Origin of the sequence: Burkholderia sp. Bp8986, assembly GCF_003854225.1 — a bacterium.
Taxonomy (GTDB): Bacteria; Pseudomonadota; Gammaproteobacteria; order Burkholderiales; family Burkholderiaceae; genus Burkholderia.
The window spans coordinates 1-54,880 of the sequence record NZ_QTQM01000049.1 but is presented as its reverse complement, the minus strand read 5'-3'; the positions used below and the strand labels follow the sequence as shown (position 1 = coordinate 54,880).

57 protein-coding genes and 5 tRNA genes (1 of these 62 cut by a window edge) are annotated in these 54,880 nt (G+C 65.5%); 29 read left to right on the top strand and 33 right to left on the bottom strand.

Annotated elements, in window-relative coordinates; genetic code table 11:
* A protein-coding gene (gene cysT / locus DID99_RS31065; RefSeq protein ID WP_044843608.1) for a sulfate ABC transporter permease subunit CysT crosses the window boundary here: on the bottom strand, window positions 1–565 show its 5' portion. 335 nt of this gene lie to the left of the window's left edge; the window shows 565 of its 900 coding nt (coding positions 1–565); the start codon lies at window positions 563–565; its stop codon lies off the left edge, out of view.
* A 134-nt stretch (window positions 566–699) separates the two neighbouring features.
* Window positions 700–1,737 (bottom strand): sulfate ABC transporter substrate-binding protein, encoded by a 1,038-nt coding sequence (locus DID99_RS31060; protein ID WP_124485540.1) that lies wholly within the window; start codon window positions 1,735–1,737, stop codon window positions 700–702.
* A gap of 264 nt (window positions 1,738–2,001) precedes the next feature.
* Here DID99_RS31060 and lexA point away from each other — a divergent pair, with 264 nt between their 5' ends.
* The 3 genes from lexA to DID99_RS31040 are packed head-to-tail and all read left to right on the top strand — an operon-like array spanning window position 2,002 to window position 3,742.
* Window positions 2,002–2,649 carry a transcriptional repressor LexA gene (gene lexA, locus DID99_RS31050; RefSeq protein WP_006754655.1) on the top strand — a complete coding sequence of 216 codons (648 nt, stop codon included), beginning with the start codon at window positions 2,002–2,004 and terminating at the stop codon, window positions 2,647–2,649.
* Between the two features lie 26 nt (window positions 2,650–2,675).
* On the top strand, window positions 2,676–3,014 hold the full coding sequence (locus tag DID99_RS31045; RefSeq protein WP_124570453.1) for a hypothetical protein: 339 nt from the start codon (window positions 2,676–2,678) through the stop codon (window positions 3,012–3,014).
* 29 nt (window positions 3,015–3,043) lie between these two features.
* The gene (locus DID99_RS31040) at window positions 3,044–3,742 is read left to right on the top strand and encodes a DUF2939 domain-containing protein (protein WP_124668229.1); all 699 of its coding nucleotides are present in this window, start codon (window positions 3,044–3,046) and stop codon (window positions 3,740–3,742) included.
* A 93-nt stretch (window positions 3,743–3,835) separates the two neighbouring features.
* On the opposite strand, the gene DID99_RS31035 is transcribed toward DID99_RS31040, so the two are convergent.
* The gene (locus DID99_RS31035) at window positions 3,836–4,333 is read right to left on the bottom strand and encodes a universal stress protein (protein ID WP_044843612.1); all 498 of its coding nucleotides are present in this window, start codon (window positions 4,331–4,333) and stop codon (window positions 3,836–3,838) included.
* On the opposite strand from DID99_RS31035, the gene DID99_RS37450 reads away from it, so the two are divergent.
* From DID99_RS37450 to DID99_RS31025, 3 genes are all read left to right on the top strand, one after another.
* Window positions 4,332–4,496, top strand: a complete 165-nt coding sequence (locus DID99_RS37450; RefSeq protein ID WP_185500322.1) for a hypothetical protein — start codon at window positions 4,332–4,334, stop codon at window positions 4,494–4,496. The two genes, DID99_RS31035 and DID99_RS37450, sit on opposite strands and share 2 nt — an antisense overlap.
* A 164-nt stretch (window positions 4,497–4,660) precedes the next feature.
* Window positions 4,661–5,575, top strand: coding sequence for a nodulation factor ABC transporter ATP-binding protein NodI (gene nodI / locus DID99_RS31030; protein WP_124485542.1), 915 nt, complete (start codon window positions 4,661–4,663; stop codon window positions 5,573–5,575).
* A 6-nt stretch (window positions 5,576–5,581) separates the two neighbouring features.
* The gene (locus tag DID99_RS31025) at window positions 5,582–6,415 is read left to right on the top strand and encodes an ABC transporter permease (protein ID WP_044843614.1); all 834 of its coding nucleotides are present in this window, start codon (window positions 5,582–5,584) and stop codon (window positions 6,413–6,415) included.
* 50 nt (window positions 6,416–6,465) lie between these two features.
* Here the strand turns inward: DID99_RS31025 and DID99_RS31020 are convergent, their stop codons facing one another.
* The 4 genes from DID99_RS31020 to DID99_RS31005 all read right to left on the bottom strand — a co-directional run bounded on the left by DID99_RS31020 (window position 6,466) and on the right by DID99_RS31005 (window position 10,313).
* Window positions 6,466–6,888, bottom strand: a complete 423-nt coding sequence (locus DID99_RS31020) for a hypothetical protein (protein WP_044843615.1) — start codon at window positions 6,886–6,888, stop codon at window positions 6,466–6,468.
* A gap of 224 nt (window positions 6,889–7,112) precedes the next feature.
* Complete coding sequence (locus tag DID99_RS31015; RefSeq protein ID WP_124668228.1) at window positions 7,113–8,171, bottom strand: permease; 1,059 nt, start codon at window positions 8,169–8,171, stop codon at window positions 7,113–7,115.
* Window positions 8,168–9,295, bottom strand: coding sequence for a tRNA 2-selenouridine(34) synthase MnmH (gene mnmH / locus DID99_RS31010; RefSeq protein WP_124668227.1), 1,128 nt, complete (start codon window positions 9,293–9,295; stop codon window positions 8,168–8,170). The genes DID99_RS31015 and mnmH overlap by 4 nt, the downstream gene beginning before the upstream one ends.
* 64 nt (window positions 9,296–9,359) lie before the next feature.
* Window positions 9,360–10,313 (bottom strand): LysR family transcriptional regulator, encoded by a 954-nt coding sequence (locus DID99_RS31005; RefSeq protein WP_124485544.1) that lies wholly within the window; start codon window positions 10,311–10,313, stop codon window positions 9,360–9,362.
* 163 nt (window positions 10,314–10,476) lie between these two features.
* On the opposite strand from DID99_RS31005, the gene DID99_RS31000 reads away from it, so the two are divergent.
* On the top strand, window positions 10,477–11,898 hold the full coding sequence (locus DID99_RS31000; protein WP_124668226.1) for a M20 family metallopeptidase: 1,422 nt from the start codon (window positions 10,477–10,479) through the stop codon (window positions 11,896–11,898).
* A gap of 35 nt (window positions 11,899–11,933) precedes the next feature.
* A complete protein-coding gene (locus tag DID99_RS30995; RefSeq protein ID WP_124668225.1) occupies window positions 11,934–13,220 on the top strand; it encodes an MFS transporter in 1,287 nt (428 codons plus the stop codon).
* Between the two features lie 60 nt (window positions 13,221–13,280).
* Here the strand turns inward: DID99_RS30995 and DID99_RS30990 are convergent, their stop codons facing one another.
* The gene (locus DID99_RS30990) at window positions 13,281–14,333 is read right to left on the bottom strand and encodes an NADP(H)-dependent aldo-keto reductase (RefSeq protein WP_044845042.1); all 1,053 of its coding nucleotides are present in this window, start codon (window positions 14,331–14,333) and stop codon (window positions 13,281–13,283) included.
* Window positions 14,334–14,531: 198 nt separating this feature from the next.
* Window positions 14,532–14,969 (bottom strand): PaaI family thioesterase, encoded by a 438-nt coding sequence (locus DID99_RS30985; protein ID WP_124485548.1) that lies wholly within the window; start codon window positions 14,967–14,969, stop codon window positions 14,532–14,534.
* 169 nt (window positions 14,970–15,138) lie between these two features.
* Here DID99_RS30985 and DID99_RS30980 point away from each other — a divergent pair, with 169 nt between their 5' ends.
* Window positions 15,139–15,621: a helix-turn-helix domain-containing protein gene (locus tag DID99_RS30980; RefSeq protein WP_124668224.1), complete on the top strand. Its 483-nt coding sequence runs from the start codon at window positions 15,139–15,141 to the stop codon at window positions 15,619–15,621.
* Window positions 15,622–16,039: 418 nt separating this feature from the next.
* A complete protein-coding gene (locus DID99_RS30975) occupies window positions 16,040–16,663 on the top strand; it encodes a phospholipase D family protein (RefSeq protein WP_124570448.1) in 624 nt (207 codons plus the stop codon).
* Window positions 16,664–16,841: 178 nt separating this feature from the next.
* On the opposite strand, the gene DID99_RS30970 is transcribed toward DID99_RS30975, so the two are convergent.
* The 3 genes from DID99_RS30970 to DID99_RS30960 all read right to left on the bottom strand — a co-directional run bounded on the left by DID99_RS30970 (window position 16,842) and on the right by DID99_RS30960 (window position 18,536).
* The gene (locus tag DID99_RS30970) at window positions 16,842–17,060 is read right to left on the bottom strand and encodes a hypothetical protein (RefSeq protein WP_124485550.1); all 219 of its coding nucleotides are present in this window, start codon (window positions 17,058–17,060) and stop codon (window positions 16,842–16,844) included.
* A gap of 431 nt (window positions 17,061–17,491) precedes the next feature.
* Window positions 17,492–17,965, bottom strand: coding sequence for a VOC family protein (locus tag DID99_RS30965; RefSeq protein WP_124485551.1), 474 nt, complete (start codon window positions 17,963–17,965; stop codon window positions 17,492–17,494).
* Between the two features lie 262 nt (window positions 17,966–18,227).
* Window positions 18,228–18,536 (bottom strand): hypothetical protein, encoded by a 309-nt coding sequence (locus tag DID99_RS30960; protein ID WP_044845154.1) that lies wholly within the window; start codon window positions 18,534–18,536, stop codon window positions 18,228–18,230.
* Between the two features lie 201 nt (window positions 18,537–18,737).
* Between DID99_RS30960 and DID99_RS30955 the strand changes: the two genes are divergently transcribed.
* Window positions 18,738–19,481 carry a DUF695 domain-containing protein gene (locus DID99_RS30955; protein WP_124668223.1) on the top strand — a complete coding sequence of 248 codons (744 nt, stop codon included), beginning with the start codon at window positions 18,738–18,740 and terminating at the stop codon, window positions 19,479–19,481.
* 418 nt (window positions 19,482–19,899) lie between these two features.
* On the opposite strand, the gene DID99_RS30950 is transcribed toward DID99_RS30955, so the two are convergent.
* On the bottom strand, window positions 19,900–20,520 hold the full coding sequence (locus DID99_RS30950) for a hypothetical protein (RefSeq protein WP_185733845.1): 621 nt from the start codon (window positions 20,518–20,520) through the stop codon (window positions 19,900–19,902).
* 198 nt (window positions 20,521–20,718) lie between these two features.
* On the bottom strand, window positions 20,719–21,135 hold the full coding sequence (locus DID99_RS30945) for a hypothetical protein (protein ID WP_124668222.1): 417 nt from the start codon (window positions 21,133–21,135) through the stop codon (window positions 20,719–20,721).
* 326 nt (window positions 21,136–21,461) lie between these two features.
* On the opposite strand from DID99_RS30945, the gene DID99_RS30940 reads away from it, so the two are divergent.
* Window positions 21,462–21,926, top strand: coding sequence for a plasmid fertility inhibition factor family protein (locus DID99_RS30940; RefSeq protein WP_124668231.1), 465 nt, complete (start codon window positions 21,462–21,464; stop codon window positions 21,924–21,926).
* A 19-nt stretch (window positions 21,927–21,945) separates the two neighbouring features.
* On the opposite strand, the gene DID99_RS30935 is transcribed toward DID99_RS30940, so the two are convergent.
* On the bottom strand, window positions 21,946–22,506 hold the full coding sequence (locus tag DID99_RS30935) for a GNAT family N-acetyltransferase (RefSeq protein ID WP_124485553.1): 561 nt from the start codon (window positions 22,504–22,506) through the stop codon (window positions 21,946–21,948).
* An 805-nt stretch (window positions 22,507–23,311) separates the two neighbouring features.
* Between DID99_RS30935 and DID99_RS30930 the strand changes: the two genes are divergently transcribed.
* The 3 genes from DID99_RS30930 to DID99_RS30920 all read left to right on the top strand — a co-directional run bounded on the left by DID99_RS30930 (window position 23,312) and on the right by DID99_RS30920 (window position 25,895).
* On the top strand, window positions 23,312–24,685 hold the full coding sequence (locus tag DID99_RS30930) for an integrase family protein (protein ID WP_124668221.1): 1,374 nt from the start codon (window positions 23,312–23,314) through the stop codon (window positions 24,683–24,685).
* Window positions 24,686–24,784: 99 nt separating this feature from the next.
* The gene (locus tag DID99_RS30925) at window positions 24,785–25,669 is read left to right on the top strand and encodes a hypothetical protein (protein ID WP_124668220.1); all 885 of its coding nucleotides are present in this window, start codon (window positions 24,785–24,787) and stop codon (window positions 25,667–25,669) included.
* Window positions 25,662–25,895 carry a hypothetical protein gene (locus DID99_RS30920; protein WP_124668219.1) on the top strand — a complete coding sequence of 78 codons (234 nt, stop codon included), beginning with the start codon at window positions 25,662–25,664 and terminating at the stop codon, window positions 25,893–25,895. Before DID99_RS30925 ends, DID99_RS30920 begins: the two co-directional genes overlap by 8 nt.
* A 686-nt stretch (window positions 25,896–26,581) precedes the next feature.
* Here the strand turns inward: DID99_RS30920 and DID99_RS30915 are convergent.
* On the bottom strand, window positions 26,582–27,847 hold the full coding sequence (locus DID99_RS30915; RefSeq protein ID WP_124668218.1) for a serine/threonine-protein kinase: 1,266 nt from the start codon (window positions 27,845–27,847) through the stop codon (window positions 26,582–26,584).
* Window positions 27,848–28,632: 785 nt separating this feature from the next.
* On the opposite strand from DID99_RS30915, the gene DID99_RS30910 reads away from it, so the two are divergent.
* Entirely contained in the window at window positions 28,633–29,235 is a 603-nt protein-coding gene (locus DID99_RS30910) for an SHOCT domain-containing protein (protein WP_124668217.1), read from the top strand.
* Between the two features lie 539 nt (window positions 29,236–29,774).
* Here the strand turns inward: DID99_RS30910 and DID99_RS30905 are convergent.
* The 8 genes from DID99_RS30905 to ssuD all read right to left on the bottom strand — a co-directional run bounded on the left by DID99_RS30905 (window position 29,775) and on the right by ssuD (window position 34,887).
* Window positions 29,775–29,850: transfer RNA gene (locus tag DID99_RS30905), tRNA-His, on the bottom strand.
* Window positions 29,851–29,909: 59 nt separating this feature from the next.
* Window positions 29,910–30,896: a tRNA dihydrouridine(20/20a) synthase DusA gene (dusA, locus tag DID99_RS30900; protein ID WP_260444737.1), complete on the bottom strand. Its 987-nt coding sequence runs from the start codon at window positions 30,894–30,896 to the stop codon at window positions 29,910–29,912.
* A 126-nt stretch (window positions 30,897–31,022) separates the two neighbouring features.
* Complete coding sequence (locus tag DID99_RS30895; RefSeq protein ID WP_124485687.1) at window positions 31,023–31,277, bottom strand: hypothetical protein; 255 nt, start codon at window positions 31,275–31,277, stop codon at window positions 31,023–31,025.
* Window positions 31,278–31,332: 55 nt separating this feature from the next.
* A complete protein-coding gene (locus DID99_RS30890) occupies window positions 31,333–31,530 on the bottom strand; it encodes a hypothetical protein (protein WP_044845064.1) in 198 nt (65 codons plus the stop codon).
* A gap of 141 nt (window positions 31,531–31,671) precedes the next feature.
* Window positions 31,672–31,887: a molybdopterin-binding protein gene (locus tag DID99_RS30885; RefSeq protein ID WP_006400187.1), complete on the bottom strand. Its 216-nt coding sequence runs from the start codon at window positions 31,885–31,887 to the stop codon at window positions 31,672–31,674.
* A 57-nt stretch (window positions 31,888–31,944) separates the two neighbouring features.
* Complete coding sequence (locus DID99_RS30880) at window positions 31,945–32,904, bottom strand: ATP-binding cassette domain-containing protein (RefSeq protein WP_124668215.1); 960 nt, start codon at window positions 32,902–32,904, stop codon at window positions 31,945–31,947.
* Window positions 32,901–33,713 (bottom strand): aliphatic sulfonate ABC transporter permease SsuC, encoded by an 813-nt coding sequence (gene ssuC / locus DID99_RS30875; RefSeq protein WP_044845066.1) that lies wholly within the window; start codon window positions 33,711–33,713, stop codon window positions 32,901–32,903. The genes DID99_RS30880 and ssuC overlap by 4 nt, the downstream gene beginning before the upstream one ends.
* 16 nt (window positions 33,714–33,729) lie before the next feature.
* The gene (ssuD, locus tag DID99_RS30870; protein WP_044845067.1) at window positions 33,730–34,887 is read right to left on the bottom strand and encodes an FMNH2-dependent alkanesulfonate monooxygenase; all 1,158 of its coding nucleotides are present in this window, start codon (window positions 34,885–34,887) and stop codon (window positions 33,730–33,732) included.
* Window positions 34,888–35,228: 341 nt separating this feature from the next.
* Here ssuD and DID99_RS30865 point away from each other — a divergent pair, with 341 nt between their 5' ends.
* Window positions 35,229–35,657, top strand: coding sequence for a hypothetical protein (locus DID99_RS30865; protein ID WP_124668214.1), 429 nt, complete (start codon window positions 35,229–35,231; stop codon window positions 35,655–35,657).
* Window positions 35,658–35,774: 117 nt separating this feature from the next.
* On the opposite strand, the gene DID99_RS30860 is transcribed toward DID99_RS30865, so the two are convergent.
* From DID99_RS30860 to DID99_RS30850, 3 genes are read right to left on the bottom strand one after another with little or no spacing between them, the layout of a single operon-like run.
* The gene (locus DID99_RS30860; protein WP_124668213.1) at window positions 35,775–36,923 is read right to left on the bottom strand and encodes an enoyl-CoA hydratase/isomerase family protein; all 1,149 of its coding nucleotides are present in this window, start codon (window positions 36,921–36,923) and stop codon (window positions 35,775–35,777) included.
* A gap of 31 nt (window positions 36,924–36,954) precedes the next feature.
* Window positions 36,955–37,293 (bottom strand): multidrug efflux SMR transporter, encoded by a 339-nt coding sequence (locus tag DID99_RS30855; protein ID WP_124668212.1) that lies wholly within the window; start codon window positions 37,291–37,293, stop codon window positions 36,955–36,957.
* 3 nt (window positions 37,294–37,296) lie between these two features.
* The gene (locus DID99_RS30850; protein ID WP_044845071.1) at window positions 37,297–37,794 is read right to left on the bottom strand and encodes a heme-degrading domain-containing protein; all 498 of its coding nucleotides are present in this window, start codon (window positions 37,792–37,794) and stop codon (window positions 37,297–37,299) included.
* 216 nt (window positions 37,795–38,010) lie between these two features.
* On the opposite strand from DID99_RS30850, the gene DID99_RS30845 reads away from it, so the two are divergent.
* From DID99_RS30845 to DID99_RS30815, 7 genes are all read left to right on the top strand, one after another.
* Window positions 38,011–38,087: transfer RNA gene (locus tag DID99_RS30845), tRNA-Met, on the top strand.
* A 172-nt stretch (window positions 38,088–38,259) separates the two neighbouring features.
* Window positions 38,260–38,805, top strand: a complete 546-nt coding sequence (locus DID99_RS30840) for an NUDIX hydrolase (RefSeq protein WP_040144100.1) — start codon at window positions 38,260–38,262, stop codon at window positions 38,803–38,805.
* 11 nt (window positions 38,806–38,816) lie between these two features.
* Window positions 38,817–39,581, top strand: coding sequence for a leucyl/phenylalanyl-tRNA--protein transferase (gene aat / locus DID99_RS30835; protein WP_124485690.1), 765 nt, complete (start codon window positions 38,817–38,819; stop codon window positions 39,579–39,581).
* A gap of 33 nt (window positions 39,582–39,614) precedes the next feature.
* Window positions 39,615–40,445 (top strand): arginyltransferase, encoded by an 831-nt coding sequence (locus DID99_RS30830; protein WP_124522241.1) that lies wholly within the window; start codon window positions 39,615–39,617, stop codon window positions 40,443–40,445.
* A 178-nt stretch (window positions 40,446–40,623) separates the two neighbouring features.
* Entirely contained in the window at window positions 40,624–41,661 is a 1,038-nt protein-coding gene (locus DID99_RS30825) for a quinone-dependent dihydroorotate dehydrogenase (RefSeq protein ID WP_124485691.1), read from the top strand.
* A gap of 102 nt (window positions 41,662–41,763) precedes the next feature.
* Window positions 41,764–42,558: a cystine ABC transporter substrate-binding protein gene (locus tag DID99_RS30820; RefSeq protein WP_044845075.1), complete on the top strand. Its 795-nt coding sequence runs from the start codon at window positions 41,764–41,766 to the stop codon at window positions 42,556–42,558.
* Between the two features lie 122 nt (window positions 42,559–42,680).
* Window positions 42,681–43,373, top strand: a complete 693-nt coding sequence (locus DID99_RS30815) for an amino acid ABC transporter permease (RefSeq protein WP_044845076.1) — start codon at window positions 42,681–42,683, stop codon at window positions 43,371–43,373.
* A 64-nt stretch (window positions 43,374–43,437) separates the two neighbouring features.
* Here DID99_RS30815 and DID99_RS30810 read toward each other — a convergent pair whose 3' ends face one another.
* The 6 genes from DID99_RS30810 to rnr all read right to left on the bottom strand — a co-directional run bounded on the left by DID99_RS30810 (window position 43,438) and on the right by rnr (window position 50,675).
* A complete protein-coding gene (locus DID99_RS30810; RefSeq protein ID WP_124668211.1) occupies window positions 43,438–44,424 on the bottom strand; it encodes a Gfo/Idh/MocA family protein in 987 nt (328 codons plus the stop codon).
* A 101-nt stretch (window positions 44,425–44,525) separates the two neighbouring features.
* Window positions 44,526–45,242, bottom strand: a complete 717-nt coding sequence (locus DID99_RS30805) for a FadR/GntR family transcriptional regulator (protein WP_044845078.1) — start codon at window positions 45,240–45,242, stop codon at window positions 44,526–44,528.
* A gap of 284 nt (window positions 45,243–45,526) precedes the next feature.
* Window positions 45,527–46,219 (bottom strand): ribose-5-phosphate isomerase RpiA, encoded by a 693-nt coding sequence (rpiA, locus tag DID99_RS30800; RefSeq protein WP_260444736.1) that lies wholly within the window; start codon window positions 46,217–46,219, stop codon window positions 45,527–45,529.
* A gap of 115 nt (window positions 46,220–46,334) precedes the next feature.
* Window positions 46,335–47,207 (bottom strand): N-acetylmuramoyl-L-alanine amidase, encoded by an 873-nt coding sequence (locus DID99_RS30795; RefSeq protein WP_124668209.1) that lies wholly within the window; start codon window positions 47,205–47,207, stop codon window positions 46,335–46,337.
* 104 nt (window positions 47,208–47,311) lie between these two features.
* Window positions 47,312–48,055 carry a 23S rRNA (guanosine(2251)-2'-O)-methyltransferase RlmB gene (gene rlmB / locus DID99_RS30790; RefSeq protein ID WP_044845081.1) on the bottom strand — a complete coding sequence of 248 codons (744 nt, stop codon included), beginning with the start codon at window positions 48,053–48,055 and terminating at the stop codon, window positions 47,312–47,314.
* Window positions 48,056–48,206: 151 nt separating this feature from the next.
* On the bottom strand, window positions 48,207–50,675 hold the full coding sequence (gene rnr / locus DID99_RS30785) for a ribonuclease R (RefSeq protein ID WP_124485696.1): 2,469 nt from the start codon (window positions 50,673–50,675) through the stop codon (window positions 48,207–48,209).
* A 249-nt stretch (window positions 50,676–50,924) separates the two neighbouring features.
* Here rnr and DID99_RS30780 point away from each other — a divergent pair.
* The 5 genes from DID99_RS30780 (at window position 50,925) to DID99_RS30760 (ending at window position 54,817) form a co-directional block, all read left to right on the top strand.
* Window positions 50,925–51,011: transfer RNA gene (locus tag DID99_RS30780), tRNA-Leu, on the top strand.
* 335 nt (window positions 51,012–51,346) lie between these two features.
* Complete coding sequence (locus DID99_RS30775) at window positions 51,347–52,336, top strand: aliphatic sulfonate ABC transporter substrate-binding protein (protein WP_124668208.1); 990 nt, start codon at window positions 51,347–51,349, stop codon at window positions 52,334–52,336.
* A gap of 110 nt (window positions 52,337–52,446) precedes the next feature.
* Window positions 52,447–52,533: transfer RNA gene (locus tag DID99_RS30770), tRNA-Leu, on the top strand.
* A gap of 391 nt (window positions 52,534–52,924) precedes the next feature.
* Window positions 52,925–53,011, top strand: a tRNA-Leu gene (locus tag DID99_RS30765).
* A 558-nt stretch (window positions 53,012–53,569) separates the two neighbouring features.
* Window positions 53,570–54,817, top strand: a complete 1,248-nt coding sequence (locus tag DID99_RS30760) for an ROK family transcriptional regulator (protein ID WP_124668207.1) — start codon at window positions 53,570–53,572, stop codon at window positions 54,815–54,817.
* The last annotated feature ends 63 nt before the right edge of the window (window positions 54,818–54,880 follow it).

Below are 54,880 nucleotides of genomic sequence, written 5' to 3'. Positions count from 1 at the left end.
GGCGGAACGTCAGCCAGCGCGTTGCGCCGAGGCACGCGGCGGCCTCTTCCTGCTCGCGCTCGAAATCCTCGAGCACGGGCTGCACGGTGCGCACGACGAACGGCAGCCCGATGAAGGTCAGCGCCACCAGCACGCCGACCGGCGTGAACGCGATCTTGATGCCGAACGGCGCGAGATACTGGCCCACCCAGCCGTTGGTCGCGTAGACGGCGGCAAGCGAGATGCCGGCGACCGACGTCGGCAGCGCGAACGGCAGGTCGACGATCGCGTCGACGAGCCGCTTGAACGGGAACGTGTAGCGCACCAGCACCCACGCGACGAGAAAACCGAACACGGCATTGATCACCGCACCGCCGAGCGCGGAGGCAAACGTCAGCCGGTACGACGCGAGTACGCGCGGCGACGCGACGGCGGTGACGAACTGGTCCCACGACAGCGTCGCGGTCTTCAGGAACGTGGCGGCGAGCGGAATCAGCACCACGAGGCTCAAATAGGCCACCGTGATGCCGAGCGTCACGCCGAAACCGGGCAGCGCGCTCGGCTTGCGAAAGGTGTACGTCGTCATCGGATGCTCTTGCTGGGTCGTTGCTGCTCACGGGTCCGACGCAAACGCCGGCGCGGGGAGTCGCGCCGGCGGGCCGTCGGGGATGCGGCGCGCTGTCGTGGCGCGCCGCTGTCGTTGTGGTTTGCTGCCTGGTGTTACTGCGGCTTGTAGATCGAGTCGAACACGCCGCCGTCCGCGAAATGCGTCTTCTGCGCGTTCGTCCAGCCGCCGAACGTGTCGTCGACCGTGTACAGCTTCAGCTTCGGAAACTGCTTCGTCAGGTCCGCCGGCACGTTCTTCGAACGCGGACGGTAGTAGTTGCGCGCCGCGATTTCCTGGCCCTGCGGGCTGTACAGGAAATTCAGGTAGGCCTCGGCCAGCTTGCGCGTGCCCTTCTTGTCGACCACCTTGTCGACCACGGCAACGGGCGGCTCGGCCAGGATGCTCACCGACGGCACGACGATCTCGAACTTGTCGGTGCCGAATTCCTTGATCGACAGGAACGCCTCGTTCTCCCACGCGATCAGCACGTCGCCGATCCCGCGCTGCACGAAGCTCGTCGTCGCACCGCGCGCGCCCGAGTCGAGCACGCCCGCATTCTTGTAGAGCTTCGTCACGAATTCCTTCGCGCTCTGCTCGTTGCCGCCCGGCTTGTGGACCGCGTATGCCCATGCGGCCAGGTAGTTCCAGCGCGCCCCGCCCGACGTCTTCGGGTTCGGCGTGACGATCGAGATGCCCGGCTTGGTCAGGTCATCCCAGTCCTTGATCCCTTTCGGGTTGCCCTTGCGCACCAGGAACACGATCGTCGACGTGTACGGCGATGCGTTGTCGGGCAGGCGCTTCTGCCAGTCCTTGTTGACGAGCCCCTTGTTGGCGATCGCGTCGATGTCGTAGGCGAGCGCCAGCGTCACGACGTCGGCCTGCAGGCCGTCGAGCACCGAGCGCGCCTGCGCGCCCGAGCCGCCGTGCGACTGCTTGAAGTTGACCGTCTCGCCCGTCTGCGCCTTCCACGCCTTGCCGAACGCCTGGTTGAAGTCCTGGTACAACTCGCGCGTCGGGTCGTAGGACACGTTCAGGAACGTCGTATCGGCCTGGGCATGCGTCGCGACGCCCAGCGCCGCCGCCGCGCCCAGCGCGAGTGTTGCGATCAGGCGGCCCACTCCGCCCACCAGCCCCGTATTGCGCTTCGCCATCCTTGGTTCTCCAGTGTTGTCGGTATTGCGATGTCGGGCCAGTCTAGCGAACGGGTTACATGATTAAAAATAATCGTTCCTTATTTTTTAATACCCAAAAGTGCTAACGCAGACGGGATGGACGGTAGAGGCAGATGAACCGGCGTCCGGGCGTCACGAAATCACGTCGGAACCGGCGCGATCGCATCGAACTTCAAGTAACACTTGAAATTCGCGAAGTACTGTATAAAAATACAGCTCACTGTCTATCCATACAGTTCAGCCATGACCAAACTCACCGCCCGTCAGCAGCAAGTGTTCGACTTGATCCGCCGCGCGATCGAGCGCTCCGGTTTCCCGCCCACGCGCGCCGAGATCGCGGCAGAGCTGGGCTTCAGCTCGCCGAATGCGGCCGAGGAACACCTCCGTGCGCTGGCGCGCAAAGGGGTGATCGAGCTGGCCGCCGGCGCGTCGCGCGGCATCCGCCTGCTCGGCATCGACGACGCCCCCCATCAGTTCACGCTGCCGCATGCCGGCCTGATGCAACTGTCGCTGCCGCTCGTCGGCCGGGTGGCGGCCGGTAGCCCGATCCTCGCGCAGGAGCACATCTCGCAGCATTACGCGTGCGATCCCGCGCTGTTCACCAGCAAGCCCGACTACCTGCTGAAGGTGCGCGGCCTGTCGATGCGCGACGCCGGCATTCTCGACGGCGACCTCCTCGCCGTGCAGAAGCGCACGGAAGCGAAGGACGGCCAGATCATCGTCGCGCGGCTTGGCGACGACGTCACGGTCAAGCGCCTGATGCGCCGGCCAGGCGGCCTCGAGCTGATCGCGGAGAACCCGGATTACGAAAACATCTTCGTCAAGGCCGGCAGCGCGGAATTCGCGCTGGAAGGCATCGCCGTCGGGCTGATCCGCTCGGGCGAACTCTGACAATCGGTCTCGCTGAGGAGAACATCATGGAACGCCTTTCCCGTTTGCTGCCTTTCCGTCAATTCGGCCGCCTGCGTCACCTGCGCGGCCGCACGCCCTGCGCGCCGCTGTCCGCCGCGGCGCCCGTGGTGAGCCAAGAAGTCGCAGTTGAACGGCAGGCGTCGCTGCTGCCCTCAGCGCTTCCCGCCTTCGCACGGGTCTCGCTGAACGCCGGCCTGCACCACACGGAACCGGCGCGCCGTGCCCCCGTGCGCGTTTATCACGGCCGGTCGCGCCTGATCATGGTCGGGACGATCGATGCCGTGTGCCGGATGATCGATCGCTGCATCGACGAGGAACGATCGGCCACGCACGGCGGTCTCTGATTGCGGAACCTGTCCGCATCGGAGGCATCGTGACTGGATCTTCGGGCCGCGCGTGGCGGCTCAAGCCCCTGCTGATCGTCGTGCTGGCCGTCGCCGTTTTGGTGGCGATCGGCTATGCGTACGCATCGCCGTATGTCGCGCTCGGTCGCCTGAAATCGGCGATCGATGCGCGCGATGCGCAATCGGTCAGCGAATATGTCGATTTTCCGTCGCTGCGCATCAGCCTGAAGCAGCAGGTCACGGAAGAGTTGATGCACCGGATCGACGCGGTGAAGAAGGACAACCCGTTCGCGGTGATCGGCGCGCTGATCGGCTCTGCATTGATCGGCCCGCTCGTCGATGCGTATGCGACGCCGGAAGGCGTCGCGGCGCTGATGAGCGGCATTCCCCCGCGCGGCAATCCGGGCGAGCGGCCACCCGAATGGTCGGGCCCGCCGTCAGGCGGTGCGCCTGGCAGCGCATCGGCCGCACCGCCGGCCAATCCGGCGAGCACACCCGTACCGGGCAGCAATGCCTCCGCCTCGGTCGCGTCCACGCCGGCCCCCGCATCCGCGCCAGCCGGCCCGGGCGACACGCGCCATCCGCAGCAAACGAGCGCCGGCTACCGGAATATCGATGAATTTGTCGTGACCTACCAGCGCAGTGCCGACGGCACGCGCTATGCGGCGATCTTCCACCGCTTTGGCCTGTTTTCGTGGAAGCTGTCCGCGATCGACCTGCACGCGTGAGCGGTCGCGATCGGGATCGATGCCGCTGCGGCGGCAATGGCGAGCGACCGGCGCGGATCGCAGGACAACCCGGCCGGTCACACGATCACAGTGTCACTTGCCGCTCGCGGTGGCCGCTTCGCGTTCGCGCGCGATCTCGGCCTTTTGCTCTTCAGCCGACGAACACGCGACCAGAATGCTGCAGTTCACGCGATCGAGCAGTTGCGTATTGCCCGACCCCATCCACCATCTCGACAATCCGCTGCGGCACCGATGGCCGACAACGACGAGGTCGGCCTTCAACTCGGTCGCGAGATTCGCGATTTCGTCGATCGGATAACCGAACGCAAAATGGCCTTCCGCCTGGACGCCGCGCTCGCGCAGCCAGTTCACGCCTTCCTGCAGGATCTCGCGCGCGGTTTCCTCGAAGCGGCCGCAGGCGACGTCGGTCAGCAGCCCCGCGCTTTGCGCGATGCTCGAGCGCATGTCGACGACCGACAGCAAATGCGTTTCCGCCTTCAGGTCCAGCGCGAGATTCGCACCGCACCGCAAGGCCTTGCGTCCTTCGAGCGTGCCGTCGTAGCACAGCAGAATCTTGTTGTAGCTAGCCATGAGACCTCCCTATCGCGACAACGTGCCCTATGCACTCATCATGGTGCGCCGCAATTCCGGACGCAAGGGATGGAAAACGCTGATTCGCCACGCGGGGCGCGTCGGCGATGATGCGGTGCACGATCCGTGCGCGCATGCACCGTCGCGCGCGTGTGCGCCCTGATGAGACGCAGCCGATGCACTAGAATGGCCCGTCCGTGTCCTCGACGTGCGTTCGCCCCGGTCATGCCCATGTGACACGCATTCGCCCGATCCGTTCGCCGAGCGGCATGCCCATCCGGCCGGCCGCGAAACGCGTCCGCGCCTGCCTACAACGACAACCTGCCCATGTCCGTTGCACCGATCGATTTCCGGAACGTCGAAAAGCGCTATGGCGACAAGCTCGTCGTCAACGGCCTGTCCTTCCACGTGCAGGCCGGCGAATGCTACGGCCTGCTCGGGCCGAACGGCGCCGGCAAGACCACGACGCTGAAAATGCTGCTCGGCCTCGTGTATCCCAACGCCGGCACCATTTCACTGTGCGGCGAACCGGTTCCGTCGCGCGCGCGGCATGCGCGCCAGCGCGTCGGCGTCGTCCCGCAGTTCGACAACCTCGACCCCGACTTCACGGTCCGCGAAAACCTGCTCGTGTTCAGCCGCTATTTCGGGATGTCGGCGCAGGCTTCACGCGCGCTGGTGCAGCCGCTGCTGGAATTCGCGAAGCTGGAGAACAAGGCCGATGCGAAGGTCGGCGAGCTGTCGGGCGGGATGAAGCGCCGCCTGACGCTTGCGCGCGCGCTCGTCAACGATCCGGACGTGCTGGTGCTCGACGAGCCGACGACGGGGCTCGATCCACAGGCGCGGCACCTGATGTGGGAGCGCTTGCGTTCGCTGCTCGCGCGCGGCAAGACGATCCTGATCACCACGCATTTCATGGAGGAAGCCGAGCGCCTGTGCGACCGGCTGTGCGTGATCGAGGAAGGCCGCAAGATCGCCGAAGGCGCGCCGCACGCGCTGATCGAATCGGAGATCGGCTGCGACGTGATCGAGATCTACGGGCCGGACCCGGTCGCGCTGCGCGACGAGCTGACGCCGTTCGCGAAACGCACCGAGATCAGCGGCGAGACGCTGTTCTGCTACGTGAGCGATCCCGAGCCGCTCAGCGCCCGGCTCAAGGGTCGCACGGGATTGCGCTATCTGCATCGTCCGGCCAATCTGGAAGACGTGTTCCTGCGGCTCACGGGCCGCGAAATGCAGGACTGATCGATCATGGACGCACGCAACTATTCCGCCGCCGCGCCGTCCGCACCGCCACGCGAATCACGCTTCGCAGTCGCGCTGCCCGCGAATGCCACCAACTGGATCGCCGTGTGGCGGCGCAACTACCTCGTGTGGCGCAAGCTCGCGCTCGCGTCGCTGTTCGGCAATCTCGCCGATCCGATGATCTACCTGTTCGGGCTGGGATTCGGGCTCGGCCTGATGCTCGGCCACGTCGACGGCGTGTCGTATATCGCGTTCCTCGCGGCCGGCACGGTCGGTTCGAGCGTGATGATGTCCGCGAGCTTCGAGTCGATGTATTCGGGCTTCTCGCGGATGCACGTGCAGCGCACCTGGGAAGCGATCATGCACACGCCGCTCGCGCTGGGCGACATCGTGCTCGGGGAGATCGTCTGGGCGGCGAGCAAGGCGCTGTTGTCGGGCGTCGCGATCATGCTCGTCGCGGGCCTGCTCGGCTATGCGCGCTTTCCGTCGATGCTCGCGGCGCTACCCGTGATCGTGCTCGCCGGCCTCGCGTTCGCGAGCACCGCGATGATCGTCACCGCGCTCGCGCCGTCCTACGACTTCTTCATGTTCTATCAGACGCTCGTGCTGACGCCGATGCTGCTGCTGTCGGGCGTGTTCTTCCCGATCACGCAGTTGCCGCCGATCGCGCAGCATGCCGCGCACGTGCTGCCGCTCGCCAACGCGGTCGAACTGATCCGGCCCGCGATGCTCGGCCGGCCGGCGACGGACGCCGGCCTGCATCTCGCGGTGCTCGCCGGTTATGCGGTCGGCGGATTCATCGTCTCCGCGTGGCTGTTCCGGCGGCGCATGATGCGCTGACGGCCGACGCGCACGGCGCGCCGGCTCGCTGCGACGAAGCGGCGGCGGCGTTACTCGTCGTCGTCGCTCCACGGAATCTCGACGTCGGTCAGGAATGCGACGGTCGCCAGCGGGCCGCCTTCGTGGCGGCCGAGCTTGCCGTCCGCGCGATGCCATTCGACGCGGAACTGCGTACCCGGATCGTCGGCAACCAGATAGACCGCGCGCAATTCTTCGGCGTCGGCTTCGTCGACCGGACCGTCGAACGACACCAGCATCTTCTGCGGCCACAGGCCGTTCACCGGATCGTAGATGCGGTCGCCCTGCGGAATCTCGATGCTGGCCTCGACGCCGATCGTGGCGGAGGCTTCGATGATCATCGTGCCGAGCGCGTTCAGCACGGCAGTGGCCCGCGCGGAATTGGCCTGGCGGATCGCGAGATCGCCACGCGTCAGCGCCTTTTCGAGTCGAGGATGAATCTTCGGTTGGGTCATGCGTTTTCCTGTTTGCTTCTTGTAAAGGGCACCGCGCGCGTGAGGCGGCGGCGCCGGATGAATACGACGGTCATGCGACGGGACCGGTCGGCGCACGCCGCGGCGGCCATCGCGCAGGGTCCGGTCGCAGGCAGCCGGGCATGTCGTGCCCCGCGCCTCGATCGGCCACGCGAGCCGGACTTGTCCGGCCGTCGCGCCCGCTCGCCGTCCCGTCCGCGAGTCCGTCAGAACCCGAATGCGATCGCGAGCAGCCCGCTCACGATCCCGAACACGACGACGAGGCCCGTGACGATCGCCAGCATGTAAGGCTTGAACGACCGCGCGAGCATCGCGAGCGACGGCACGCTGATCGGCGGCAGCGTCATCAGCAGCGCGGCGGCCGGGCCGACGCCCATGCCGAGCGACAGCATCGCCTGGATGATCGGCACTTCACCGGCCGTCGGGATCACGAACAACGTCCCCGCGACCGCGAACGCGATGATCCAGCCGAGATGGTTGCCGATGTCCGGGCCGATATGCGGGAACAGCCACGCGCGCGCCGCGCCGAGCAGCAGCACGAGCACGATGTATTCGGGCACGAGCCGCACGGCCATGCGTGCGAGCAGCTTCATCCAGCGGACGAACGGATTGCCGGCGGCAGCCTGTTCGGCCACCAGCGCGGCGAGTTGCGCGTCGTCGATACTGCGGTCCTCCGGACGCGCGATGCGGTTCAGCAGATAGCCGATCCCGAACACCATCGCGATGCCGAGCACGAGCCGCAACGCGCTCCAGTGCCAGCCGAGCACGAAGCCCATGAACACCAGCGCGGCCGGATTCAGCACCGTGTTGCCAAGCCAGAACGCGACCGCGCCGCCCGGCGACGCGTGCCGCGCACGCAGGCCCGCGACGACCGGCGCCGCGCAGCACGTGCACATCATGCCCGGCAGCGACAGCAGGCCGCCCGCGGCGACACTGCCGAAGCCCGTGCGGCCGAGCACGCGCGCGACCCAGTGCGCGGGCAGCAGCGCCTGGACGGCCGAGCCGAGCAGCAGGCCAAGCACCATGGCCTGCCAGATCGCCTTGCCATACGCCCATGCGTAGTCGAGCGCCGCCTTCAGCGACGGCTCGGGCGCGCTCGCCGACGTGCCCATCAGGATCGACTGGCCGATCGAATGATGCTCGGCGGCGACGAACGCCTTGTTGTAGTACGGGAACCATTTCACGTAGAACAGTCCCGCGACCGCGATCAGCAGGAAGGTCAGGCAGCCGAGCGCCGGACTGGGTTGGGTGCGTGTGGTCGTCATCGTGCGGTGGTCGTAGGGTTGTGGTCGGTGGCCGCTCGCGCCGCCCCGCCGGCGGCGGGCGAGGCCGGCAGCCCGGCCTGCGCGAGCGCGTCGAGCAGCGCGCGCGCCTGCTCGCGCCCGTCGGCCGCATTCGGCTGGAAAGTAAACGCCAGTGCGCGGTTCGGCTTGTTGTACGTGGCGCGGTAGGTGCGCGCATAGGCGGGATCGTAATGCTTGTCGATCAGTTCGGTGAACAGCTCGGCCCGCGCGTCGGCATCGATCAGCGCATGCCAGTGCGCCACCTCGTCACGGCTGTGCAGGCCGATCAGCCGCTTGAGCTGCGCCTTGAACGCGGCCGGCTCGTCGAACAGGTGGGCATAGTCGTCAAGGAGAAACGCGATGCGTTCGTCGTGCGCCGCCTCGACCTGCACCCACGGCCCGGCGTGAAACGCGTCGATCAACGCGATCGGCAGGTGCACGAGCCCGATCCTGCGGCTTTCCGATTCGACGAACACCGGCCATTCGGGGTCGAAACGCCCGAGTGTCTCGACGAGCCCCGAATCGAAGCCCTTCTGCGACGGCTGCGGCTTGCCCGGCAGCGCGCCGAGCAGCGAGCCGCGATGGCGCGCGAGCGCTTCGAGATCGAGCGTCTGCGCCCCTTCGTCGCGCAGCGCGTTCAGCAGCCGCGTCTTGCCGCAGCCGGTATGACCGACGAGCGCGATGTAGCGAAACCGCGTCGGCAGCGTGTCGAGCGTCGCGCACACCGAGTGGCGGTACGCCTTGTAGCCGCCGTCGAGCTGGCGCGCCTGCCAGCCGATCAGGTTGAACCAGGTCGTCATCGAACCCGAGCGCTTGCCGCCGCGCCAGCAGTAGATCAGCGGCCGCCAGTTGCGCGGACGGTCTGCAAACGTGGTGTCGAGATGGCGCGCGATGTTGCGTGCGACCATCGCCGCGCCGACGCGCGTCGCTTCATACGGCGACACCTGACGGTACATCGTGCCGACGATCACGCGCTCCTCGTTGCTGAGCACGGGCGCGTTCAGCGCGCCGGGGATGTGATCCTCGGCGAACTCGAGCGGCGTGCGCACGTCGATGATCTCGTCGAACTCGCCGGCGCGATCGAGGGTGACAATCAGGTTCTTCAATTTGGCGTCGAACAGGGGCGATGCGGCTCGGCGAGCCGCACGGGCACGGAAGGCGGATTCGCGATTATCTCACGCCCGGGCGTCCCGGGCCGCGCGCGGCAACCGGCGGCGGCGACGCGGCGCTCATCACGTCGATCAGATGGTCGCGAAACGCGCGCACCGACGCGGGCAGATCGCGCCCCGCCATGGTCTGCACCTGGATGCTGCGCTCGCGCAGCTGGGGGTTCGTGACGGGCACGACGACGAAGCCGTCCGCGTCGAAGCGGTCCCGTACCGACAGCAGCCCGGTGAACATGACCGCACCGGTACGCTGCGCGTAGCGGTACATCACCGCGGTGTTGTTGCTGGTCAGTTCCGGCTCGAGCATGAGCCCGTCGAGCACGCACGCGATGTCGATCAGCTGTCGCACCGTCGTGCCGGCCTCGGGCAGCACATGCGGGTGCCGGGCGACATCGGCGAGCGACACCGAATCGCGCGCCGCGAGCGGATGGTCGCGCCGCACGAGCGCGAAGACCGGCGCACGCTCCGTGTGTTCGACGCGTACGCCCTGCTCCGGCGCCAGGCTGAACGTCAGCCCGATGTCGGCATCGCCGTCGCGCACGCGCCGCGTCGCCTCCGCCGGCGACACGACCCACACCGAGAAATCGACGCCCGGGTGGCGCGCCTTGAAGCCCGCGAGCGCACCCGGCAGGAAATCGATCGCGAACCCTTCCGAGCAGGCGACCTTCAGCAGGCTGCCGTGCAGCGCCTCCAGCCCGCCGATTTCCTTCATCACGTGCTCGGCCTCCAGCAGGCTGCGCTGCGCGAAGCCCAGCAACCGTTCGCCGGCCTCCGACAGCGCCATCCCGCGCGGCCGGCGCTCGAACAGCGGCGCGCCGAGTTCGCTCTCGAGCTTCGCGATCTGCCGGCTGATCGCCGAGACGGCCACGTGCAGCCGCGCCGATGCGTCGCTGATCGAGCCGGTGCGCGCGACTTCGACGAAATACCGCAGCGCAAGACCATGCAGGAAAGCCGCCATCGTTCTGTCCCCGGGCCCGTCGCCCAGGCCGCTCCGCTTTGCCTTTTCGGCAAAGAAATGTTCGAAATTCGATCATTGTGACAAAAAAAACCGCTTCCTAGAATCGATCGCACTCCCGGTCGTGCGCGCCGCGCCCGCCGGAAAACCGATACAGGAGACCGTCTTGAGCCGTACCGCCGCCATCCAGCACGCGCTGAACCAGTTCGAATCGGGCGCGTTCTTCACGACCCTGAGCCGCCGCGTCGGCCTGCGCACCGAAAGCCAGGACAGCGGCTCGGGCGCCGCGCTGCGCGCCTACCTGACCGACGAGATCGCACCGGAGGCCGCGCGCCTCGGCTTCACGCCGCGGATCGTCGAGAATCCGGCCGACGGCGGCGGCCCGTTCCTGCTGGCCTCGCGCCACGAGGACGACGCACTGCCGACCGTGCTGATCTACGGCCACGGCGACGTCGTGCGCGGCTACGACGCGCAATGGCGCGCGCCGCTGTCGCCGTGGACGCTGACCGTCGACGGCGATCGCTGGTACGGCCGCGGTAGTGCCGACAACAAGGGGCAGCACACGATCAACCTGGCCGCGCTGGCGAGCGTGCTCGCCGCGCGCGGCGGCCGGCTCGGCTTCAACGCGAAACTGCTGATCGAGATGGGCGAGGAAACGGGGTCGCCGGGCCTCGACGCACTGTGCCGCCAGGAGCGCGACACGCTCGCGGCCGACGTGCTGATCGCGTCCGACGGGCCGCGCGTCACCGCCGAACGCCCCACCGTGTTCCTCGGCTCGCGCGGCTCCGTCAACTTCAAGCTCAGCCTGCGCGCCCGCGACGGCGGCCATCACTCGGGCAACTGGGGCGGCCTGCTGCGCAACCCGGCGACCGTGCTCGCGAATGCGCTCGCAAGCCTCGTCGACGCGCGCGGCGCGATCCGCGTCGCGGGGCTGCGCCCGCCGCCGATCCCGGCCGCCGTGCGCGCCGCGCTCGCCGACCTGTCCGCCGGTGGCGGCCCCGGCGACCCAGCGCTCGACGCCGACTGGGGTGAGCCGGGCCTCTCTGCCGCCGAGCGCGTGTTCGGCTGGAATACGTTCGAGATCCTCGCGTTCAAGGCCGGTAATCCCGACCATCCGGTCAATGCTATTCCACCCGTCGCGTATGCCCATTGCCAGCTGCGTTTCGTGGTCGGCACCGACTGGGAGGCGCTGCATGCGCACCTGCGCGCGCATCTGGATGCGCACGGCTTCGCCGACATCGAGATCGACGTCGAACGCGGCGCACCGGCGACGCGTCTGCCGCCGGACGATCCGTGGGTCCGCTGGGCCGTCGCGTCGCTCGCGCGCACGACCGGCAAGAAGCCCGCGATCCTGCCGAACCTCGGCGGCACGCTGCCGAACGAAGTGTTCGCCGACACGCTCGGGCTGCCGACCCTGTGGGTGCCGCACTCGTATCCGGCGTGCTCGCAGCACGCGCCCGACGAGCACCTGCTCGCGAGCGTCGTGCGGGAAGGACTGCAGATGATGGCCGGCCTCTTCTGGGATCTCGGCGACGCCGCGCCGCCCGTTCGCCGCGCGGCACCCGCCGCGGCCGGCGCCGCCCTGTAACGCGCTTCGCCCCCTTTCTCGGGACTGCTCACACGATGAATACGAACACCCTGACCTCGCAGGACGCCGCGCGCCCCAGCACCGCGAAGATCCGCCGCATCATCTTCGCCGCGTCGATCGGCAACGCGCTCGAATGGTTCGACCTGATCGTCTACGGCTTTTTCGCGGTGACGATCGCCAAGCTGTTCTTCCCCGCGACGAGCGAGGCGACCTCGCTGCTGCTCACGCTCGGCACGTTCGGGCTGTCCTACCTGATCCGGCCGATCGGCGGCTTCGTGCTCGGCGCCTACGCGGACCGCGCGGGCCGCAAGGCGTCGCTGCTGCTGTCGATCGCGATGATGATGGCCGGCACGCTGCTGATCGCGCTGATGCCGACCTATGCGTCGATCGGCATCCTCGCGCCGCTCGGGATCATGCTGTCGCGGCTGATGCAGGGTTTTTCCGCCGGCGGCGAATTCGCGAGCTCGACCGCGTTCCTCGTCGAACACGCGCCGCAGCGGCGCGGCTTCATGTCGAGCTGGCAGTTCGCGAGCCAGGGTCTCGCGACGCTGCTCGCATCGGGCTTCGGTGCACTGCTGACGTCGACGCTGAGCACCGCGCAACTCGAAAGCTGGGGCTGGCGCGTGCCGTTCCTGTTCGGCCTCGCGATCGGCCCGGTCGGGCTCTACATCCGCCGCTACGTCGACGAAGGCATCGAGTTCAAGACGCAGGCGCGCTCGGAAGCGCCCGTGCGCGAACTGTTCGCGGACCAGAAGATGCGCGTGCTGCTGTCGATCGGCGTGCTCGTGATCTCGACCGCGATCAACTACATGGTGCTGTACATGCCGACGTACGCGATCAAGCAGCTCGGGCTGCCGGCATCGACGGGCTTCGCGGCGACGCTCGCGACCGGTTTCGTGCTGACGCTCGTCACGCCGCTCGTCGGCCACCTGTCCGATCGCACCGGACGGATCCGCGTGATGGCGGCAGCCGCCGTGCTGATGCTCGTCACCGTCTGGCCGACGTTCGCGTGGCTCACGCATCACGCGTCGTTCGCGACGATGCTCGCCGCGCTGATCTGGATCGGCCTGCTGAAGGCGACGTACTGCGGCGCGCTGCCGGCGCTGATGGCCGAGCTGTTTCCGTCGCAGACCCGTGCGACCGGTCTCGCCGTCAGCTACAACACGGGCGTCACGCTGTTCGGCGGCTTCGCGCCGTTCGTGATCACGTGGCTGATCAGCGCGACCGGCAACCGGCTGTCGCCGGCGCTGTACCTGATCGGTTGCGCCGTGTTGAGTCTCATCGCACTGCTGGTCGCGCGCACGCGGCTCGGGATGCGCTGACCGCGCTCGCGAACAAAACGACGGCGCGGCATCCGTGCCGCGCGCCATTTACCGTGACGTTTACGGCGCCGGATTCGGCTGCAGCTCGTGCAGCGCGTCGATCTCGGCGAGGATCTCGTCGGACAGCTTCACGCCGATGCTGCCGATGTTCTCCTTCAGTTGCGCGAGCGATGTCGCCCCGACCAGGTTGCTGCGCACGAACGGCCGGCTGTTGACGAACGCGAGCGCGAGCTGCGCGGGCGACAGCCCGTGGCGCTGCGCAAGCGCGACGTAGCGTGACGTCGCTTCGACCGCCTGCGGCTTGCTGTAACGCTGGAAGCGCTCGAACAGCGTGATGCGCGCGCCGGCCGGACGCGCGCCGTTCTCGTACTTGCCGGACAGCCAGCCGAACGCGAGCGGCGAATACGCGAGCAGGCCAATGCCGTCGCGATGCGTGAATTCGGACAGGCCGTTCTCGAACGTGCGGTTCAGCAGGCTGTACGGATTCTGGATGCTCGCGATGCGCGGCAGCCCGAGCTTCTCGGCCGCGCGCAGGAACTGCGCGACGCCCCACGGCGTTTCGTTCGACACGCCGATCGCGCGGATCTTGCCGGCCTTCACGAATTCCGCGAGCACGCCGAGCGTTTCCTCGATCGGCACCGTATACGCGTCGTCGACCCACGGATACGCGGGGCGGCCGAACGTCGTCGTGCTGCGATCGGGCCAATGCAGCTGGTACAGGTCGACATAATCGGTCTGCAGGCGCTTGAGGCTGCCGTCGAGCGCCTCGGTCAGGTTCTTGCGGTCGAACTGGTTGCCTTCGCCGCGAATATGGCGCGGATTGTGCGGCTGCCGCGCCGGGCCCGCGATCTTCGTCGCGAGCACGATCCGGTCGCGCTGCGCACGATGCTGCGCGAGCCAGGTGCCGATGTACTGCTCGGTGCGGCCCTGGGTATCGGGCTTCGGGGGAACCGGATACATTTCCGCGGCATCGATCAGCGTGACGCCCTGCCCGAGCGCGTAATCGATCTGCTCGTGCGCGTCGCGCTCCGAATTCTGCTCGCCCCACGTCATCGTGCCGAGACCGATCAGGCTGACCTCGATGCCCGAATCGCCGAGTGTGCGGTATTCCATGCTGTTCCTGTCGCGTCAGTGGAAAGCAGAAACGCTATCACACTGAAGCGAATGCTTCAGATGGCCGATGCGTTCACTTACAGGCGGCCTTCGATGTGCGTTCAGCCCTCGCCGATACGGATACGGCCGCCTTCGCGCGCGTCGTCCGGTGGATGGCGCCGGACGGCCGCGCCGGGCGTAACGACGCCACGCCTCCCGTTACTGCGGCCGCTGAATGAAGCAGGTCGCCGATGCATGCGCGACGATCTTGTCGTCCGGCGTTTTCAGCGTGCCTTCGGCGACGCCCAGCGAACGCGACAGGTGAATCACGCGCCCTTCGGCGATCAGGTCGACGTCGCGCGGCACGGGACGCAGCATCTTCACGTGCAGGTCGACCGTGCCGTAGCCGACGCCCGCGTCGAGCATCGAATGCACCGCGCAGCCCGTGACCGAGTCGAGCACCGTCGCGGCGAATCCGCCGTGCACGCCGCCGAGCGGATTCAGGTGCCGGCCGTCCGCCCGCGCGGAAAACTTCACGTAACCGAGCTCGACGCCCAGCGGCCGCATCGGCATCGTCTCCGAGATCGACGCGAGCGGCACGTCGCCCGCCGCCGCCGCGCGCAGCAGTTCGAGACCGGACAGGGAAAGCGGATTCATCGGGTTGTCTCCTGATTGAACGCGCGTCGCCGCGCGAGTAAGTTCCAAATTGGAACTGATTATTGACAAGCGCGCCAGGCTTGTCAATGCAGCCGGCGCCCGGTGCAACCGAAGCTCAGTTCTATAATCGAACCCGCTCCTTCGCTGAACTGCCGCACGAGACTCGATCATGAAATGGGATGACATCGGTACGCTGAACTGCTCGGTCGCGCGCACGCTTGCCGTGCTCGGCGATCGCTGGACCATGCTGATCCTGCGCAACGCCTTTCTCGGCTGCCGCCGCTTCGATGCATTCCAGATGCAACTGGGCCTCACGCGTCACGTACTGGCCGAGCGGCTCGCGCGCCTCGTCGACGAAGGCGTACTGGTCAAGCGCGCGTATCAGGAACGCCCGCCGCGCTTCGAATACCGGTTGACCGAAAAAGGCCTCGACCTGTACCCGGCCCTGCTCGCGCTGATGACCTGGGGCGATCGCTGGAAGGACGACGGCCAGGGGCCGCCGGTGCAGTTGCGCCATCGCACCTGTGGCCAGCTGATGCATGCGGTCGCGGTGTGCTCGGCGTGCGGTGAGCCGCTCGACCCGCGCCACGTGCAGCCGGAACCCGGGCCCGGCTGGGTCGCGCACGAGGTGGCCGGAACGCACGATGCCTGACGCGTCGCGCTGAGCGCCGGTCGTACGAACATGGGTACGCCCATGACAGCGCGGCGCGGCCATCATGCGTGCGCGTGTTGCATGCGTCTTCGCTCGACGCGCATCGTTCGTGTTGCCGCGCCCTGTCTGCCGTTCCCGTCTCGTCGATCGCACGCCGCATTGCCCCTGCGCCCGCACGTGCGTGCCGTTCGTCACGCAGGGACCGTGCCGTCTGCGCACATGCGCGCACCGCATCGACTTCCGTCACCCGGCACGACTGCCGAGCCGATGCAGGCGCCGCGCGGCATGATGAACATCACCACGTCGGGCGCTGCAAATAGCCATCCAGCTGTCGTCCATTCGCATCCGGGCGTGACCGCGCCGCCGTGTCTGCGTTACACTCACGGCCCGCTGTCTCAAAAAAGATTCGCTGTCCAAGATGTTGTCGCGCAAACGCCTCGCCGCCGCCTGCCTCGCTGCTTCCCTCATCGCCACACCCTTCGCCGCCTTCGGCAAGACGCACAATGAATCGCTGCTGCAGCAGGCGTTCGACTTCATCGCGCAACTGCTGCCGACCCCGACCCATGAAGCGCCCGCCACGCAATCCGTCGAATCGGCGTTCTCGCCCGATGGCGGTGCGGAGGCACTCGTGCTGAAGGCAATCGGTGCCGCGCGCACCTCGATTCGCGTGGCCGCCTACTCGTTCACGTCGCCGCCCGTCACGCGCGCGCTGCTCGCCGCGAAGCGACGCGGCGTGAATGTCGCGGTCGTCGTGGACGACAAGGGCAATCGCGCGAAGAGCAGCAAGCAGGCGCTGAACCTGCTCGTCAACGCGGGCATTCCGACGCGCACGATCGACGCCTATGCGATCCACCACGACAAGTACCTCGTGATCGATGCCGAACATGTCGAGACGGGCTCGTTCAACTACAGCGCTTCGGCAGCCAGCCGCAATTCCGAAAACGTCGTCGTGGTCTGGAACAATCCGCAACTCGCGTCGCGCTACCTCGCGCATTGGCAAAGCCGCTTCGACCAGGGCACGCCGTACCGCTCGTCGTACTGACGCTTCGCCGCACGCGATCGCGGGCGCCGTTCGCGTGTGGCGCGGCCGACGCGCGCCGTCGTCGCACATCCGCGCCGTGATGTCGTCAATGATCGGCGCACATTGCATGGCGATCAACCTGGCCGAATGGCCTGCACACCGTGCATGACGGCGCCGCGATCGCTGGAATCAGTTGAAATCAGTGGATGTCGGGCGAGCGCTCGGCGATCTGCGTGGCCGCGACGCACCGGCCGGCATGCGCACGCGCATCGCTTGCCGAAGGCTTCGGCCGATCGCGCGTACCGCCAGGCAACGCGTCGAGTACGCAGTCGGCACTGAAGGTCAACGTGTTCTGGACCATCGGATAGAGCAGATACAGCGCCAACGCGAGATACCCCGCGTACAGAATTCGAACCATGGTGCGTTAGATGAACGATTGATCTTGCCCTGTTTACGGCATCACGTCGGACAGCTTGAGCACCGGGCGTCGAATTGCATGGCCGGCAGCAACGCACGACGCGTGAAGCGTCCGTATCGCATCGACACGGCTACAACGCGTGGTGGCAGCACGATGGAGAATGCGTGATGCTGCTCGACGGGCGCTCGTCGAGCGTTGCGGTATCGACAGAAGCGAAGCACGCCCGGCTTGCGCGAGCGCCGAGCGACACACGATCCCGCGCGGCATCGCGCGGTCGCCGACCGGCTCGGATCGGCCGATCGGCACAGGTACGAATCCGCGGACAAGCGGCGAAGCAACGCCGCCGGCACCTGAGCGCGGACGAGCCGCGCGCCGATACGCGCGGCCAAGAGCCACGTTCAGTCGCGTTCAACCGGATTCGCCCGGCCCGGTCAGGCTCCGCACGGCGGCGCGCTCGCCATCGCTTCCGCGATCTGCTCGGGCGTCAGGTCGCGCTGGTGGGTCGCGATCGACCAGCGATGGCCGAACGGATCCTCCACTTGCCCATAGCGATCGCCCCAGAACATGTCGGCGGCCGGCATCGTGACTGTCGCGCCGGCCGCGACGGCCTGCGCGATCGCCGCATCGGTGTCCGGCACGAACAGGTGCAGGCAGACCGGCGTGCCTTTCAGCGTCTTCGGCCCGAGTGCGCCGTGCTCCGGCATTTCATCCACGAGCATCAGCGTCGAATCGCCGATTGCGAGGCATGCATGCGCGAGCCGGCCGTCCGGGGTCGGCAGGCGGAACCGTTCGGTCGCGTTGAACGCGCGCTTGTAGAAGTCGATGGCTGCGGCGGCGCCGGCGCAGATCAGATGCGGCGTCAGCGTGCGCATCCCTTCCGGGATCGGATTGACGGATGTGGTCATGGGTGTCGCTCCTTCAGTCGGTTGTCGTGTCGGAAATCGGGACGGACGCACGATGCGCACGCCTCCGATGCTACGACGGACGGGCTCGACGAAAATCGACACGCCGGACGACATTTTTTTGTTCGCGACAGGCGCCGGAACAGGTTCGGCCCGACAACGCGCGAGCATCAGGCGGGGGGCGACGTCCAATGGGGCGATCGCACATCCGGGCATGGCCTCGTGCGCGATGGCACGGCTCGTGGGAACACGCGCCGATCGCCGCTCAGATCTGCGGAAGGTCGCGCAACGTGCGCGACTCGCTCGTCGCATCGATGTCGAGTTCGATCCCCTCCGACGCGTCGCGATACAGCACGCGCTTCAGCCGCGGCCCCACCGCTGTGCCGTCCGCTTCGTCAAATACGGCGCGAACGTCGTTGCCGGCCGCGAGCGCACGTGCCACTTCCGCCACCGACGCCTCGCTCGGCGTCGCCGCCCACGACCGGTCCGCCGGATTGACAGCTGCCCAGCGCACGTGCGTCACACGCGCACTGCGCACATCGATTCGGACACCATTCACCGCGAACATCGACATCGGAATCTCCTTCGAAACGGTTGCGGCCGGGCGAACGCCCGACGATGGAAACCGGCGATGGCGCGACAGCACGCGTTCGATCGCCACCGGACCCGCCGGACGCGCGATCACCCAGGCACGCAGCTTCGGCCAACGCGATTTTCGATGATACATTGGGACGCTTTGCAACCGTCAACAGACAATCGTGCACGGGAGAAACACATGACAGACGCCTGGGGAACCTTCCCTGCCAGAATGGGCGACCATCAGGCCTTCATCAGCTTCAATCACGGCTTCGCGGAAATCGCCGAAAGCGACCCGCGCACGTCGCTGCTCAGCGTGCGCGTCACCCTTGCGCATCCGACGCCCGACGGCCTGCCGAGCGGTGACGAATTCGCCGATCTCACGAAGATCGAGGATCTGCTGGACGCCGCGGTGACCGCGAAAAACGGCGTGCAGGTCGGCCGCATCACGGTCGACGGCAACCAGGATTTCCTGTTCTACGTGCCGTTCGACGAAGCAGCCGCGGGCGAGATCGTCGACTCGCTGGCCGAACAGACGACATACGCACTTCAGTACGCCTATCAGGACGATCCGGACAAGGAAACATACTGGCGCACGCTCTACCCGACCGACGACGACTGGCAACTGATGCGCGACATGCGCGTGCTCGAGGCGCTGCGGCAGAAAGGCGACGTGAGCGACGTGAGCCGGCGCGTGATGCACTGGGCCTACTTCCCGGACCCCAGCGACGCGCACCAGTTCGCCGACTGGGCCGAGTCGAAAGGCTATCTGGTCGAATCGGTCGCGCCCACCGAGGACGGCAAATCGGCCGTGCGGTTCGCGCACGAAGGTACGACGGTGCTGGCCGAGATCACGCACCATACACTCGAGATCAATCGCGAGGTGCACTCGCTCGGCGGCGAATACGATGGCTGGGAAACCAGCGTCGAGCAGGCAGGCTGATTGCGCTGACACGCGCGTGACGCGCGATCGGACCGTGGATGGTTCGGGATCAAAAGCATCCCGGCGGCGCGACCGCGTACCGCCGGGATCCAGGCATCGCCGGCCGCAACCGGCGAGCGGCCCCAAGCGATCGCTCACGCACGAGGAATGCGATTCATGCGGATCAGGCGAACGGATGCCGGGACGCGAAACGTCGTCTGCCGAACGCCTGTCCGGTTCCGCCGACGCGGCTTGCATGCGTCGTGCGGCCAAAAAGCCCCCGCTCCTGCGCGAGCGAGCGGGGTAACGGTTGACCGGGCCGGGGTAGAACGGTCAACCGGCCAGATTGTCATCGTGGCCCGTGCAACCGTCTGTGCGGCAACTCACCCTTTCAACCGGAAAGCCCGCGCGCGCCGGCACCGAATGCGGCACGTCGCGGTCAGCGCGCGACGCCGGCGAGTGGCGCGGCGACCGCGACGATCACCGGGAACAACACGACGGCCCCGATCATCATCACGCCGTCGGCCGCCAGCGTGACCGGCGTCGCGAGCACGCGAACGGCCTTGTCGCCCTTCGTCAGGCGATCGTCGACCTCGATCGTGTAGGTATGGGAAAACGACGACCACGTCTTGCCCTGCTCAAACCCGTCGGCCCGATAGCGCGAACCATTCAGCGCGCCTTCCATGCTCAGTTCGCCATGACGGGACGTCGTAAAGCCGTCCGCCTGCGCACGCGCCCAATCGTCGTCCGTCATGCCGGCGCGGGAAAGCACGAGCCGGTATTCGCCCGAGATCTTGCTGCCCTGCGCGACGAATCCATGGAGCGCCGCCTCGATCGACTTCCGGTAGGACGAGGCCAGCACGGCGCCGAGATGCGCGGGCATGTCGAAGATGTAGTGATACTGGTTGCCGAGCACGACGAATTTCTTGCCGTCCTCGCTGATGAGGAATCGATCGACCGTCTCTTCGTATCGGCCGTTTTCGAACAGCATCGCGGTACATCCTGCCAGACCGGTGGCAGCGACGATCGTGCCGGCAGTCAGCAGCGTTCTTCTTTTCATGTTTCGAGTCCGGATTTTTTTGATTTATATCGGCGATTTTTAAATCGCGCCAGTCTCCGGTATCGCGCATGCATCGTCAAAGCAGCGTGATGCGCTTTTCCGTGAATCCGCGCTTTTTCTCCGGATTTTCGTGAAACGACGTTTCACGACCTAACCCACTTTTTCTGGATTTCTGGATGGAGCGGCGCGAACCCGACGCTACGCCGGGCCGTCCGTGAACCATTCCGCAATCATGTCGATCCAGTCGAGATCGCTGGCGATTTCGACGGCGACGTCGCTGATGGTTTCTTCGACTGAAGAATCGCTGGCGACCGCACTGGCGGTACCAGCGGCAGCAACTGCTGCGACCGCCTTCGCGGCTGGGATTTCGACGAGCGGCGCGCCCCGCGGGCTGACCAGTTGCTCCAGCCAGTCGACGATACTGGCGCGCGCGTCGTCCTCGTCGGCGAAGTCGTTGCGCTTCAGAAAACGGTCGAACACGACCCACGCGAGCGTCTTGCTTCGGGAAACAGAATCCAGTTGCCATTCGGTCACGGCGACCCGCCCCGTTTCCCGGGTTTCGAGCGTCGCTGTGAAGCGGTAATCGAGATATTCGATCTCAAGTTCAGGCGACATGATTTTCTGCGGCCACTCCGCTCTCTCGGTTCTTATCGATGTGCCGCGCCAGTCCGGTTTCACGCGCCGCGTGAATCTTGTGTGAATTCCGGACCGCGCGTCATGCAGACAGGCAGTATCGCGATATTCTCGCAAGCTGTCGACCGCGACTGAAAATGCATGGCCGCACCCGTCCAGTAACCGAAACCCGTTGCGTGATCGATTCCGTGCCGCATTCTTTCGCGCATGATTGCGCCGGCTCGATTCCGGGTATCCGCCTGCCCCGCGGTCGCAGCCGCGCTGCTACACTCCCGCCACAAAAAACGCTTGCCCCACCTCAGGAAACAATGACAGTCGCTCGGGCACAACATGACGGCGTCGATGTCTGGATCATCCAGCTTCCGGGACACCCCGCCTATGCCTATACACATCTCAAACGGGTATTCGCGTCCGACGACTCGCGGCATCGCGTCGTGACGGTCGACCTGGCGAAGCTGCTCGCGTGCGCCGATCGCGACACGACCGACTATGTGCTGCCGTCGGTTCAATACTGGGCGCCCGGCAAGGCCGCCGGCATCCGCGATTTCCTCGATCCGGCCGAAGCCCGGATTCCCGACATGCCCTTCATCACGTTTCGCGAGACGAGAACGCGGACGCTGCTTGGCCTTCCGGGCCTGTCGAAAGTCGGCATCGCGTCGTTCCGGAACGGTCAGCATCGCGCGCGCTATCTGGCGTTTGCAGGGGCAACGAGCCTGCCTGTCGAGGTGCATGAAACCGAGGCGGATTTGCTCGCGCGGTATTGCGGCGAGTAACGGACGCGCCGCCTCATCTTCAGCGGCATCGGTCGTGCAGCGTGCCACCTTGGCGTTCGGTGCCGGCATCGATCACGTAGATCCGGTCGGCGACCTCCGTGCGGCCGATGAAGCTGGTTTCGACGCCTGCCAACCGCCAGCCGTTGTGCTCGTAGAAGCCAATCGCGCGGACGTTGCCGTCGAGTACCGAAAGATGAACCTTGTCCTCGCCGATATGGCGGGCCCATGCGCGAACGGCTTCGATCATGCGCTTGCCGGTACCGCTTCCGTGATGCGCGGGATGCACATGAAGGCAATCGAGCAGGACGCCGCGCGCCGGATCGACCGGCCTTTCGGCGCTGACGAAACCGACCGGCGCCCCGTCGGACTCGGCGATCAGCACGAGGCCCCACTCCGCTTCGGCGCGGTCGAAATAGTTTCGCCACCGCGTCGCGTGCTCCGTCGGTACCTCATCGGCGAGATAGGCCGCCGGCAGGATATGGCTATAGGCGTTCTGCCAGCTCAGCGTGTGCAAGCGAGCGATGTGTTCCGCGTCGTGTGGTGTCGCGTTGCGCAGCGTGATGGTGCGGTTTTCCGGCATGCGAGGGTCGCTCTCGTTGTGCGATGGAGGCAGGGAAAGTGTAGCAATCGCGATGTTTCAACGGCGGGTTGCACAGGGAGTCGCGTGCGGCAGTGCGCGTCATGCCGTGGTCATCGCTTAATGCACCGTGACGCCTGCCGCTTTCTCCAATTCCTCGACAGCAGCGCCGCCAAAAAAAATGTCCCGACGCCTTCCGGGGCGTCGGGACCGAACGGCCCTGCAAAGCTAAGGGCACGAGGAATCGATACATTACATGAATGTAAGACTATTAAGCATTGGCGGCTCGTGCCAAGTCATTGGTTTAATCCGCCAATCTGCGAGACGATGAGCGAAGCCGGTCGCCGCTTCGATTTGCGGGCTCATGAGCAGCGGCCGCTCAATGGATCGGCCACGCGCGAGTGATGTGACTCGGCGCGCAGTCTCAATATCGAAACGGCTTTCGTCGGCTGACGCGAAATGGATGAATGGCGAGCAGAACGCTCTGGAAATGGCGCGGCTCGAATCGATGCAATCGCATCGAATTTTCCGCACAAAACAAAACAGGCGCCGAAGCGCCTGTTTTGTTTGAGAATTTTGGGGTGGCTGATGGGACTCGAACCCACGACAACAGGAATCACAATCCTTTCATCAACGCACTCCTCGATGTTGACCTAAATTCTGAACAACATCCAAACCATTGTCATCATTGAGTTTTCCGGATAACCGGTTACATAATCCTGTTGACCTACATTGACCGATGTGCCAATAATGGGGTTACACGGCGGTTACATGGCTCCATGTACCCCGAAACCCAACGGGTGAAGCAGTGGCAAAGGTCAATTTCACGGCAGGTCGCGTCAACGGGCATAGCTGCCCGGCCGGCAAGTCGCAGGCGTTTCTCTGGGACAGCGGCGCGTCGGGCCTCGGCCTCCGTGCTACGGCTGCTGGCTCACTCGCTTACATCTTTCAGGGCAAGCTGAACGGAGCAACGGTACGCGTCACAATCGGCTCACCGAAGGACTGGAGTATTGATGCTGCCCGAGACGAGGCGCGCCGCCTACAACGTCTGATTGACGCCGGCAAAGATCCGCGCGAAGAAGCCGCCGAGCAGCACAAAGCGCGCGAAGCGCGTAAAGCCGAGGCGCGCCGCCAAGACGTGACTCTGGCAGACGCCTGGAAGACGTACATTGACGCACGCCGTTCTAAGTGGAGCGACCTGCACTACCGTGACCATGTAGCGCTCGCCAGTCCCGGCGGGCAGCCGAAGAAGCGCGGTAAGGGGCTAACGGAGCCCGGGCCGCTCGCCACGCTAATGCCATTGAAGCTTTCGGACCTGAACGCCGAGCGCGTCGGCGACTGGCTGGCCGAGGAAGCTGCCCGTCGTCCGGCCCGTGTCCGGCTGGCCTTCAACCTGCTGCGCATATTCGCGACGTGGTGCGAATCGCGCGCTGAGTATCAAGGCCTTATCGACCCGCAATCCGTCGCGACCCGCCTTTCTAAAGATGCCCTGCCAAAGCAGGCTGCCAAGACCGACTCCATCCAGCGCGAGCAACTGGCCGCATGGTTTGATGCCCTGCATCAGCTCAGCAACCCTGTGATGGAGGCGTATTTGATTGGCTTGTTGCTGACCGGCGCCCGCCGCGAGGAACTGGCCGAATTGCGCTGGGATGATGTCGACTTCCGGTGGCGCAGCCTGCGCTTAAAGGACAAGGTGGAAACCGAGACGGGACGGGTGATTCCCCTCACCCCCTACTTTGCCGGCGTCTTGGCTGAACTGAAGCGCATCAATGACACGCCGCCGAATGTCCGCCAGATGCGCAGCCTTGAGGCCAAAGGCGAAACTTGGCAGCCGTCCGAATGGGTGTTTTCCAGCAAGACTTCAGAGGATGGCCGACTGGCTGCGCCGAACAACGCTTTGCATCGCGTCTGCGAAATTGCCGGCATCGCGCCGGTGACGTTGCACGGCTTGCGGAGGTCATTCTCGAGCCTCGCCGAATGGATGGAAGTACCGTCAGGCATCAAGGCGCAGATCATGGGCCACAAGCCCTCCGCCATCGCTGAGCGTCATTACAACGTGCGCCCGCTCGATCTCCTGCGTATGTGGCATGACAAAATCGAAGCGTGGATGCTTGAGCAGGCCGGGATCGAGTTCAAACCGGATACAGCAAACAAGGGGCCGCGGGCGATCGACGCAGCCTGACGATCAAGCCCCTGCCTACGCCGACGGGCGGAAAAGCCGGATACCTTCACCGGCCTGGCGAGGGCTCCCGATTGAAGGTTTGCGCTTGAAGGAGCGCAGATGGACCACAACCATGTAACGTCCGCCGGGCTCCACGACCGGCTTACCATTGACGAGGCTGCAAACCTCGTTGTCAAGGAATCGGGGAAGCCGCGGGATTACGTCATCTCATACCTGACCGATTGCGCCGAGCAGGGCTATTTTTCCGCAGACGTCGTATCGACAGCAGACTACGCGAACGTAAGCCACATTTCGCGCGTTGACCTGTCGAGGTCGACCGTCTCAACGGCTGAACTCATCGAATGGCTGAACGGTGAAATCGAAGACGCGCATCAAAGAGCCCGAGAATCGATAGCCAGCACGGAATCTAAAAGGTGGGGTTACCCTGTATCCCCTGACGACGCGCGCGTGCAACTAATTCCTTGGTCGCAGCAACTCGACGATTTATCGCGAGACGAGACCATCCGCATGTCGCCCCGAGACTGGGTCGAATACCTTGCGCAAGATGTTGCCGAGCGCCAACAGTGGGTGGGAGCGGAACGTGAAGCGAAACTCGCGGCGGCACGCGCCGAATATCTGAATCTCTTTGTCACACTCGCAAATACTTTGCCGCTGGTTCAGGAGCTTACGGGGTCGCCATGGACAGGGGCGCAACTGCTGCCCGACTGGTTGACGAACCTTCGTTTGGTAAGAACCGAATTGCGTGAGTGGGCCAAAAGGCACGCCCCGGAGACAGCGAAATCTCGCGTGCTTGCGGAGCCCAACGCTACGACCGCGAGCGCGCCGCCATCAGAAGTGACGGCCGACTCTCCGTCATCGGAGAAGGCGACCGGCGGCGCGCAGCCTGCCGAATCTGTCTCGACCAAGGCGACGGCTAACGAAGGCAATCATGTGCCCCGCTTAATCATCGGCCGGCGTCATCCGCGAGCTCGCGAGGATGGCTAACCTGCCGGCGTTCGTGTCGCTCTACACGCCCGCCCCTCGAGCCAATCCCGCCAGCCCTGCGTGGCACGACATCGATGGCTTCCGGGTGAAGCGAGTGTGGCCGCGGCCCGAGGCACTGTGGCGTTCGCTGACGCCGGCAGAGTGGGCTGATGCGCTCGTGGAGATCAGAGACTGGCAGTTGCGCAAGTTCGCATCGCAAGCGGCGGCTAACGATGGGATCTTTTGAGATGTCACAGGTCGCCTGCGTGTCGAGTGTGCGGCAACAGCAAGTTACTTGCGTAAGTCAAGACCTGATCTCTCAGTCAGCGTCAGATCAGGTTTGAGATTCCTTCGCCGTCACTTCATCAAGGGCCGTGATCGACCCGTTGCTGACGGTCGAGCCGTCAGAGGCGAAATGGCGGGTCTCAGAGTCGAGCAGTCGCTCGGTACGGCCACTCACTGACAATTGGTCGGCCTTAGCAGACGTTCGGCGATTGATGACGGTCGTCGGCTGCAGATGGGGTTACTGCCATTCGCAACCCGGCGTCCGGCGCGTAGCCTTTTCACGGTCAATGAATGAGTCGTCCCGCCCCAACCGTCCCCCGGAAGGCCGATCGACCTGTTTGTCAAGCTTCCGTGCGCACAGCAGATTCGGCCCACATGAAGTTGTTGGCTACTGTTCCCTGCGCCTGTCTCGGCGTGGCCTCGGTCGTGACAACGGTATAGTTGTTCAAAGAGCCAGGCCTGACAGATACGACTTTCTACGGGGTCAGTCGAAGCGCACACAAATCGGGATGACCTTGTCCTCAACATGGGTGTAGCGCTCGTAGCGCAGCACTAAGTGTTGGCGGAACGTTGCTCGCGCAAGCGCTCAGCAAGTAGCGGAGACCTCGCGCGCTCCCTTGACCGCGCAAGGCCGACCCTACATAACAACTAGCTTGCATTGAACAACCGATTCAGCGTACCTTGAATACGCATGTTGTCCTCTTCTGCCTTACGTCGGCGCAGCACGTCCGCACGTTCCGCCGCCGATTTCGCCTCTGCATCCCTCTTAAGCATGCCCTCATAAACCCGAGTTGCTATGGGCAACCAATTCTTAAAGTGTTGAACGACTTGCTCTATTTCGTGTTCCTGAGCGTCAATCGATGCCACCTTGCCGGAAAATCCAAATCTCTCCGGCCCTTTGCCCATCACTGACGAATAATTCCCCATATTTCCCAGCGCTTGAATCCACTTAGGATTGACAGACTCACTAAGCTCAAGTCGCAAGGTACCTTGGTCGTATTTACCTCCAAGCACTCGCATACCGTTGGCAATGATCGGATCGTCTATCTCATCAATGCGAATTACTGTTTGATCAATCTGGCTGATCTTCTGTAGAGACACAGCGTTTGCCTGATGGAATTGAATTTCGCGCTTTAGTGCATCAATACTCGCGGGCCTCCCTGCCGGGTCTTGCCTCAGCATCGTGTCAACAATCTCGTCAAGCCAAGCAAAGTCTGCGGCTACGTCTCCGATCTTCTGATACCCGGTGCCATGAGGTATCTGGCCTGTGAATAGCTCATTTAGCATCAGGCCCAAAGCATAAATATCAGCAGCAACGCCCACGGACTGATCCCGCATCCTTTGCTCCGGCGCTGCGTACTGGAAATTAGCTAAACGAGTACCGGGCTTCGTTTCAATGGCCGTTGCCAACTCTTCTGCGTTGAATCGTGCTACACCGAAGTCTGCTACAGCAAGGCGGTTTGTCTCGCGTCGATAAAGTACGTTTTCGGGCTTCAGGTCTCGATGGACCACGCCTTTAACATGCGCAGCCTCCACCCCGTCCAACACCTGACTGAATAGCGGTAACACGCTGGCGTGCGCGATACCTCGCTGCATCAAACCGCGCAGGCTCTCGTCGTACATTTCCATGACGTAAAACGGCGAGCTTGCGGTGTCGCCCACGTGTACACCATGATCTGTTACGCGGACAACGTTATCGTGTTTGGTGCTCTGAAGGAACCCGATTTCGTTCTTAAAACGGCGTCGCTTATCCGATGTGACGCCCTGTCCGAGCAACAATTTCAGGGCAAACTGCCCGCCCGATTCGTCTTTAACGAGATAAACGCGGCCCGCACCACCCTCGCCTAAGGTGCGATCCGCAACGTAGCGACCAAACGTCGTTTCGAATGCAAGTTCTTTCGCGTTCTTTGCCATCCTTAACGTCCTCGACAGTTGCAGCGCTCGCTCGGCTGTATTGCAGTCGATGATAAATGATATTGATTCTCTGGAACAATCAGCGACGAACGCTGCAGCAGAAGCCCACCTAAGCCCATGATTTTATTAGGTCGCGCGCCCACCCCAGCCTGATGCCACGACTTGAAGCTGCGATGTAAGATTCGCGTCGGCTATGTTTTCGGAACATGCGGTCCACGGCGAAATTGCAGGATGGATTGATGGAGGACTCTCGGCCGTGGCCGACGTTGGCATGTCGTCCACTGTGAGGCAATGCGCCTATGAGTTGCCTCACAACTACCGATACTCCAACGGCAGCAATGGCCCGAATCGCGCGCGTAGCTTGTCCGTCAGGTTCCGGAGCAATGCAGCCGTTCAAACGGCAGGCTTCCCCTCTCGCTGAACGGCGGGTTGTGGCCGAACTGAGTCAGACGATCTGACACTGTCTGAGGTTGACCCGTTTCCGTGAACGGTTGGGCAGTTAAACTTTAAGCAGGCGGAACTCCTCCGTTTGGCGTGGCGCTGCGAGTTGTCCACGGCCGGCCCGCGGGTCGCCTATCACGACCATGTCGCAGGCTTGAGGTGGAAGATCGAGTAAAGCTACCATGAACGCTCGAAAGCGGTCGCGTGCCGAGGCGGATACATTGGTAACCACATTGGCTACGATGGGTTGTTGTCGTTCAAATATGCTAGGATTTTTTAGTCGCGATGCCGATGAATAACGGACCTAACTGCGACAACGTGGACCACCACCAACGGGGAATGCCATGGCAGACAACAAATCAACCGGCCTCGCCGCCGAGTTGCCGAAAGCATGGTCGCATCTTGAATCGATGCTTGTTCCAGGGGAAAGCGTTCAGGCAAGCACCGTGCAGCGCCGCTTGTTTGCGCTCACTCATCGCCGTTCCCTCGTTGCGGCAACGTCCGGCCGGCTAATCGGGATGACTCGAGGTCTGATAGGAGGCTTCGCACCGGTTGACCTTCGCTGGCAGGACATCAAGTCAGCGCACATCAAGGCGGGCATCTTCGGCAGTACACTGACCGTTACCGCCCTGACTCAGCCGGACCTAGCAAGCGGTGGCGCGATCCGCGGCTTTGAGTTCTCGGGATTGCGTAAAGACGAGGCACAAGCCATCTACCGCATCTGCCAAACGCAAGAGCAGGCATGGCGCGAAAAGCGCCGGCAGCGCGAACTTGAAGAACTGCGGGCAAAATCCGGAGGTTTTCAGGGAAGTTTTGGTGACCCTGCCGCAGCGAATAATGACAACCCGACGGAACGATTGCAGAAAGCGAAGGCCATGCTTGACCAAGGACTCATCAGCGATTCCGAGTACGAGACAATCAAGGCCAAGGTCATCAGCCAGTTTTAGTGCCGCACGCTAGTCCTGGTCGTTCTTTGCATCCGGGAACGGTCGACACGGCAATTCCGGCGGACTGCGTTTGGCCGCTCGTCAAATGCCCGGGAATCCGGCGTTCCAGCGAGGGGTACGCGCCCAGGCTTGGACTCACCCGACTTACCCTGCGTCGGCGCAGAGTTAGACAAGAGTAATGCGTGTCCGCAGGCTTTAGTCTATTTTCCACAAATGCCCGCATGCACTGCACACGCCATAGGGCTGCTGGCGGTCACGCCACCATGCCATGCCGTCGCGGACCAATTCAGCGATTGCGCGAATGATGCCCGCCAACACAGTCGGAGCAATTACCCCGACTGCGGCTGGGCGAAAGGCCTGCGCTAAATCTGCCTTCTTATGGACCGAAGCCGAAAGTGCACCGCACTTGGTGCATTGGATGTACGCCATACAACTCCCGGTCGAAGATGCTTTGACGAAATCCGGTTACACCGTGGTTACACGGACTTCAGAAAGCAAAAAGCCCAGTCGCAATGACTGGGCTAAGTGCTTGAATTTGTTGGGGTGGCTGATGGGACTCGAACCCACGACAACAGGAATCACAATCCTGGACTCTACCAACTGAGCTACAGCCACCACTGATACTGCTTTGTTTCTTCGCTGTTTCGTTTCGTGTTCAGCAGCGAAGAACAAGATTATACGAAGACTTTTCCGTCTTGCAAAGCATTTTTTTCAAAAATTTCTTCGGCATCGTTCAGATGCGTGCGCGCCTCGTCGAACACGGCCAGATCGCCGCGCGCGAGCTTCTTGTTGTCGGACAGCACACGACGCCAGCCGCGCGCACCCGCGACGCCACGATAGAGCCCGAGAGCATGCCGCACGATCGCGCCGAGATACGTGCCGCGCTTCAGTTCCGCCGCGCAGTATTCGATCAGTTTCGCCTCGGCCTCTTCGCGCGTCGGCACCGCCGCAGTCGCCCCGTAGAAGCGCGCATCGACACCCGCGAGCACATACGGGTTGTGATAAGCCTCGCGGCCGAGCATCACGCCGTCCACGTGCTCGAGATGCTGCGCGACTTCGTCGAGCGTCTTGATCCCGCCGTTGATCACGATCTCCAGCGACGGGAAATCGCGCTTCAGCTGATACGCATAGTCGTACTTGAGCGGCGGGATCTCGCGGTTCTCCTTCGGCGAGAGCCCCTTCAGGATCGCATTGCGCGCGTGCACCACGAACGTTTCGCAGCCGGCCTCCGCCACCGTGCCGACGAAGTCCCGCACGAACGCATAATCCTCGACCGCGTCGACACCGATCCGGTGCTTGACCGTGACCGGCACCGACACCGCGTCGCGCATCGCCTTCACGCAGTCGGCAACGAGTTGCGGCTCGTTCATCAGGCACGCGCCGAACGCACCGCGCTGCACGCGCTCGGACGGGCAGCCGCAATTCAGGTTGATCTCGTCGTAGCCCCACTGCTCGCCGAGTTTCGCGGCGCGCGCGAGATCGTCCCGTTCGCTGCCGCCCAGTTGCAGCGCGACCGGCGATTCGTTCGGCGTGAACGCGAGATGCCGCTGGGCGTCGCCGAACAGCAGCGCGCCCGTCGTGATCATTTCCGTATACAGCCACGTGTCGCGCGTCAGCGTGCGATGGAACGACCGGCAATGACGGTCGGTCCAGTCGAGCATGGGGGCCACGGAAACGCGGCGGGGAGGAAGCGAGGACGGTACGGACATGGAATTCGGGGCAGCAAGCGGCGCGGGAAACAACCCGACATTTTACCGCAACGCGACCAAGCCGGCCCGGCAGCCTGACTAGACCGGCCCGCCATCGCCCAGTTCGACGTCGACGGCCCGCCGCGCCTCGTCGAGCACGCGCTCGATCACGCGCCGTTCGGTCAGCAGCATCCCGTCGACTTTCACGAGCCGCCAGTCGATCCGCACGGCCGAACCCTGCAGCACGCGGTAGTGCGCATGCTCGCCGTCCCACACCTGCTCGGTCTTCACCTCGATCTCGTAGCCGCGGTACGGCTCGCTGAAATCGCCGAGATCGCTGCCTCTCGGTTCCATCGCTCGCTCCGTGGCGACACGGCGCCAGGCCGCCGCGGCGGCCGGCGCCGTGTGCTCAATCGTATTCGTTGGACAAAACGGATTTGCCATCGGCGGTCAGGTCGACACGGTCGGCCGCCGCCTGGTAGATCAGCCCTTCGTTCAGCAACGCATAGACGACGTCGTCGAACGCGGCAGGGACCGGCCGGCTGTCGCCGAACTGGTCGATCCACTTCAGCGCCACGATGGCTTCGGGAGAAAGGATGGGGGTCATGCGTTGGCCTCCGGCGTCGGTGTCGTTCCATCCTAGCACTTCGTCCTGACGCCGAATACCGAGGCAAACGCTCGACCATGAAACAGGGGCGCCGCGGACGGCCAGACGGCCCGCCCGCGGCGCCCTGCACCGGAAACGCGCTCAAAGGCGCGCGATCGACACCTCGGTGGATTTCACGAGCGCGACGACTTCCGCGCCGACCTTCAGTTCGAGTTCGTCGACCGAGCGCGTCGTGATCACCGACGTGACGATGCCGAACGGCGTCTCGACGTCGACCTCGGACACCACGGGCCCGCGAATGATCTCCTTCACCTTGCCTTTGAACTGGTTACGCACGTTGATTGCAGTGATGCTCATCGGGTTGATCGCTCCGAAGAAAAAAGTCTGAGAACGGGCGGCCGGTGCCGCCCGGATTTAAACGGCCCAGCGAATCTGCCCGACCGGTCGTACGTGCTCCACCTCAGGCACCGCACCCTGCTCGCCCCCACCCGGCCCGCCGGCGAGTACGCGTTGCAGCACACGGTCTTCCAGCGCCGCGAATGCGGCCGACGCGCGCGCACGCGGCCGGTCGAGCGGAACGGACTGATCGAGGGCGACGCGCCCTTGCTCGATCAACAGGATCCGGTCGCCGAGTGCGACGGCTTCCTGCACGTCGTGCGTGACGAGCAGCGCGGTGAACCGATGCTCGCGCCACAAGCGCTCGATCAGCGCATGCATCTCGATGCGGGTCAGCGCGTCGAGCGCACCGAGCGGCTCGTCGAGCAGCAGCAATTGCGGCCGGTGCACGAGCGCGCGGGCGAGCGCGACGCGCTGCCGCTGGCCGCCCGACAGCTGGGCGGGCCAGTCATTCGCGCGCTCGAGCAGCCCGACTTCGTCGAGCACCGCGCGCGCCTGATCGCGTGCCCCGCGGCCCAGGCCCAGCATCACGTTCTGCAGCACGGTCTTCCACGGCAGCAGTCGCGCATCCTGGTACATGATCCGGGTGTCGAGCGTGCCGCCACCCTCGCCGCGCGTCACGAGCGCACCGCTGCTCGGCGCCCCGAGCCCCGCGACGAGACGCAGCAGCGTGGATTTTCCGCAGCCGCTGCGGCCGACGATCGCGACGAAGCTGCCGCGCGCGATGCCGAGTTCGACGTTGTCGAGCACGGTGCGCGTGCCGAAGCGCTTGCTGACGCCCGACAGCGTCACCGCGTCGTCGGCTGCCGGGCTGCCCGCGCGCCGCCGCGCGAGCGGAACGACGGATGCACCGCCGTCCCGATCGACGATCGCCGCATCGCGTGCGTCGTCGTCCGTCACGCGCGCCTGTACCAGTTCGGCCTCGAGGTCTGCGCCGGCGAGCGGGCCGTAGGCGGCCGCCGAAGTCGTCGCATTCATGCCTTTGCTCCTGATTGATAAGCGGGGTGCCAGCGCAGCGTCACGCGCTCGATCCATTTCGCCAGCACATCGGCCAGCTTGCCGAGCACCGCATACAGCAGGATGCCGACCACCACCACATCGGTTTGCAGGAATTCGCGTGCGTTCATCGTCATGTAGCCGATGCCCGATTGCGCGGAGATCGTTTCCGCGACGATCAGCATCACCCACATCAGCCCGAGCGCGAAGCGCACGCCGACGAGAATCGACGGCAATGCGCCGGGCAGGATCACGTCGCGATACAGCGCGAAGCCGCGCACGCCATAGCTCTTCGCCATCTCGATCAGGTTCGCGTCGACCGAGCGGATCCCGTGATACGTGTTGATGTAAACCGGGAAGAACACGCCAAGCGAAACGAGGAACAGCTTCGCCTTCTCGTCGATGCCGAACCACAGGATCACGAGCGGAATCATCGCGAGCGCGGGGATGTTGCGGATCATCTGGATCGTCGAATCGAGCGCGACCTCCGCCGCTTTCGACAGGCCGGTCGCGAGCCCGAGCGCGAGACCCACGCCGCCGCCGATCGCGAAGCCGAACAGCGCGCGCCAGGTACTGACCTTCACGTTCGCCCACATCTCGCCCGACGTCACGAGCGACCACGCGGCACGCACGACCGCCAGCGGCTCGGGCAGCACGCGGGTCGACAGCCAGCCGACGCGCGCGCCGACCTCCCATGCGGCCAGCAGCGCGAGCGGCACGAGCCACGGCGCGATGCCGCGCCAAGCGCGGGCGGCCACGGCGGCGCCCGTCGTCGACGTTTTCGTTGTCATCGCAGGCCTCCTTCGTTCAGCTCTGGCTCGCCTTCGGCAGGTAGTTGTTGCCGACGATCTCGCCGAACGGCCCCGACAGCGGGCCGGACGGACGCGCCGCGCCCTTGCCCTTGATCAGCGGGAACACGAGCTCGGCGAAGCGGTACGACTCCTCGAGGTGCGGATAGCCGGACAGGATGAACGTCTCGATGCCGAGATCCGCGTATTCGCGCATGCGTTCCGCGACCTGCTCGGGGTTGCCGACGAGCGCGGTACCCGCGCCGCCGCGCACGAGACCGACACCGGCCCACAGGTTCGGATACACCTCGAGCGCCTCGCGGCCGCCGCGCTTGCCACCGTGCAGCGCGGCCATCCGGCGCTGGCCTTCCGAATCCATGTTCGCGAATGCCTGCTGCGCGCGGGCGATCGTCTCGTCGTCGAGACGGCTGATCAGGCGGTCGGCATCGCGCCACGCCTCGTCCTCGGTCTCGCGCACGATCACGTGCAGGCGGATGCCGAACTTGATCTTGCGGCCACGCGCCTCGGCGCGGGCGCGGATGTCTGCGATCTTCTTCGCGACGGCCTCGGGCGGCTCGCCCCAGGTCAGGTAGGTGTCGATGTGATCCGCGGCGATCGCGTGCGCGGCCGGCGACGATCCGCCGAACCACAGCGGCGGATGCGGGCGCTGCACGGGCGGATACAGCGCCTTGCCGCCCTTCGACTGAAGGTGCTTGCCGATGTAGTCGAAGCCGCCGTTATCGTGCGAGGCGGACAGCAGTCCGCGCCAGATGTTCAGGAAGTCGTCGGTGATCTCGTAGCGCGTATCGTGATCCGCGAACAGCCCGTCGCCTTCGAGTTCGGCGGCGTCGCCGCCCGTCACGACGTTGATCAGCAGGCGGCCGCCCGACAGGCGGTCGAACGTCGCGGCCATCCGCGCCGCGAGACCGGGCGATGCGATGCCGGGACGCACGGCGACCAGGAACTTCAGACGCTGCGTCGCCGGAATCAGGCTCGACGCAACGACCCACGCATCCTCGCAGGAACGGCCGGTCGGCAGCAGCACGCCTTCGTAGCCGAGCGTGTCGGCCGCGACGGCGATCTGCTTGAAATAATCGTAATCCGCGGCGCGCGCGCCTTCGGCGGTGCCGAGATAACGGCTGTCGCCGTGCGTGGGAATAAACCAGAAAACATTCATCTGCTGCTCCTGCTTGACTGTCCTTGCCGGAATCTGGATAAAACGAAGCCCTGCTCGCGTCGCGAATCAGCGACGCATGCATGGTGTGCATTCGAATCGGGATGGCTCGCCGGTCAGGCCGTGCCGCGGACGAGTACGCGATTGCACGGCTGTTTCTGGGAAATCAGTCTATGGATCGGTGCAGGGCTTTGGAACGATTTTTTTGAGCTTAGGTTTTCCGCTTTCGTGATTAGCGCGACGCTCCAGCGAATATCGCATCGGCCGGGCCCTATAATGACGCACCTATCCGAACAACTTCGCGCGGACGGCCCCGGCCGGCCGCGCCTGCAATACGCTCACCGATGCAGAAAGTCATCCTGCCGTTCCTGTCCGGCTTCCTGGCCGCCCTCTTCTTTCGCGAAGCGACGCTCGCGCTGCTACATACGGCCGACCTGATCGCCGAAGCCGGATTCTCCACGCAACCTTTCGCGCCGCTCGGCATTCCTGAATTTGTCGCGAACGCGCTGATCAGCGCGTGCTGCGCGATCCCGATGGCGTGGCTGCTGCGCGTGTCGCCGGAGCGCGAAGCGCCGTGGATCGGCGCGCTGGTGTTCGGCGGCGTCGTGCTGACGGCCGCCCGCGTGTTCGCGATCGATCCGCTGCGCGGGATCTGGCCGTCGGGCAACATGATGCCGGTGCTCGCCGCCGGTTTCGCCGCGAACGCGGTGTGGGGTTTCGGTGCGCTGGTGTTCATGCGCGCGTTCATGTCGGACGACGCCGGCGATGAATGACGCGCGGCTTGCGGCGAGGCCCCGGCCCTGCCGCCGAGCCGGATCGGCATCCGTAAACGCAAAGGCCGCCTGCACATGCAAGCGGCCTTTTTGCTTTTCGCTTCGATACCGCGCGCGTCAGTCCTTCAGGTTGCGCAGCGGATGCGTGTCGGGCGTCCACGGGCTGTCGAACATCGCGAGCACGTCGGCCCGGTCGATATCGGCCGTCGACTTGAAACGCCAGACCGGCTGTTGATCCTTGTCGACGATCAGCGCGCGCACGCCTTCGATCACGTCGCCGTGCGCGAACGTCGAACGCGTGAGGTCGAGATCGCGCCGCAGGCAATCGGCCATCGTCGCGCCGCGCGCGCGCTCGACGACTTCGAGCGACACGGCCATCGACAGCGGCGACAACTGGCTGCGCATCGCGTGGGTCGCCTTCTCGACCCATCCGTCGATGGCCGCGCAATCCTGCTCGGCGTCGAGCGACGCCAGGATCGCGCCGATATCGGGCTGCGCGAAATGCCGGTCGATCCCGGCGCGCGCGTCGGCCAGCGCCGACGTGTCGGGCGTCGGCACGACCTTGTGCGCGGCAGCTGCGTCGGCCACGCACGCGACGGCCTGCGCGCCGCTGTCGATCCGCGCGCCGTGCAGCGTATCGAGCAGCGCCGGCAGCGCGGCGTCAGGCAGGTATACGTCGGCGAGCTGCGCATACAGTGCGCCGGCCGCGTCGAGCGTCGTGCCGGTCACCGCGAGATAGCGGCCGAGCGCGCCCGGCGTGCGCGCGAGGAACCAGCTCATCCCGACGTCCGGGAACAGCCCGATGCGCGTTTCGGGCATCGCCATCTTCGTCGAATCGGTGACCACACGCAGGCCGCCCGTATGTCGCGCCGCCTGCGAAATTCCCATGCCGCCGCCCATCACGACGCCGTGCATCAACGCGATGTACGGTTTCGGATAGGTGAAGATCGTATGGTTGAGCGTGTATTCCTCGATGAAGAACGTGTCGACCGCATCGCGATCGCCGCGCTGCCACGCAGCGTGGAAGAAGCGCACGTCGCCGCCCGCGCAGAACGCGCGCGGATGCGGGCTGTGCACGACGACGGCCGTCACCTCCGCGTCGTCGCGCCATGCATCGAGCGCCTGCTGCATCAGTCGGATCATCCCCACCGACAGCGCATTCAGCGCCTTCGGCCGGTTCAGTTCGAGATAGCCGATGCGGTTCGCGACATACGCGCGCACGTCGGGCTGGGCGGCTTCGGCGGAAGCGGCAGTGGAATCGGTCATGTGAGCCATCCGGCGTATCGCGGGCGCACGCTCAGTGCGCCTGCATCTTCGAGAACAGGTTCAGCACCACGACGCCCGAGACGATCAGCCCGAGGCCGATCACGGCCGGCAGGTCCGGCACCTGGCGATAGAGCAGCATCGCGACGAGCGTGATCAGCACGATGCCGGCCCCCGACCACACCGCATAGATGATGCCGACGGGCATCGTGCGCAGCGTGAGCGACAGACAGTAGAACGCGATGCCGTAACCGGCCACGACGAGCGCCGACGGCCACAAGCGCGTGAAGCCGTCCGCCGCGCGCAGCGCGGACGTGCCGACCACTTCCGCGACGATCGCGATCGCGAGCCATGCGTAACCCGGAATCTGCATCGCTCAGCTCCTTGCAAGTGCCAGCACGGCATAGTCCTGCCCGAGCTCGGCGCACAGGGCTTCGACGACGAACTCGTGATCCGCGCGCTGCGGCAGCCCCGATGCGGTGATCGAGCCGATCACGCCGGCCCCCGCGACGGTCAGCGGAAACGCGCCGCCGTGCGGCGAATAGTCGGAGATCGGCAGCCCGTGCTTGTCGGCGAGCGTGGCGCCGGCCTGCTGCATGCGCAGGCCGATCGCATACGAACTGCGGCGGAAGTGCGCGACGACGTTGCGCTTGCGGCGTACCCAGTCGGCGTTGTCGGGCGTCGCGCCGGCGAGCGCCGCATAGAACAGCGGCTGGCCGAACGTGACGATGTCGATCGCGATCGCATGGCCGCGCGACGTCGCGAGCGCATGCATCCGGTTGCCGAGCGCCCAGGCACGAGCCGGGTCGAAATGGGGAAACACGAGCGCCTGTTCCTGCGCGCCGATCGATTGCAGATCGTGAGCGATGTCCATGAATCCGTGGATGCAGTAGTGAGTGTTGCAACGGCACCGACGCGATCGCGCGCGACTCTCCGCTGCAGGCGTGAACGACACAAGCAAACCGCTCGATTCTAGCGCACGCGCCTGCCGTACCGGCCCTGCCGGCGTCCCGCCGGCGACTGAAACGCGATTATCAGAAAGTGCTTGCAAGCATTCTGGTTAGCCCATATAATTCATTTCTTCGACGGACGCGGGGTGGAGCAGTCTGGCAGCTCGTCGGGCTCATAACCCGAAGGTCGTAGGTTCAAATCCTACCCCCGCAACCAACGTCCCGATTCATGCAAAAAGCCCGGCTCCACGCCGGGCTTTTTGTTTTCCGGCGCGCGATTGCGCGCCTCGCACGTTGCGCTTCGCGCCGCACGCCGCGCACATGCGCTCGCGTTCGAGAATGCCCCGCCCCGGTGATACACTCGCATCACCTCGTCCCTTCCACTCGACATGAAATTCTGCTCCGTCTGCGGTCACGAAGTCATCGCGCGCATTCCTCCGGGCGACAACCGCGAGCGCTTCATTTGCGATCACTGCGGCACGATCCATTACCAGAATCCGCGCAACGTGGTCGGCACGGTGCCGGTCTGGGGCGATCAGGTGCTGCTGTGCCGCCGTGCGATCGAACCGCGCTACGGTTTCTGGACGCTGCCGGCAGGCTTCATGGAAATGGGCGAGACGACGGCCGAGGCCGCCGCGCGCGAAACGCTCGAGGAAGCCGGCGCACGCGTCGAGGTTCAGAACCTGTTCACGCTGCTCAACGTGCCGCACGTGCACCAGGTCCATTTGTTCTATCTGGCGCGGCTCGTCGATCCGGCTTACGAGGCCGGCGAGGAAAGCCTCGAAGTCAAGCTGTTCGACGAAGCCGACATTCCGTGGGACGAGATCGCGTTCCCGACCGTCAGCCAGACGCTGCGTTTCTTCTTCGCCGATCGCGCCGCCGGCGACTACGGCGTCCATACCGGCGATATCTTCCGCTCGCTGCGCAACGGCTGAGCCCGCGCCCCATGGTCCCCTGGCTCGGCCCGGACGATCCATTCCCGCCCGTCGAACGCGCGCTCGGCTCCGCGACCGGCGCGCCGGGGCTGCTCGCCGCGAGCGCCGACCTGCTGCCGTCCCGCCTGATCGAGGCCTACCTGCGCGGCATCTTCCCGTGGTATTCGGACGGCCAGCCCGTGCTGTGGTGGAGCCCCGACCCGCGGATGATCCTCGCGCCGGCCGAATTCAAGGTGTCCCCGTCGCTGCGCAAGACGCTCAAGCGCGTGCTGCGCGACTCCGCGTGGGAAGTGCGCGTCGACCATGACTTTCCGGGCGTGATGCGCGCGTGCGCGCAAGCGCCGCGCCGCGGGCAGCGCGGTACCTGGATCACGGCCGAGATCATCGACGCGTATTCGTCGCTCTACCGTTCCGGCAACGCGCACAGCATCGAGGCGTGGCACGACGGGCGACGCGTGGGCGGCCTCTACGGCGTCGCGTTCGGGCGGATGTTTTTCGGCGAATCGATGTATGCGGATGTCACCGATGCGTCGAAGATCGCGCTGGCGACGCTCGTCGCCCACCTTCGCGAGCAGGGGCTGGAGATGATAGACTGCCAGCAGAATACGTCGCATCTAGCGTCGCTCGGTGGCCGCGAGATCGCACGCAAGGCCTTTGTCGCTCACGTGCGCCGCGCGGTAGCCGAACCGCCGATTCCGTGGCAGTTCGACAAGCGTGTGCTCGCCATGCTGACGAGCCCTGCCGAACCGGCCGCCCCCTCCGGGATCGAGCGCTAGCGCGGCACTCCCTCCCTGCATCGAGAGCTGCCCATGACTCACCCGACTGAGCTGCCGCTTTCACCGCTTTCGGCGCTGCAATTCTATGCAACGGCGCCCTATCCGTGCAGCTATCTGGACGGCCGCGTCGCGCGCTCGCAAGTCGCGACGCCGAGCCACCTGATCAATTCCGACATCTATACCGAGCTCGTGAAGGCCGGCTTCCGGCGCTCGGGCGTGTTCACCTATCGCCCGTACTGCGACGGCTGCCGTGCCTGCGTGCCGGTGCGCGTGCCGGTCGGCGCGTTCACGCCGTCGCGCACCCAGCGCCGGATGTGGAAGCGGCACCGCGCGCTCGTCGCGACGGTCTCGCCACTGCACTACGACGAGGAGCACTACGCGCTCTACATGCGCTACCAGTCGGCACGCCACGCGGGCGGCGGCATGGATCGCGACAGCCGCGACCAGTACGAGCAGTTCCTGCTGCAGAGCCGGATCAATTCGCGCCTCGTCGAATTCCGCGACCTCGACGCGCCGGGCGGCGAGCCCGGCAAGCTGCGCATGGTCAGCATGATCGACATCCTCGGCGACGGACTGTCGTCGGTCTATACGTTCTTCGAGCCGGACGAGCAGCATACGAGCTACGGCACGTACAACATCCTGTGGCAGATCGAGCAGGCGAAGAGCCTCGGCCTGCCGTACGTGTATCTCGGCTACTGGATCCGCGAGAGCCCGAAGATGGCCTACAAGGCCAACTTCCATCCGCTCGAAGGATTGCTCGACGGCCGCTGGAAAATACTCGATCCGGATCGGGTCGACCTGCCGCCGGTCGACGCGGCACTCGCCCGCGCGCCGCTGCCGGGCGGACATTCCGGGTCGGGCTGACGGGCCATCCCGCGGCGCGGCGGGGCGCCTGCAACGGGCACCCTGCGGCCCTTGCACGCGTTGCCGCGCGGCACAAGCGGTGCCACCGGCCGCGCATGCGAAGCGAAGCCCGCCCTTGCCGCGCAACTCCCGGTAAAATAGCGGGTTGTCATTCATTCCGGCCGTCCGCCCAATTCCCGTGTTCAGTTCCCTCTATCCGCTGGCCCGCGCATCCCTGTTCAAGATGGATGCGGAAGACGCTCACCACCTCACGCTGCGCGCGCTCGGCGCGGCCGGCCGCACGGGCCTCGCCTGCGCGCTGTCGGCCCGCGTGCCCGATGCGCCGCGCACCGTGATGGGACTCACGTTCCGCAACCCGGTCGGCCTCGCCGCCGGCCTCGACAAGGACGGCGCGGCCATCGACGGCCTCGCGGCGCTCGGCTTCGGCTTCATCGAGGTCGGCACGGTCACGCCGCGCCCGCAGCCGGGCAATCCGCGCCCGCGGATGTTCCGTCTGCCGCAGGCGGAAGCGCTGATCAACCGGATGGGCTTCAACAACCACGGCGTCGATCAGTTCGTGAAGAACGTCCAGGCGGCCCGCTATCGCGGCATCCTCGGCCTGAACATCGGCAAGAACGCCGACACGCCGATCGAACGCGCCGCGGAAGACTATCTCTACTGCCTCGAGCGCGTGTATCCGTTCGCAAGCTACGTGACGATCAACATTTCGTCGCCGAACACGAAGAACCTGCGCCAGCTGCAGGGCGCGGGCGAACTCGACGCGCTGCTCGCGGCGCTGAAGGACAAGCAGCAACGCCTCGCCGACCTGCACGGCAAGCTCGTGCCGCTCGCGCTGAAGATCGCGCCCGATCTCGACGACGAACAGGTCAAGGAAATCGCCGACACGCTGCTGCGCCACAAGATCGAGGCGGTCATCGCCACCAACACGACGCTGTCGCGTGCGGCCGTGCAGGGCCTGCCGCACGCCGACGAAGCCGGCGGCCTGTCGGGCCGTCCGGTGTTCGATGCGTCCAACGAAGTGATCCGCAAACTGCATGCCGAAGTCGGCAGCGCGGTGCCGATCATCGGCGTCGGCGGCATCTTCTCGGGCGAGGACGCGCGCGCGAAGCTCGCGGCCGGCGCGTCGCTCGTCCAGCTGTACACGGGCTTCATCTATCGCGGCCCCGCGCTCGTCGCCGAGTGCGTGAAGGCAATCGCGCGTGACCGCGCCGTGTAATATAGCCATAAACAAACGATATTTAATGGTCGATTGTATTTTTGCTATGATCGACCCCACAGTCAGAATCAAGCGCCCCGCTGGGGCAAGGAAGCTCACACGATGAAAATTTCGCTGCTGAAGAAGCTGCTGGTCGCCGGCCTGATCGGCACGTCGTTCGCCGCCGCCACCGCGCAGGCGGCCGACCTCCTCGACCAGGTGAAACAACGCGGCACGCTGCGCGTCGGCCTCGAAGGCACGTTCCCGCCGTTCAACTCGAAGAACCCGCAAGGCGAACTCGTCGGCTTCGACGTCGACATCGCGAATGCCGTCGCCGCGAAGCTCGGCGTGAAGGCCGAGTTCGTCACGACCGAATGGAGCGGCATCATCGCGGGCCTGCAGGCCGGCAAGTTCGACGTGATCGCCAACCAGGTCGGCATCACCGACAAGCGCAAGGAAACGCTCGACTTCTCGCCCGCGTACACCTATTCGTCCGCCCAGCTGATCCAGCGCAAGGACGACACGCGCCAGTTCAAGTCGCTCGACGACCTGAAGGGCAAGAAGCTCGGCGTCGCGCTCGGCACGAACTACATGGACATGGCGAAGTCGGTGCCCGGCATCGACGTGAAGACCTACCCGGGCGCGCCCGAGTACCTGCGCGACCTCGCGGCCGGCCGTCTCGATGCGGCGCTCAACGACCGCCTGATGCTCGCGTACCTGACGAAGAACTCGCAACTGCCGCTGCGCCCGGGCGCGAACGTCGGCTCGGCGAATCCGTCGGGCATCCCGTTCAAGAAGGGCAACCCGAAGTTCCAGAAGGCGATCGACGACGCGATGGCGCAACTCGAGGCCGACGGCACGTTCACGAAGATCTCGGACAAGTGGTTCGGCATCGACGTGACGAAGCCGGTCAAGTAAGCACGCCTCTGCTTCCCGCCTGACGGCGGGCCGGAAAGGGCGGCATCCGGAGCGATGCCGCCCTTTGTTTTATCGGTCCGGTTTATGATTGCGCTTTCGCGCACGCATTCGATTCGTATTCCATGTCGACAACGTCCCTGCTCGTCCAATCGCTGCCGGTGCTCGCCCAGGGTGCCGTACTGACCGTCAAGTTCGCCGTGCTGTCGATGGTGTTCGGCCTGCTCGGCGCCGTCGTGCTCGCGATGATGGGCATCCGGCAAAGCGAACCGCTCGACGGCTTCGAACGCATCTGGGTCAACGCGCTCGCGGGGCTCGCACGCGCCTACGTGAGCCTGATGCGCGGCACGCCGCTGCTCGTGCAGATCTTCGTCATCTATTACGGACTGCCGAGCCTCGGCATCTCGCTCGACCCGACACCGGCCGGCGTGATCGCGCTCTCCGCGAATGTCGCCGCTTACATGTCCGAAAGCATGCGCGGCGCGATCAACGGAATCGCGCGCGGCCAATGGCTGGCCGCCTACAGCCTCGGGCTGTCGTGGGGGCAGACGCTGCGCTACGTGATCGGCCCGCAGGCGCTGCGCATCGCGGTGCCGAGCCTGTCGAACAGCCTGATCAGCCTGATCAAGGACACGTCGCTCGTGTCCGTCATCACCGTGACCGAACTGCTGCGCAGCGCGCAGGAAGTGATCGCGGCGACCTACCAGCCGTTGCCGCTGTACCTGGCCGCCGCCGCGATCTACTGGGTGCTGTGCCAGATCCTCGAATGGGTCCAGCGCTGGTACGAAAAGCGCCTGTCGCTGCCCGCGCGGCACTGAGCACGTCGCCTCTCCCGCCGGGCCGCGGATGCGCGCCCGGCCCCCGCCTTCCCGTCCTTCCAGCCTACTCGCCCGAATAGCGCACGCCGAGTGCCGTGCGTGCCGCATCGGTCATCGCGATCATTCGCCGCGAATGGTCGTGCGTCATGATCGGGCTCTCGAGTTCGCCCGCGCGCAGCAGGTCGCAGAAATGCGCGGTCTCGTAGTTCAGGCCGCCGCCGTCGACCGGCGCGTCGAGTTCGACCGTGCGCCCGTCCGCATAGCGGATCGTCGCCCGCGCGGGGTTCCACCACTTTTCGTGAATCGTCACGTGCCCGCCTGCTGCAGCGATCAGCGCATCGCCGCGTCCCATCACGTCGAGCCCGCAAAAGAGCTGCGCAATGCCGCCGTTCGCGTGACGACTGTTCAGGCTCGCGAACACGTCGACACCCGTCGCGCCGATGCGGCCGAGCGTCTGCACGTCGACTGCCGCGCCGAGCCAGTCGACCGCGAGAAAGGCTTCGTAGATTCCGATGTCGAGCAGCGCGCCACCGGCGCGGTCGAGCCGATAGACGGAATGATCGTCCGGCACCGACGACGACGCGCAGCCCGCGCGCACGAGCCTGATCTCGCCGATCGGATCGTCATGCAGATGCGCGCGCAACTGACGATACAACGGAAAGAACGGCGGCTTCATCGCTTCCATGAAGAGCCGTCCGGCAGCGTGTGCCGCATCCAGCACGGCATCGAGCTGCGTCGCGTTCAGCGTCGCGGGTTTTTCGCACAGCACGGCCTTGCCGGCGGCGAGCGCCGCTTGCGCGTAGTGCGCGTGACTGTCGTGGAGGGTCGCGATATAGATCGCGTCGATGTCGCTCGCGAGGAGCGCGTCGAGGCTGGCGGCAGGCTTGCCGCCGCAGCTGTCGCAGAAAGCGGTTGCCGCATCGGCGCGGCGGGCCCACACGCCGGCGAGCGTGGCACCCGGCACGTGCGCGAGGCTTTGCGCGAAACGGCGTGCGATGCTGCCTGCGCCGACGATGCCGAAGCGCACCGGGCGGTTGTCGAATTCGTTCATCCGGATCTTCCGTGTCGGTCGTATGACGGTGGCCGGCACGCTGCCGGTCGGCCGTCATGATAAACGGCTCGCCGGCACAGGGATAAGCGACCCGCGCCGATTCAAGCGCGCACGGGCACGTCGACGGAGAAATCGCGCGAGATCTCGTCGGCGCTGAAATCGATCAGGGCAAGCGACGCCGCCTCGGCTTCGCGCGGATCGCGGCGTTCGATCGCATCGACGACGCGCGCATGCGCCTTCACCGCGATGTCGTGCGCACCGTCCTTCTGCGCGACGCGCGGATTCACGAGCCGCACAGCGCCGCGCACGATCGCCGCCATCTGCTGGAAAAACTGGTTGCCGCTCGCCTGGACGATTCGCGTGTGCAGCAGTTCGTCCGCCGTGTCATAACCGGGGTCGCCCGGTTGCAACACCTTGAACGCTTCGAACGCCTCGCGGATGCCCGCGATGTCGGCCGCCGTCGCACGGACCGCCGCCTGCGCGGTCGCGCGCGGTTCGATCAGCATCCGGAATTCGATGACGTCGCGCATGAACTGCGGATCCGGCTTCGCACGAAACCGCCAGCTCACCACGTCTTCATCGATCATGCGCCAGTCGCGCATCGGCCGAACGCGCGTACCGACTTTCGGACGCACGTCGAGCATGTCGCGCGCGAGCAACATCGACAATGCTTCGCGCATCACCGTGCGACTCACGTCGAACTCTTTCGACAGCACATCCTGCGGCGGCAGAATGCCGCCGTACTTGTCCTCGACGATACCTGCGACAAGCCCATCCATCACTTTGGCGACCAGTGACCGGTCTTTGCCCTGCTCCATGACACCTCCCCGTGCGTCGATTTGCGAACACCTGCTCCGCAGTTCCGCCGGCCCTGGTTACGACTGTTCTTATGATCTATAAGTTGATGAGTTCGGGGATATTTCGCTATCTGGTAAACACCTGACAGGGTTATCCCTCTTTTTGATGCGGTTGATTTATAAGGCTTCAAAAAAAGCCCGGAAAGCGCGCTGCGCTTGCCGGGCCGGGCTTTCCACGAACTTTGAACATGCAATCCATTACGGCATCCGGATGCCATTACGGACTGCTTCTCATTCAGTTTCGATTAATCGGGATAAACGATCGTTTCAACGCCGTTTGCCGTGCCGAGCAGGCACAGATTCGCGCCGCGCGCGGCGAACAGGCCGACCGTCACGACGCCCGGCCATGCGTTGACCCGCGCCTCGAAACCGCGCGGATCGGTGATTTGCAGCCCCTTGACGTCGATGATCTCGTTGCCGTTGTCGGTGATGTACGGCGCGCCGTCCTTCGTCACGCGCAGCACCGGCACGCCGCCCAGCGCGGTCACGCGCCGGCCGATCGCCGTGCGTGCCATCGGCACGACCTCGATCGGCAGCGGGAATGCGCCGAGCACCGGCACGCGCTTGCTGCCGTCCGCGATGCAGACGAAGGTATCGGCCACCGACGCGACGATCTTTTCGCGCGTCAATGCGCCACCGCCGCCCTTGATCATTGCACCGCTTGCGTCGATCTCGTCGGCACCGTCGACGTACACCTGCAGCGATTCGACCTCGTTCAGGTCGAACACCTTGATGCCGTGCGATTTCAGGCGTTCGGTGGTCGCGATGGAGCTCGACACGGCGCCGCGATAGCGCGACTTGACGGCCGCGAGCGCGTCGATGAAGCAGTTGGCGGTCGAGCCGGTGCCGACGCCGATCACGGCGCCTTCCGGCACGTTCTGGATCACATAATCGGCGGCCGCCTGGCCGACCAGGCGTTTGAGTTCGTCTTGAGTCATGGGGGTGGGAATACAGCGGGATTGCGGAAAACCGCCAGTTTACCGGACTCGGGAGACGACCCGGGCATTTTCGGTGGGGTGCCGGCGCTGCGATCAGCGCCGGGCACGCCGGCGATCACGGCGCGCCGGTGGCGGATGCGTCGCCCGCCGGCGGCGTGGCGGAGAAATACTTGTCGAGCAGCGCCTGTGCGATCGCATCGGTTTCGGCGTCCGGATTACCCGCATAGTCGGCCGGCCGGAAATGCATCTGGAACGCCGCGAATACGCGTCGCGTGCGGGTGTCGAGCACGCCGTCGGCCGGCACGTCGTAGCCGTAGCGCGCGAGCTTCAGCTGCAGTTCGCGCACGTCGACGAGCGCGTGCGGATCGCGGCCGCCGAGCCGGGCGGCCACGGTCGCATCGTCCGGCCACGCGCCGACACCGGCTTGCGCGAGCGCATGCCACGGGAACAGCGGCCCCGGATCGATCTTGCGTTGCGGCGCGATGTCGCTGTGCCCGACCACGCGCGTCGGCGGAATCCGGTAGCGCGCGACGACATCTTTCGACAGACGGATCAGCGCATCGACCTGTTCGGGCGGATACGGCTGCCACGTGCGGTTTTGCGGATCGAGCGGGCCGCGATTCACGTTCTCGATGCCGATCGACGCTGCGTTGAGCTCGGTCGTGCCCTGCCATTCGCTGATGCCCGCCTGCCATGCGCGTTCCGATTCGGGCACGAGCTGGTAGACCACCGGCATCCTGCGTTCGATGCGCGGTTGCGGCGGCACGACGTAGTGCGCGCTGACCGAATCGCCCGTCAGCGTGCGCAGCGATTTCGCTTCGTCGCTTTCGGTGTAATGCATCACGAGAAAGCGGATCCGCGAATCGGCGCCGCGTGCGTGCAAGCTCGTGTCGGCGTAGTAAGTGCCGCGCCCGACCAGTGACGGCGACGTGCAGGCGGCCAGCAGGCCGAGGATGGCGCACGATGCGCCGAGGCGAAACAGGGTCATGTTCGCGAGTTCCGGGAGGCGCGTGCCGCGCGCAGTCGCGGCACGCGTCGTGCGGGTCGTGACGGCCCGCGCAGCGCGCGAGACCGCGCGCGTCAGCCCGTGTATCAGCCCTTCACGCGCCGCTGCCGCACCGCTTCATACAGGCACACGCCGCTCGCGACCGACACGTTCAGGCTTTCGACGCTGCCGGCCATCGGGATGCTCATCACTTCGTCGCAGGTGTCGCGCGTGAGCCGGCGCATGCCTTCGCCTTCCGCACCCATCACGATGGCGACGGGACCGTCGAGCTTCGTGTCGTACAGCGTGCCCGACGCCTCGTCCGACGTACCGATGACCCACACGCCCGCGTCCTTCAGCTCGCGCAGCGCGCGGGCGAGGTTCGTGACCGTGATGTACGGCACCGTGTCGGCCGCGCCACTCGCGACCTTCGCTGCGGTCGCGTTCAGGCCGACCGCGCGGTCGCGCGGCGCGATCACTGCATGCGCGCCGGCCGAATCGGCGACACGCAGGCATGCGCCGAGGTTGTGCGGATCGGTGACGCCGTCGAGTACCAGCAGCAGCGCCGGGCCCTGGATGCCGTCGAGCAGCTCGGACAGGTTCTGTGCGAGCGGAACATCCTCGACGCGCGCCACGACGCCCTGGTGGCGCTCGGTATGCGCGAGGCCCCACAGGCGGGTTTCATCGGCCGCAATCAGCCGCACGCCCGCTTCCTTCGCGGCGTGCAGGAAGTCCTGCATGCGGCGGTCGCGGCGCGTCTGGTCGTACAGCACCTCCGCAACCGTCGACGCATCGTGCCGCAAACGCGCGGTCACCGCATGAAAACCGTAAAGAACCTTCAGACGAGACATGACTGGAACAACCTTCGATCAAACGTGCGGCCGCGCGACGTGCGCAGCCGCGATCCATGGAAAAGGAAAGCGCCGCGTTGCCGGCCGGTGACCGGTCAAGCGCGGCGTCTCTCGATACTGCAAGGGCGTGCGCGTGCGCCGCCCCGAACGCTCAATACTTCTTGCGGGCGTGCACCTTCTTCGCGGCCGTCTTCGCCGCCGCGCCGCCCTTCTTCTTCGCGGCACGCGCGGCGCGCGCCTCCTTCACCGCGACGGTCGGCGCGCTGGCCGCCTTCTTGCGGCGCGGCGCGGCGTCCTCCACCGGCGGCAACGCGCGCACGCGCGGGCCGCCGCGATCGTTACCGTTACCGTTGCCGGCGACAGCCGGCGCCGGTGCCGGACGCGGCGCCTTCACCGGCGTGTCGCGCACGAGGCGGAAGTCGATCTTGCGCGCGTCGAGATCGACGCGGCTCACCTGCACGCGCACGCGATCCGACAGGCGATAACGGATGCCCGTGCGCTCGCCGCGCAGCTCGTTCTTGATCTCGTCGTACTGGAAGTAGTCCGAGCCGAGTTCCGTGACGTGCACGAGCCCCTCGATGAACAGCGTATCGAGCTGCACGAAGATGCCGAACGACGTGACGCCGTTCACCATCCCGCCGTACTCCTCGCCGAGCTTGTCGCGCATGAAGTAGCACTTGAGCCAGGCCTCGACGTCGCGCGACGCTTCGTCGGCACGGCGCTCGTTCGCCGAGCAGTGCAGGCCGAGTTCTTCCCAGATCGCCGTGTTCGAGCGCGAACGGCCGCGCGCTTCGTCGTCGGCCTGCTGCATCGCGCGGGCGCGCGGCGACAGCGCGGTGTTCAGCTCGAAGCCGTCCGGCGCCTTCGGCGCATACTTCTTGCCGGACAGGATCGCGTAGATCGCGCGGTGCGTGAGCAGGTCGGGATAGCGGCGAATCGGGCTCGTGAAGTGCGCGTACGCCTCGTATGCGAGACCGAAGTGACCGATGTTGTCAGGGCTGTAGACGGCCTGCTGCATCGAGCGCAGCAGCATCGGCTGCAGCATCTGCGCGTCGGGCCGGTCGCGGATCTGCGCCATCAGCGCCGCGTAGTCGCTCGCATGCGGCTTGTCGCCGCCGCCGAGCGAGAGGCCCATCCCGCGCAGGAACGCGCGCAGGTTCTCGAGCTTCTCCGGCGTCGGCCCCGCGTGCACGCGGTACAGGCCCGGGTGCTTGTGGCGCTTCAGGAAATCGGCCGCGCACACGTTCGCGGCCAGCATGCATTCCTCGATCAGCTTGTGCGCATCGTTGCGCTGACGCGGGACGATCTGCTCGATCTTGCCTTGCGAGTTGCAGACGATGTAGGTCTCGGTCGTGTCGAAGTCGATCGCGCCGCGCTTCTGGCGTGCGGCGAACAGCGCCTTGTAGACGCCGTACAGATCCTGCAGGTGCGGCAGCAGGTCCGCGCGGCGCGCGGCCTCCGGCCCCTTCGTGTTCGACAGCACGGCCGCGACTTCGGTGTACGTGAGGCGCGCGGCCGAATGGATCACGGCCGGATAGAACTGGTACGCCTTGATCTCGCCGCGCGCGGTAATCACCATGTCGCATGCGAGCACGCAGCGATCGACCTGCGGGTTCAGCGAACAGAGGCCGTTCGACAGCTTCTCCGGCAGCATCGGGATCACGCGGCGCGGGAAGTAGACCGACGTACTGCGCTCGAGCGCGTCGGCATCGAGCCCGCTGCCCGGCTGCACGTAGTGCGACACGTCGGCGATCGCGACGATCAGGCGGAAGCCGTCGCCGCGGCCGACCTTGGTCGGCTCGCAGTAGACGGCATCGTCGAAGTCGCGGGCATCCTCGCCGTCGATCGTCACGAGCGGCACGTCGCGCAGGTCGACGCGGAAGCGCAGGTCGGTCGGCCGGACCTTGTCCGGCAGCGCGGCGGCTTCGTCGAGCGCCGGCTGGCTGAATTCGTGCGGCACGCCGTACTTGCGAACGGCGATCTCGATTTCCATGCCCGGATCGTCGATGTCGCCGAGCACTTCGACGACGCGGCCGAGCGGTTGCGAATGACGGCTCGGGAAGTCGGTCAGTTCGACGACGACGACCTGCCCGACCTTCGCCTTCTTCACGTTCTGCGTGATCAGGATGTCGTGGCCGATGCGCTTGTCTTCGGGGGCGACGATCAGTGCGCCGTTCTCGTTGAGCAGGCGGCCGATCACGCGCTTGTTCGCGCGCTCGGTGACTTCGACGACGTGCCCTTCCGGCCGGCCGCGGCGATCGTAGCCGACGATCCGCGCGAGCACGCGGTCGTTGTGCATGACCTTCTGCATTTCGCCGTTCGGCAGGAACAGGTCGTCCTGGCCGTCGTCGCGGATCACGAACCCGTAGCCGTCGCGATGGCCCTGCACGCGGCCGGCAACGAAGTTCGACGGATGGGTGAGCTGGTAGTGGCCGCGCTTGTCGAGGCGGATCTGGCCGTCGCGTTCCATCGCGGCGACACGCCGGAAGAACCCCTCGCGCTCCTGACGCTTGATCGACAGCGCTTCGGCGATGTCGTTGGCTGCCAGCGGCGCGTCGCTCGTACGCAGCACGCCGAGAATTTCTTCACGGCTCGGAATGGGGTACGGATATTTGCTCAAGGGTTTGTCGATGATTGTTCTCGTTGCGTTGACTGATGGTGCACGGCATCAACATAGAAGTGTCCGTCAGACAGTTCTATAGTGACGGCGGCGGATCATTCTATCACCCGCCTGTGTCGCCAAATGACGCGAATGCCGCGTGCAGGCGCCGCGGCGACCGGTTTGCGGTGCATCGCAAAAAAGTGTTGACACGATTAATTGGGGCGCTATAATTCCGCTTCTTTGCAGCAAGCAGCTACTGCAAAACGTGCCCAGGTGGCGGAATTGGTAGACGCACTAGGTTCAGGTCCTAGCGGTGGCAACATCGTGGAGGTTCGAGTCCTCTCCTGGGCACCACTTATTTAAAAAAGGTCGGCTTTTGCCGGCCTTTTTCTTTTTCAGGCCCAGGAAGCAAAGCGCCTGCGCGCTTTGCGCGAGGACTCGAAAGGCTGCGCTTGCAAGCGCAGCCGGGGTCGCGCTCGTGTGACCGAGTCCTCTCCTGGGCACCATCTTTTTTTGAAAAGGTCGGCTTCTAGCCGGCCTTTTTTCATTTCCGGCCGCACATTGCGCGTACTGTACCGCGCCATATGCCCGCCACTCCGATCGATAGCAGAATTAATCGGTTATCGATTGCCCTCCCCGTTGGTACGTTAGCCGCCTCGCTTTCAACGAACCCGACAAGGAACCACCCCATGACGTCGATGAACCGACGCGCGTTCGCGCGCGCGATGCTGGCCGCCGGCCTGAGCGTCGCCGGCATCCGGACGCACGCCGAGAACGCGCCCTCCACGTTGCGCATCGGATACCAGAAATCGTCGACGCTCATTACGCTGCTCAAGACGCGCGGCACGCTGGAGCAGTCGCTTGCGCCGCTCGGCCTGCGCGTGTCGTGGCATGAATTCGCGAGCGGCTTGCCGCTGACCGAAGCGCTCAACGTCGGCGCGGTCGATTTCAGTGCCGACGTGGCCGACACCGTTCCCGTCTTCGCGCAGGCCGCGCATGCGCGCTTCGTATACGTCGCGCAGGAAGCGCCGTCACCGAAAGCGCAGGCCATCATCGTCAAGCGCGACAGCGCGCTGCGCACGCTCGCCGATCTCAAGGGCAAGCGCATCGCCGTCACGAAGGCAGCCGGCAGCCACTACCTGCTGCTTGCCGCACTCGCGCGCGCAAAGCTCACCCCCGCCGACGCCGCAATCCACTACCTGACGCCGGCCGACGGCCGCGCGGCGTTCGAGCGCGGCAGCGTCGATGCATGGATCACGTGGGACCCGTATGTCGCATCGGTCGACGCGAATCCCGACGTGCGGATTCTGGCCGACGGCGACGGGCTTGCGTCGTACCAACGCTATTACCTGGCGTCGAGCAGCTTTGCCGCCGCGCGCCCCGACGTCATCCAGATCGTGTTCGACCAGTTGTCGCAAGCCGGCACCTGGCTGCGCGAACATCAGCAGGAGGCCGCCAATACCCTCGCCCCGATCTGGGGACTCGACGCGAAGACGATCGAGCGCGCGAACGCACGACGCAGCTATCTCGTGCGCACCGTGGCCACGCAGAACTTCGGTGAGCAGCAGAAGATCGCCGATACGTTCCTCGCGGCCGGTTTGCTGCCCGCCCGCGTCGACACGGGTGAAGCGCTGCGCTGGAATTTCGCGGCAAAGCGTGCTGAGCCGATCGGCGCCTGATGCCCGGAACCTGCAACGCGCGATAATTTTGATCGCCATCGAAAAATTGTGTTGACAGATACTCCAGACACGCTAGAATAGCGGTCTTCGCATCGCAGCAAGCGAAACGTGCCCAGGTGGCGGAATTGGTAGACGCACTAGGTTCAGGTCCTAGCGGTGGCAACATCGTGGAGGTTCGAGTCCTCTCCTGGGCACCACTTATTTAAAAAAGGTCGGCTTCTGCCGGCCTTTTTCTTTTTCAGGCCCAGGAAGCAAAGCGCCTGCTCGCTTTGCGCGAGGACTCGAAAGGCTGCGCTTGCAAGCGCAGCCGGGGTCGCGCTCGCGTGACCGAGTCCTCTCCTGGGCACCATCTGTTTTCTAAAAAGGTCGGCTTTCAGCCGGCCTTTTTTATTTCCGGCGCCGAATCGATACGCTCGCCGCGGCACGATGGTCGCACCTGACCATCACGACGCATCGACGAACACTCCCGCTCCCCTCTCGCATCGCAAGCAGGCCGGCAAATTATTTTCGTTCGTAACCTCAAATTCTGTTGACAGATCCTTCAGACACGCTAGAATAGCGGTCTTCGCATCGCAGCAAGCGAAACGTGCCCAGGTGGCGGAATTGGTAGACGCACTAGGTTCAGGTCCTAGCGGTGGCAACATCGTGGAGGTTCGAGTCCTCTCCTGGGCACCACTTATTTAAAAAAGGTCGGCTTCTGCCGGCCTTTTTCTTTTTCAGGCCCAGGAAGCAAAGCGCCTGCGCGCTTTGCGCGAGGACTCGAAAGGCTGCGCTTGCAAGCGCAGCCGGGGTCGCGCTCGTGTGACCGAGTCCTCTCCTGGGCACCATCTGTTTTCTAAAAAGGCCGGCTTTTAGCCGGCCTTTTTTCATTTCCGGCGCCGAATCGATACCAGGTTCACGCCGCGCCCCATACCGTCCCGGTGACGCGCATGACGCGCCATCTTTCCTTCGCCACCTGCGCATCAGGACAAATCGCCCCGGCCTGCGCGGCGAGTCAGTCCGGCCGGCGGTCCGTCGAGCGTGCGCGCCGGCCGCGATCCATCGCGCGAATTCGACATCGCCGGTCCCGCTGCACGACGCGGCGGCCGCCCGCCCCGGCAACCCGGGCCCCGCCTTCATCCCGGAACAAAACCGGGATTTCCCTAGGCTGACATGCTACCGCTCACGCGGTTAAATAAATCAACATGATTTATTTAATGCGTCGATGTTCGACGCAACATGGAAGGAGACGCCATGCGAAGCCCGCACTTCGGCCAGGGCAGCAATTCGGCCAACGTGCGCCGTTACAACGAGCGCCTGCTGCTGAAGACGCTGCGCCGCGTGGGCAGCGCGTCGAAGGCCGACCTCGCGCGTCTCGCGAACATGACGAGCGCGGCTGTCGGCGGCATCATCGCGTCCCTCGCCGACGCGAAGCTGATCGAATCCGCCGGCCGCACCGAGGGCCAGCGCGGCCAGCCGGCGTCGCTGATCCGCCTCGATCCGCGCGGCGCGTTCGGCATCGGCGTCCACCTCGACCGGATGCGCATCGAGACGGCGCTCGTCAATTTCGCGGGCGACGTGCTCGGCCGCCGCTCCCACGACTGCCTGCTCCCCCCGCCCGCCGACGTGCTCGACATCGTGCGGCGCGACATCGATGCGATGCAGGACCTGCTCCCCACGCATGAGCGCGCGCGCCTGACGGGCGTCGGCGTCGCCCAGCCGTACAACCTCGGCGCGTGGATGCGCGAACTCGGCCTCGCACCCGACACGTTCCGCGCGTGGGAAGACGTCGACTTCGCGAGCGACCTCGGGCGCACGCTGTCGCTGCCCGTGTTCGGCGAAAACGACGGCAACGCGGCCGCGATCGCCGAACTGTTCTACGGGTACGGCCGGCAGTGCGACGATTTCGTGTACCTGTTCATCGGTCCCGCGATCGGCGGCGGCATCGCGATCGACGGCGACTGCCTGCGCGGCGTGACCGGCAATGCCGGCGACATCGCCGTGATTCCTGTGCCGCCGAGCCGGCTGGCGTCCGCGCCGCCGCCCCGCGGCCCGTGGGACATCCTGCTCGCCCGCGCATCGCTGCACGCGCTCGTGCGTCATCTGCGCCATTGCGGCGAGACGGTCGAGAACCGCGCCGATCTCGAGGCCTGCATCGCGCGTGGCCTGCCGGCGGTCGACGAATGGATCGACGACTGTGTCGACGCGCTCGCGCCGGCATTGCGTGCGGTGCTGTGCGTCGTCGATGCGCCGGTGGTCGTACTCGACGCCGATACCGACGCCGGCCTGCTCGATGCGGTGACGACCCGCCTGCGCGCGGCGCTCGTCGCCACCGCGCCGGAAGCGCGCGGCACGCCGACGCTCGTGCGCGGCACGTTCGGCGCCGACGCCGGCGCGATCGGCGCCGCGACACTGCCGATGTTCTTCAACTTCTCTCCACGGGCCGGCATCCTCAAGGGCGCCCGCACCGAATCGCAGGAGGTCAACCATGTCGCGTTCTGAGTCCCCCCGGCCGCTGCTCGAGATGCGCGGCATCAGCAAGACCTTCCCGGCCGTGCGCGCGCT

Bases quoted from the DNA above. Each gene is read 5' to 3' on its own strand.
- ssuD (WP_044845067.1), bottom strand. From the start codon at position 34,887: ATGAATGTTTTCTGGTTTATTCCCACGCACGGCGACAGCCGTTATCTC.
- DID99_RS30890 (WP_044845064.1), bottom strand. From the start codon at position 31,530: ATGACCCCCATCCTTTCTCCCGAAGCCATCGTGGCGCTGAAGTGGATC.
- DID99_RS30855 (WP_124668212.1), bottom strand. From the start codon at position 37,293: ATGCAGATTCCGGGTTACGCATGGCTCGCGATCGCGATCGTCGCGGAA.
- DID99_RS30925 (WP_124668220.1), top strand. From the start codon at position 24,785: ATGGACCACAACCATGTAACGTCCGCCGGGCTCCACGACCGGCTTACC.
- DID99_RS37450 (WP_185500322.1), top strand. From the start codon at position 4,332: ATGAGACCTCCCTATCGCGACAACGTGCCCTATGCACTCATCATGGTG.
- DID99_RS30760 (WP_124668207.1), top strand. From the start codon at position 53,570: ATGCGAAGCCCGCACTTCGGCCAGGGCAGCAATTCGGCCAACGTGCGC.
- DID99_RS30805 (WP_044845078.1), bottom strand. From the start codon at position 45,242: ATGGAGCAGGGCAAAGACCGGTCACTGGTCGCCAAAGTGATGGATGGG.
- DID99_RS31025 (WP_044843614.1), top strand. From the start codon at position 5,582: ATGGACGCACGCAACTATTCCGCCGCCGCGCCGTCCGCACCGCCACGC.
- DID99_RS30810 (WP_124668211.1), bottom strand. From the start codon at position 44,424: ATGAACGAATTCGACAACCGCCCGGTGCGCTTCGGCATCGTCGGCGCA.
- DID99_RS30985 (WP_124485548.1), bottom strand. From the start codon at position 14,969: ATGAATCCGCTTTCCCTGTCCGGTCTCGAACTGCTGCGCGCGGCGGCG.
- DID99_RS30895 (WP_124485687.1), bottom strand. From the start codon at position 31,277: ATGGAACCGAGAGGCAGCGATCTCGGCGATTTCAGCGAGCCGTACCGC.
- DID99_RS30950 (WP_185733845.1), bottom strand. From the start codon at position 20,520: ATGAAAAGAAGAACGCTGCTGACTGCCGGCACGATCGTCGCTGCCACC.
- DID99_RS31045 (WP_124570453.1), top strand. From the start codon at position 2,676: ATGGAACGCCTTTCCCGTTTGCTGCCTTTCCGTCAATTCGGCCGCCTG.
- DID99_RS30910 (WP_124668217.1), top strand. From the start codon at position 28,633: ATGGCAGACAACAAATCAACCGGCCTCGCCGCCGAGTTGCCGAAAGCA.
- DID99_RS30850 (WP_044845071.1), bottom strand. From the start codon at position 37,794: ATGGACATCGCTCACGATCTGCAATCGATCGGCGCGCAGGAACAGGCG.
- DID99_RS30820 (WP_044845075.1), top strand. From the start codon at position 41,764: ATGAAAATTTCGCTGCTGAAGAAGCTGCTGGTCGCCGGCCTGATCGGC.
- DID99_RS30970 (WP_124485550.1), bottom strand. From the start codon at position 17,060: ATGGTTCGAATTCTGTACGCGGGGTATCTCGCGTTGGCGCTGTATCTG.
- rpiA (WP_260444736.1), bottom strand. From the start codon at position 46,219: ATGACTCAAGACGAACTCAAACGCCTGGTCGGCCAGGCGGCCGCCGAT.
- nodI (WP_124485542.1), top strand. From the start codon at position 4,661: ATGTCCGTTGCACCGATCGATTTCCGGAACGTCGAAAAGCGCTATGGC.
- DID99_RS30880 (WP_124668215.1), bottom strand. From the start codon at position 32,904: ATGAATGCGACGACTTCGGCGGCCGCCTACGGCCCGCTCGCCGGCGCA.
- DID99_RS30840 (WP_040144100.1), top strand. From the start codon at position 38,260: ATGAAATTCTGCTCCGTCTGCGGTCACGAAGTCATCGCGCGCATTCCT.
- dusA (WP_260444737.1), bottom strand. From the start codon at position 30,896: ATGCTCGACTGGACCGACCGTCATTGCCGGTCGTTCCATCGCACGCTG.
- DID99_RS30775 (WP_124668208.1), top strand. From the start codon at position 51,347: ATGACGTCGATGAACCGACGCGCGTTCGCGCGCGCGATGCTGGCCGCC.
- DID99_RS30975 (WP_124570448.1), top strand. From the start codon at position 16,040: ATGTTGTCGCGCAAACGCCTCGCCGCCGCCTGCCTCGCTGCTTCCCTC.
- DID99_RS31015 (WP_124668228.1), bottom strand. From the start codon at position 8,171: ATGACGACCACACGCACCCAACCCAGTCCGGCGCTCGGCTGCCTGACC.
- DID99_RS30915 (WP_124668218.1), bottom strand. From the start codon at position 27,847: ATGGCAAAGAACGCGAAAGAACTTGCATTCGAAACGACGTTTGGTCGC.
- aat (WP_124485690.1), top strand. From the start codon at position 38,817: ATGGTCCCCTGGCTCGGCCCGGACGATCCATTCCCGCCCGTCGAACGC.
- DID99_RS31020 (WP_044843615.1), bottom strand. From the start codon at position 6,888: ATGACCCAACCGAAGATTCATCCTCGACTCGAAAAGGCGCTGACGCGT.
- DID99_RS31005 (WP_124485544.1), bottom strand. From the start codon at position 10,313: ATGGCGGCTTTCCTGCATGGTCTTGCGCTGCGGTATTTCGTCGAAGTC.
- DID99_RS30955 (WP_124668223.1), top strand. From the start codon at position 18,738: ATGACAGACGCCTGGGGAACCTTCCCTGCCAGAATGGGCGACCATCAG.
- DID99_RS30830 (WP_124522241.1), top strand. From the start codon at position 39,615: ATGACTCACCCGACTGAGCTGCCGCTTTCACCGCTTTCGGCGCTGCAA.
- DID99_RS30990 (WP_044845042.1), bottom strand. From the start codon at position 14,333: ATGGAATACCGCACACTCGGCGATTCGGGCATCGAGGTCAGCCTGATC.
- DID99_RS30935 (WP_124485553.1), bottom strand. From the start codon at position 22,506: ATGCCGGAAAACCGCACCATCACGCTGCGCAACGCGACACCACACGAC.
- DID99_RS31035 (WP_044843612.1), bottom strand. From the start codon at position 4,333: ATGGCTAGCTACAACAAGATTCTGCTGTGCTACGACGGCACGCTCGAA.
- DID99_RS30815 (WP_044845076.1), top strand. From the start codon at position 42,681: ATGTCGACAACGTCCCTGCTCGTCCAATCGCTGCCGGTGCTCGCCCAG.
- DID99_RS31060 (WP_124485540.1), bottom strand. From the start codon at position 1,737: ATGGCGAAGCGCAATACGGGGCTGGTGGGCGGAGTGGGCCGCCTGATC.
- lexA (WP_006754655.1), top strand. From the start codon at position 2,002: ATGACCAAACTCACCGCCCGTCAGCAGCAAGTGTTCGACTTGATCCGC.
- DID99_RS30865 (WP_124668214.1), top strand. From the start codon at position 35,229: ATGCAGAAAGTCATCCTGCCGTTCCTGTCCGGCTTCCTGGCCGCCCTC.
- DID99_RS30885 (WP_006400187.1), bottom strand. From the start codon at position 31,887: ATGAGCATCACTGCAATCAACGTGCGTAACCAGTTCAAAGGCAAGGTG.
- rlmB (WP_044845081.1), bottom strand. From the start codon at position 48,055: ATGTCTCGTCTGAAGGTTCTTTACGGTTTTCATGCGGTGACCGCGCGT.
- DID99_RS30965 (WP_124485551.1), bottom strand. From the start codon at position 17,965: ATGACCACATCCGTCAATCCGATCCCGGAAGGGATGCGCACGCTGACG.
- DID99_RS30945 (WP_124668222.1), bottom strand. From the start codon at position 21,135: ATGTCGCCTGAACTTGAGATCGAATATCTCGATTACCGCTTCACAGCG.
- DID99_RS30920 (WP_124668219.1), top strand. From the start codon at position 25,662: ATGGCTAACCTGCCGGCGTTCGTGTCGCTCTACACGCCCGCCCCTCGA.
- ssuC (WP_044845066.1), bottom strand. From the start codon at position 33,713: ATGACAACGAAAACGTCGACGACGGGCGCCGCCGTGGCCGCCCGCGCT.
- DID99_RS30940 (WP_124668231.1), top strand. From the start codon at position 21,462: ATGACAGTCGCTCGGGCACAACATGACGGCGTCGATGTCTGGATCATC.
- DID99_RS30960 (WP_044845154.1), bottom strand. From the start codon at position 18,536: ATGTCGATGTTCGCGGTGAATGGTGTCCGAATCGATGTGCGCAGTGCG.
- DID99_RS30860 (WP_124668213.1), bottom strand. From the start codon at position 36,923: ATGACCGATTCCACTGCCGCTTCCGCCGAAGCCGCCCAGCCCGACGTG.
- DID99_RS30995 (WP_124668225.1), top strand. From the start codon at position 11,934: ATGAATACGAACACCCTGACCTCGCAGGACGCCGCGCGCCCCAGCACC.
- DID99_RS30795 (WP_124668209.1), bottom strand. From the start codon at position 47,207: ATGACCCTGTTTCGCCTCGGCGCATCGTGCGCCATCCTCGGCCTGCTG.
- DID99_RS30980 (WP_124668224.1), top strand. From the start codon at position 15,139: ATGAAATGGGATGACATCGGTACGCTGAACTGCTCGGTCGCGCGCACG.